The 55,258-nt window shown below is 70.8% G+C and carries 57 protein-coding genes and 1 pseudogene (1 of these 58 only partly in view); 28 read left to right on the top strand and 30 right to left on the bottom strand.

All coding sequences use genetic code 11. The features are described 5' to 3' along the window. Positions 1–110: 110 nt before the first annotated feature. Positions 111–3,284, top strand: coding sequence for a GH92 family glycosyl hydrolase (locus tag ABH920_RS18405; RefSeq protein WP_370350229.1), 3,174 nt, complete (start codon positions 111–113; stop codon positions 3,282–3,284). Positions 3,285–3,693: 409 nt separating this feature from the next. On the opposite strand, the gene ABH920_RS18400 is transcribed toward ABH920_RS18405, so the two are convergent. Beyond that, entirely contained in the window at positions 3,694–4,593 is a 900-nt protein-coding gene (locus ABH920_RS18400) for a LysR family transcriptional regulator (RefSeq protein WP_370350228.1), read from the bottom strand. Between the two features lie 117 nt (positions 4,594–4,710). Between ABH920_RS18400 and ABH920_RS18395 the strand changes: the two genes are divergently transcribed. The 4 genes from ABH920_RS18395 to ABH920_RS18380 are packed head-to-tail and all read left to right on the top strand — an operon-like array spanning position 4,711 to position 7,000. Beyond that, positions 4,711–5,421 (top strand): YbhB/YbcL family Raf kinase inhibitor-like protein, encoded by a 711-nt coding sequence (locus ABH920_RS18395; protein WP_370350227.1) that lies wholly within the window; start codon positions 4,711–4,713, stop codon positions 5,419–5,421. Positions 5,422–5,466: 45 nt separating this feature from the next. Continuing rightward, entirely contained in the window at positions 5,467–6,057 is a 591-nt protein-coding gene (locus ABH920_RS18390) for a hypothetical protein (protein ID WP_370350226.1), read from the top strand. Then, positions 6,054–6,515 (top strand): helix-turn-helix transcriptional regulator, encoded by a 462-nt coding sequence (locus ABH920_RS18385; protein WP_370350225.1) that lies wholly within the window; start codon positions 6,054–6,056, stop codon positions 6,513–6,515. Before ABH920_RS18390 ends, ABH920_RS18385 begins: the two co-directional genes overlap by 4 nt. Positions 6,516–6,562: 47 nt before the next feature. Further along, complete coding sequence (locus ABH920_RS18380; protein ID WP_370350224.1) at positions 6,563–7,000, top strand: VOC family protein; 438 nt, start codon at positions 6,563–6,565, stop codon at positions 6,998–7,000. Between the two features lie 61 nt (positions 7,001–7,061). On the opposite strand, the gene ABH920_RS18375 is transcribed toward ABH920_RS18380, so the two are convergent. Further along, on the bottom strand, positions 7,062–7,913 hold the full coding sequence (locus ABH920_RS18375; RefSeq protein WP_370350223.1) for a LysR family transcriptional regulator: 852 nt from the start codon (positions 7,911–7,913) through the stop codon (positions 7,062–7,064). A gap of 188 nt (positions 7,914–8,101) precedes the next feature. Between ABH920_RS18375 and ABH920_RS18370 the strand changes: the two genes are divergently transcribed. Both ABH920_RS18370 and ABH920_RS18365 read left to right on the top strand, forming a co-directional pair. Further along, positions 8,102–8,911, top strand: a complete 810-nt coding sequence (locus ABH920_RS18370; RefSeq protein ID WP_370350294.1) for a DMT family transporter — start codon at positions 8,102–8,104, stop codon at positions 8,909–8,911. 69 nt (positions 8,912–8,980) lie between these two features. Beyond that, positions 8,981–10,249 carry an alpha/beta fold hydrolase gene (locus ABH920_RS18365; protein WP_370350222.1) on the top strand — a complete coding sequence of 423 codons (1,269 nt, stop codon included), beginning with the start codon at positions 8,981–8,983 and terminating at the stop codon, positions 10,247–10,249. Positions 10,250–10,358: 109 nt separating this feature from the next. On the opposite strand, the gene ABH920_RS18360 is transcribed toward ABH920_RS18365, so the two are convergent. Beyond that, positions 10,359–10,769, bottom strand: a complete 411-nt coding sequence (locus ABH920_RS18360; RefSeq protein WP_370350221.1) for an ATP-binding protein — start codon at positions 10,767–10,769, stop codon at positions 10,359–10,361. 93 nt (positions 10,770–10,862) lie between these two features. Continuing rightward, positions 10,863–10,937 carry a GGIII-like transmembrane region-containing protein gene (locus ABH920_RS18355; protein WP_370350293.1) on the bottom strand — a complete coding sequence of 25 codons (75 nt, stop codon included), beginning with the start codon at positions 10,935–10,937 and terminating at the stop codon, positions 10,863–10,865. 165 nt (positions 10,938–11,102) lie between these two features. Here ABH920_RS18355 and ABH920_RS18350 point away from each other — a divergent pair, with 165 nt between their 5' ends. Then, positions 11,103–12,029, top strand: coding sequence for a hypothetical protein (locus ABH920_RS18350; RefSeq protein ID WP_370350220.1), 927 nt, complete (start codon positions 11,103–11,105; stop codon positions 12,027–12,029). Positions 12,030–12,049: 20 nt separating this feature from the next. Here ABH920_RS18350 and ABH920_RS18345 read toward each other — a convergent pair whose 3' ends face one another. Further along, positions 12,050–12,304 carry a hypothetical protein gene (locus ABH920_RS18345; RefSeq protein ID WP_370350219.1) on the bottom strand — a complete coding sequence of 85 codons (255 nt, stop codon included), beginning with the start codon at positions 12,302–12,304 and terminating at the stop codon, positions 12,050–12,052. 371 nt (positions 12,305–12,675) lie between these two features. Here ABH920_RS18345 and ABH920_RS18340 point away from each other — a divergent pair, with 371 nt between their 5' ends. Together ABH920_RS18340 and ABH920_RS18335 are read left to right on the top strand one after the other, a co-directional pair. Beyond that, the gene (locus ABH920_RS18340; RefSeq protein ID WP_370350218.1) at positions 12,676–13,026 is read left to right on the top strand and encodes a hypothetical protein; all 351 of its coding nucleotides are present in this window, start codon (positions 12,676–12,678) and stop codon (positions 13,024–13,026) included. 50 nt (positions 13,027–13,076) lie between these two features. Further along, positions 13,077–13,553 (top strand): SRPBCC family protein, encoded by a 477-nt coding sequence (locus tag ABH920_RS18335; RefSeq protein WP_370350217.1) that lies wholly within the window; start codon positions 13,077–13,079, stop codon positions 13,551–13,553. Between the two features lie 53 nt (positions 13,554–13,606). Here ABH920_RS18335 and ABH920_RS18330 read toward each other — a convergent pair whose 3' ends face one another. The 3 genes from ABH920_RS18330 to ABH920_RS18320 all read right to left on the bottom strand — a co-directional run bounded on the left by ABH920_RS18330 (position 13,607) and on the right by ABH920_RS18320 (position 16,494). Continuing rightward, positions 13,607–14,026, bottom strand: a complete 420-nt coding sequence (locus ABH920_RS18330; RefSeq protein WP_370350216.1) for a CBS domain-containing protein — start codon at positions 14,024–14,026, stop codon at positions 13,607–13,609. A 132-nt stretch (positions 14,027–14,158) separates the two neighbouring features. After that, complete coding sequence (locus ABH920_RS18325) at positions 14,159–14,908, bottom strand: tetratricopeptide repeat protein (RefSeq protein ID WP_370350215.1); 750 nt, start codon at positions 14,906–14,908, stop codon at positions 14,159–14,161. Between the two features lie 137 nt (positions 14,909–15,045). Further along, positions 15,046–16,494, bottom strand: a complete 1,449-nt coding sequence (locus tag ABH920_RS18320) for a PLP-dependent aminotransferase family protein (RefSeq protein ID WP_370350214.1) — start codon at positions 16,492–16,494, stop codon at positions 15,046–15,048. A 92-nt stretch (positions 16,495–16,586) separates the two neighbouring features. On the opposite strand from ABH920_RS18320, the gene ABH920_RS18315 reads away from it, so the two are divergent. After that, complete coding sequence (locus tag ABH920_RS18315) at positions 16,587–17,843, top strand: metallophosphoesterase (protein ID WP_370350213.1); 1,257 nt, start codon at positions 16,587–16,589, stop codon at positions 17,841–17,843. 201 nt (positions 17,844–18,044) lie between these two features. On the opposite strand, the gene ABH920_RS18310 is transcribed toward ABH920_RS18315, so the two are convergent. Then, positions 18,045–18,914, bottom strand: coding sequence for an NAD(P)H-binding protein (locus ABH920_RS18310; protein ID WP_370350212.1), 870 nt, complete (start codon positions 18,912–18,914; stop codon positions 18,045–18,047). Positions 18,915–19,031: 117 nt separating this feature from the next. Between ABH920_RS18310 and ABH920_RS18305 the strand changes: the two genes are divergently transcribed. Next, positions 19,032–19,745 carry a TetR/AcrR family transcriptional regulator gene (locus ABH920_RS18305; RefSeq protein WP_370350211.1) on the top strand — a complete coding sequence of 238 codons (714 nt, stop codon included), beginning with the start codon at positions 19,032–19,034 and terminating at the stop codon, positions 19,743–19,745. A 422-nt stretch (positions 19,746–20,167) separates the two neighbouring features. Here the strand turns inward: ABH920_RS18305 and ABH920_RS18300 are convergent, their stop codons facing one another. Beyond that, positions 20,168–21,682, bottom strand: coding sequence for a DEAD/DEAH box helicase (locus ABH920_RS18300; protein WP_370350210.1), 1,515 nt, complete (start codon positions 21,680–21,682; stop codon positions 20,168–20,170). Between the two features lie 442 nt (positions 21,683–22,124). On the opposite strand from ABH920_RS18300, the gene ABH920_RS18295 reads away from it, so the two are divergent. After that, positions 22,125–24,623 (top strand): penicillin acylase family protein, encoded by a 2,499-nt coding sequence (locus ABH920_RS18295; RefSeq protein WP_370350209.1) that lies wholly within the window; start codon positions 22,125–22,127, stop codon positions 24,621–24,623. A gap of 13 nt (positions 24,624–24,636) precedes the next feature. Here ABH920_RS18295 and ABH920_RS18290 read toward each other — a convergent pair whose 3' ends face one another. The 3 genes from ABH920_RS18290 to ABH920_RS18280 all read right to left on the bottom strand — a co-directional run bounded on the left by ABH920_RS18290 (position 24,637) and on the right by ABH920_RS18280 (position 27,166). After that, entirely contained in the window at positions 24,637–25,275 is a 639-nt protein-coding gene (locus ABH920_RS18290) for a DUF3105 domain-containing protein (RefSeq protein WP_370350208.1), read from the bottom strand. Between the two features lie 119 nt (positions 25,276–25,394). Then, positions 25,395–26,732, bottom strand: coding sequence for a hypothetical protein (locus ABH920_RS18285; RefSeq protein WP_370350207.1), 1,338 nt, complete (start codon positions 26,730–26,732; stop codon positions 25,395–25,397). Between the two features lie 44 nt (positions 26,733–26,776). Beyond that, positions 26,777–27,166 (bottom strand): hypothetical protein, encoded by a 390-nt coding sequence (locus ABH920_RS18280; RefSeq protein ID WP_370350206.1) that lies wholly within the window; start codon positions 27,164–27,166, stop codon positions 26,777–26,779. Positions 27,167–27,321: 155 nt separating this feature from the next. Here ABH920_RS18280 and ABH920_RS18275 point away from each other — a divergent pair, with 155 nt between their 5' ends. From ABH920_RS18275 to ABH920_RS18265, 3 genes are all read left to right on the top strand, one after another. Then, a complete protein-coding gene (locus ABH920_RS18275; protein ID WP_370350205.1) occupies positions 27,322–27,768 on the top strand; it encodes a BlaI/MecI/CopY family transcriptional regulator in 447 nt (148 codons plus the stop codon). Further along, positions 27,765–28,739, top strand: coding sequence for a M56 family metallopeptidase (locus ABH920_RS18270; RefSeq protein WP_370350204.1), 975 nt, complete (start codon positions 27,765–27,767; stop codon positions 28,737–28,739). Before ABH920_RS18275 ends, ABH920_RS18270 begins: the two co-directional genes overlap by 4 nt. Before the next feature lie 132 nt (positions 28,740–28,871). Then, positions 28,872–29,645 carry a zf-HC2 domain-containing protein gene (locus ABH920_RS18265; protein WP_370350203.1) on the top strand — a complete coding sequence of 258 codons (774 nt, stop codon included), beginning with the start codon at positions 28,872–28,874 and terminating at the stop codon, positions 29,643–29,645. A 24-nt stretch (positions 29,646–29,669) separates the two neighbouring features. On the opposite strand, the gene ABH920_RS18260 is transcribed toward ABH920_RS18265, so the two are convergent. From ABH920_RS18260 to ABH920_RS18250, 3 genes are all read right to left on the bottom strand, one after another. Then, a complete protein-coding gene (locus tag ABH920_RS18260; protein WP_370350292.1) occupies positions 29,670–30,740 on the bottom strand; it encodes a putative Ig domain-containing protein in 1,071 nt (356 codons plus the stop codon). A gap of 283 nt (positions 30,741–31,023) precedes the next feature. Further along, positions 31,024–31,518, bottom strand: a complete 495-nt coding sequence (locus ABH920_RS18255) for a hypothetical protein (RefSeq protein WP_370350202.1) — start codon at positions 31,516–31,518, stop codon at positions 31,024–31,026. 118 nt (positions 31,519–31,636) lie between these two features. Continuing rightward, complete coding sequence (locus ABH920_RS18250) at positions 31,637–33,253, bottom strand: serine hydrolase (RefSeq protein ID WP_370350201.1); 1,617 nt, start codon at positions 33,251–33,253, stop codon at positions 31,637–31,639. Between the two features lie 79 nt (positions 33,254–33,332). Between ABH920_RS18250 and ABH920_RS18245 the strand changes: the two genes are divergently transcribed. Then, positions 33,333–33,479, top strand: coding sequence for a hypothetical protein (locus ABH920_RS18245; protein WP_370350200.1), 147 nt, complete (start codon positions 33,333–33,335; stop codon positions 33,477–33,479). A gap of 10 nt (positions 33,480–33,489) precedes the next feature. Beyond that, on the top strand, positions 33,490–35,088 hold the full coding sequence (locus ABH920_RS18240) for a WD40 repeat domain-containing protein (RefSeq protein WP_370350199.1): 1,599 nt from the start codon (positions 33,490–33,492) through the stop codon (positions 35,086–35,088). 36 nt (positions 35,089–35,124) lie between these two features. Here the strand turns inward: ABH920_RS18240 and ABH920_RS18235 are convergent, their stop codons facing one another. The 3 genes and pseudogenes from ABH920_RS18235 to ABH920_RS18225 form a co-directional block, all read right to left on the bottom strand. Beyond that, positions 35,125–35,913: a DNA-formamidopyrimidine glycosylase family protein gene (locus ABH920_RS18235; protein WP_370350198.1), complete on the bottom strand. Its 789-nt coding sequence runs from the start codon at positions 35,911–35,913 to the stop codon at positions 35,125–35,127. A 65-nt stretch (positions 35,914–35,978) separates the two neighbouring features. Beyond that, positions 35,979–37,661 (bottom strand): annotated as a pseudogene (locus ABH920_RS18230) (FAD-binding dehydrogenase); the annotation flags it as partial. A gap of 93 nt (positions 37,662–37,754) precedes the next feature. Next, complete coding sequence (locus ABH920_RS18225) at positions 37,755–38,195, bottom strand: sugar:proton symporter (RefSeq protein WP_370350197.1); 441 nt, start codon at positions 38,193–38,195, stop codon at positions 37,755–37,757. A 152-nt stretch (positions 38,196–38,347) separates the two neighbouring features. Between ABH920_RS18225 and ABH920_RS18220 the strand changes: the two genes are divergently transcribed. Further along, positions 38,348–38,920, top strand: coding sequence for a hemerythrin domain-containing protein (locus tag ABH920_RS18220; RefSeq protein WP_370350196.1), 573 nt, complete (start codon positions 38,348–38,350; stop codon positions 38,918–38,920). 21 nt (positions 38,921–38,941) lie between these two features. On the opposite strand, the gene ABH920_RS18215 is transcribed toward ABH920_RS18220, so the two are convergent. Beyond that, positions 38,942–39,892 (bottom strand): diacylglycerol kinase family protein, encoded by a 951-nt coding sequence (locus ABH920_RS18215; RefSeq protein ID WP_370350195.1) that lies wholly within the window; start codon positions 39,890–39,892, stop codon positions 38,942–38,944. A 70-nt stretch (positions 39,893–39,962) separates the two neighbouring features. Here ABH920_RS18215 and ABH920_RS18210 point away from each other — a divergent pair, with 70 nt between their 5' ends. After that, on the top strand, positions 39,963–40,904 hold the full coding sequence (locus ABH920_RS18210) for a YihY/virulence factor BrkB family protein (RefSeq protein ID WP_370350194.1): 942 nt from the start codon (positions 39,963–39,965) through the stop codon (positions 40,902–40,904). Here the strand turns inward: ABH920_RS18210 and ABH920_RS18205 are convergent. After that, positions 40,882–41,580: a phosphatase PAP2 family protein gene (locus ABH920_RS18205; protein WP_370350193.1), complete on the bottom strand. Its 699-nt coding sequence runs from the start codon at positions 41,578–41,580 to the stop codon at positions 40,882–40,884. The two genes, ABH920_RS18210 and ABH920_RS18205, sit on opposite strands and share 23 nt — an antisense overlap. Beyond that, positions 41,577–42,431 carry a phosphatase PAP2 family protein gene (locus ABH920_RS18200; RefSeq protein ID WP_370350192.1) on the bottom strand — a complete coding sequence of 285 codons (855 nt, stop codon included), beginning with the start codon at positions 42,429–42,431 and terminating at the stop codon, positions 41,577–41,579. Before ABH920_RS18200 ends, ABH920_RS18205 begins: the two co-directional genes overlap by 4 nt. A 273-nt stretch (positions 42,432–42,704) precedes the next feature. Here ABH920_RS18200 and ABH920_RS18195 point away from each other — a divergent pair, with 273 nt between their 5' ends. Further along, on the top strand, positions 42,705–43,028 hold the full coding sequence (locus ABH920_RS18195) for an STAS domain-containing protein (RefSeq protein WP_370350191.1): 324 nt from the start codon (positions 42,705–42,707) through the stop codon (positions 43,026–43,028). A gap of 2 nt (positions 43,029–43,030) precedes the next feature. Next, complete coding sequence (locus ABH920_RS18190) at positions 43,031–43,366, top strand: helix-turn-helix transcriptional regulator (protein ID WP_370350190.1); 336 nt, start codon at positions 43,031–43,033, stop codon at positions 43,364–43,366. A gap of 26 nt (positions 43,367–43,392) precedes the next feature. Here ABH920_RS18190 and ABH920_RS18185 read toward each other — a convergent pair whose 3' ends face one another. From ABH920_RS18185 to ABH920_RS18165, 5 genes are all read right to left on the bottom strand, one after another. Next, positions 43,393–43,557, bottom strand: a complete 165-nt coding sequence (locus ABH920_RS18185) for a hypothetical protein (RefSeq protein ID WP_370350189.1) — start codon at positions 43,555–43,557, stop codon at positions 43,393–43,395. A 28-nt stretch (positions 43,558–43,585) separates the two neighbouring features. Then, positions 43,586–43,942 carry a PRC-barrel domain-containing protein gene (locus tag ABH920_RS18180; RefSeq protein WP_370350188.1) on the bottom strand — a complete coding sequence of 119 codons (357 nt, stop codon included), beginning with the start codon at positions 43,940–43,942 and terminating at the stop codon, positions 43,586–43,588. Between the two features lie 136 nt (positions 43,943–44,078). Next, entirely contained in the window at positions 44,079–44,720 is a 642-nt protein-coding gene (locus ABH920_RS18175) for a DUF1345 domain-containing protein (RefSeq protein WP_370350187.1), read from the bottom strand. Between the two features lie 40 nt (positions 44,721–44,760). After that, positions 44,761–45,156: a WhiB family transcriptional regulator gene (locus tag ABH920_RS18170; RefSeq protein ID WP_370350186.1), complete on the bottom strand. Its 396-nt coding sequence runs from the start codon at positions 45,154–45,156 to the stop codon at positions 44,761–44,763. Then, positions 45,156–45,710, bottom strand: a complete 555-nt coding sequence (locus tag ABH920_RS18165) for a hemerythrin domain-containing protein (RefSeq protein ID WP_370350185.1) — start codon at positions 45,708–45,710, stop codon at positions 45,156–45,158. The genes ABH920_RS18170 and ABH920_RS18165 overlap by 1 nt, the downstream gene beginning before the upstream one ends. Before the next feature lie 171 nt (positions 45,711–45,881). On the opposite strand from ABH920_RS18165, the gene ABH920_RS18160 reads away from it, so the two are divergent. From ABH920_RS18160 to ABH920_RS18145, 4 genes are all read left to right on the top strand, one after another. After that, entirely contained in the window at positions 45,882–46,460 is a 579-nt protein-coding gene (locus tag ABH920_RS18160) for a sugar O-acetyltransferase (protein WP_370350184.1), read from the top strand. 142 nt (positions 46,461–46,602) lie between these two features. Further along, positions 46,603–47,178, top strand: a complete 576-nt coding sequence (locus tag ABH920_RS18155) for a TetR/AcrR family transcriptional regulator (protein ID WP_370350183.1) — start codon at positions 46,603–46,605, stop codon at positions 47,176–47,178. A gap of 110 nt (positions 47,179–47,288) precedes the next feature. After that, complete coding sequence (locus ABH920_RS18150; protein ID WP_370350182.1) at positions 47,289–48,566, top strand: MFS transporter; 1,278 nt, start codon at positions 47,289–47,291, stop codon at positions 48,564–48,566. 51 nt (positions 48,567–48,617) lie between these two features. After that, positions 48,618–49,559 carry an amidohydrolase family protein gene (locus tag ABH920_RS18145; protein ID WP_370350181.1) on the top strand — a complete coding sequence of 314 codons (942 nt, stop codon included), beginning with the start codon at positions 48,618–48,620 and terminating at the stop codon, positions 49,557–49,559. Between the two features lie 43 nt (positions 49,560–49,602). On the opposite strand, the gene ABH920_RS18140 is transcribed toward ABH920_RS18145, so the two are convergent. From ABH920_RS18140 to ABH920_RS18130, 3 genes are all read right to left on the bottom strand, one after another. Beyond that, the gene (locus ABH920_RS18140; RefSeq protein WP_370350180.1) at positions 49,603–50,232 is read right to left on the bottom strand and encodes a TetR/AcrR family transcriptional regulator; all 630 of its coding nucleotides are present in this window, start codon (positions 50,230–50,232) and stop codon (positions 49,603–49,605) included. A 46-nt stretch (positions 50,233–50,278) separates the two neighbouring features. Beyond that, a complete protein-coding gene (locus tag ABH920_RS18135) occupies positions 50,279–50,653 on the bottom strand; it encodes a hypothetical protein (protein WP_370350179.1) in 375 nt (124 codons plus the stop codon). A 105-nt stretch (positions 50,654–50,758) separates the two neighbouring features. Continuing rightward, complete coding sequence (locus ABH920_RS18130) at positions 50,759–51,808, bottom strand: LacI family DNA-binding transcriptional regulator (protein WP_370350178.1); 1,050 nt, start codon at positions 51,806–51,808, stop codon at positions 50,759–50,761. Between the two features lie 237 nt (positions 51,809–52,045). On the opposite strand from ABH920_RS18130, the gene ABH920_RS18125 reads away from it, so the two are divergent. Both ABH920_RS18125 and ABH920_RS18120 read left to right on the top strand, forming a co-directional pair. Next, positions 52,046–54,928, top strand: coding sequence for a discoidin domain-containing protein (locus ABH920_RS18125; protein WP_370350177.1), 2,883 nt, complete (start codon positions 52,046–52,048; stop codon positions 54,926–54,928). Between the two features lie 226 nt (positions 54,929–55,154). Beyond that, positions 55,155–55,258: the start of a hypothetical protein gene (locus tag ABH920_RS18120; RefSeq protein ID WP_370350176.1), read on the top strand. It continues 289 nt past the right edge of the window; only the first 104 of its 393 coding nucleotides appear in the window; its start codon is at positions 55,155–55,157; the stop codon falls past the right edge of the window.

The raw sequence follows: 55,258 nt of genomic DNA, 5'->3' as shown, positions 1-55,258 counted from the left end.
TCCCTTAAGGCTCCGGATATTCGGATATTGCGACGGGTCCCGGGCCGTCACAGGATGCCAACCAGCCTGTGAACGCCCGCCGATCCGGCCCGTCCTCTGGAGGTCTGCCCATGTCACGTCGATTGGTCCGGTACAGACTCGGCAGGCGCGCACGCCACGCCCTGGGCACGTCTCTGAGCCTGGCGCTCGTCATCACGGCCGCGCTCGCGGGACCGCAGGCGGTGCGCCAGGCGTACGCGGCGGTCACGGATCCCGCCAGCGTCGTAAACACCCTGATAGGTTCGCAGAACCACGGCGAGACCGTGCCGGGAGCGGCGACGCCCTTCGGAATGGTGCAGTGGAGCCCGGAGAACACGGCCGGGGACCAGACCCAGGAAGTGGAGCCGGGCGGGTACAGCTACGACGACCCGAAGATCCGCGGCTTCAGCCTCACCCACCTGTCCGGCACCGGCTGCGCGGGTGCCTCGGGCGACGTGCCGTTTCTGCCGATCACCTCTTCGGTGTCCACGTCCCCCAGCTCGGACACCTCCGACGCCACCTACGCCAGCACCTTCTCGCACGCGAACGAGACCGCCACCGCGGGCTACTACAAGGTCGGGCTGGATTCGGGCGTCACGGTCGAGCTGAGCGCGACCACGCACACCGGGGCGGGCCGGATCACCTACCCGACCGGCAGCCCGGCCTCGCTGCTGGTGCGCACCTCCAACTCGGAAGTCGGCAGCTCCGCGGCGAGCACCACCATCGACGCCGCGGCGAGCACCATCAGCGGATCGGTGACCAGCGGAAACTTCTGCGGCTACATCAACCCGATCGACCAGCGCAGCTACTACACCCTGTACTTCGTCGCAGCCTTCGACCACCCGATGACCTCCACGGGGACGTGGAACAACGGCACGGTCACCGCCGGCGGGACCAGCGCCAGCGGCGGCACCGGTTGGGATTCCAACGGCTTCCCGGTCGCCGGAAACGGTTCCGGAGGCTACGTCACCTTCGACACCTCCGCCGGCAGCACCGTGGGCGTGCGGGTCGGCATCTCCTACGTCAGCCAAGCCAACGCCCAGGCCAATCTGAACGCCGAGAACCCCGCGGGGACCAGCTTCGACACGGTGCGGCAGCAGGCCCACGACGCCTGGAACACCGCGCTGGACCGGATCGGCGTCAGCGGCGGCACCGGCGCCCAACAAGCCACGTTCTACACCGCCCTGTACCACTCCCTGCTGCATCCCAACGTGTTCAGCGACGTCAACGGCCAGTACATGGGCATGGACGAACAGGTGCACGCGGTTTCCGGGGCGCAGAAGGCCCAGTACGCCAACTTCTCCGGCTGGGACGTCTACCGGGACCAGGTGCAGCTCGTCACGTTGCTGGAACCGGACGTCGGCGCCGACATGGCCCAGTCGTTGTACAACCAGGCCAGCCAGAACAACGGCGTGTGGGACCGCTGGACGCACAACCAGGGCGGCACCCACGTGATGACCGGCGACCCCGGGCACGCCGCGGTCTCGAGCATCTACGCCTTCGGGGGCACTTCCTTCGACGCCGCCGGCGCCCTCGCGTCGATGGTGCACGCCGCTACCACGGTCACGTCCGACGATCTCAGCTCGGCCGGCTGGAACGTGATGGTGGTGGGCGAACGGCCCTCGCTCGACAAGTACCTCTCGCTCGGCTACGTGCCCGCTGACAGCAACGCCTGGGGCGGGGCCGGCGAGACGCTGGAGGACGGAGCCGCCGACTTCGGGATATCCACCCTCGCCGGGCGACTCGGCGACACCTCGACGGCGGCCACGTTCCTCAACCGGGCGCAGGGCTGGAAGAAGGTCTTCAACGCGGCCAACGGCGGCTACATCCAGCAGCGCAACTCCGACGGCACCTGGCCCTCGTTCAGCCCGGGCACCGAGGACGGCTTCGCCGAGGGCAGCGCGGCCCAGTACACGTGGATGGTGCCGTACAACGTCAACGGGTTGTTCACCGCGATGGGCGGCAACGCCACGGCGGCGTCCCGGCTGGACCAGTACTTCCACAACGCGGACGGCACCTGGGCTCTGACCGGCGGCGACGGCACCACGTCCGACCTGAGCAACGAGCCGTCGATCGGCGACCCGTGGCTGTACGACTTCGCCGGGCAGCCGTATCAGACCCAGAACACCGTGCGGCAGGTCGTCGACACGCTGTGGAGCGACACCCCCGGCGGCATCCCGGGGCAGGACGACCTCGGCGCCATGTCGTCCTGGTACGTGTGGGCCGCGACGGGCCTGTACCCCCTGGCGCCGGGCCGCTCCGAACTGCTGCTCGGCTCGCCGCTGTTCACGCAGGTCGTCGTCCATCGCAGCAACGGCGTGACGATCACCGTCAACGCACCCGCGGCGGCGACCGGCGCTCCGTACGTCCAGAGCCTGAACGTCAACGGCGCGCCGTCGACCAAGCCCTGGTTGCCGGAGTCGTTCGTCGCCGGCGGCGGCACCCTCGACGAAACCCTCGGCACCAGCGCGAACACCTCGTGGGGCGCGGCCGCGTCCGACGCCCCGCCGTCCTTCGACACCGGATCGGCTCCAGGCAATGACTTCTCGTTGGCGGTCGGTCCTTCGTCGGGTTCGGTGGTGGCTGGTTCTTCGGCTACTGCGACGGTGAACACCGCCGTGGTGTCGGGGTCGGCGCAGTCGGTGGCGCTGAGTGCCGGCGGACTTCCCACTGGCGCGACGGCCTCGTTCAGCCCGTCATCGGTGACCGCCGGCGGATCGAGCACGGTGACGATCTCCACGTCGGCATCGACCCCGGCCGGCACCTACCCGGTCTCGATCACCGGGTCGGCCGGGTCGGCGACACATTCGGTGACCTACGCGTTGACGGTCACCGGTTCCAGCGGCGGCGGGATCTCGAACGGTCCACACACGCTGATCGCTTCCGGCAAGGCGCTGGACGATCCGAATCACTCCACGACAGCGGGAACGCAACTGATCACCTGGACCCCGACCGGCGGCAGCAACCAGAGCTGGGTGTTCACGCAGCAGTCCGACGGTTCCTATCAGATCGTGAACGGCCAATCGAACCTGTGCATCGACGTCTCGGGAGCGTCCACCTCCCCCGGCGCACAGGTGATCCAATGGACCTGCCATGGCGGCGCCAACCAGCACTGGATCATCACACCGCTCACCAGCGGCAGCGGCTACACCATCGCCTCGCAGAACAGCGGACTGTTGCTGACCACCGCCTCGAACGCGGACGGATCGCTGGTGACGCAACAGGCCAACAGCGGCTCGGCCCTCCAGCAGTGGACCATCAGCTGAGAGCACAGCCGACCGGGGCCCGGTAGCCTTCCGCGGCTCAAGGCTCTGGCCGATCCAGCCAGGAGAAGGGCGGCCGGTGCGCCGAGGCCGGCCGCCCGCTCGAGTCCCGAGTCCCGGATCTGCGCGGCGAGGACGTGCTGGCCGCTGGCCGCTGGCATCCGGGATCCAGGATCCGGCATCCGGCATCCGGCATCCGGCATCAGGCATCAGGCATCAGGCATCCGCGGCGGTCGGCGGTCGGCGGTCGGCGGTCGGCGGTCGACGGTCGACGGCGCCATGCTGATCGCGCTCGACAACGGCAGGCGGTTCTGCCCATTCCCACGCCCTGCCAGTCCATCGGCGATGACGCCCTGGATCACCCTGAGCAGGGTCCTGCTGCGCGAGTGTTCCTCGGCTGAGTGCGTGCCGATCAGCCGCGCAGATACGACGGCGTGGCCAGCATGCTCCCAGTGATGGCCGCGACGAAAGCGGCGGTGATCGGGTCCGGCCGGACCCGCGTGTAGACCGACAGTTCGCGGCTGACCGGCGGCTCCGGCCACAGCAGCCGGCCGGCGAAGCCCGGTGGTACGACGTTGCCCGGGACGAGCGTCAGCCCCAGTCCCTCCTCGGCGAGCGACAGGGCCGAGGGCGCCTGTTCGGTGCGGATCGCCGGGAGCGGTTCGAAGCCGGCCGCGCCGCAGGCGGCGTCGAGGATGTCGCACAGTCCGCTCGGCGGGGTGAAGTGCACCCAGTGCCGTCCGGCCAGGTCGGCGAGGCGGACGGTGTCCCCGGCCGGTCCCAGATCGGTGTCGGCCGGAGCGGCGACGACGAACTCCTCGACGCCGATCGCCGCGACCGGGCCGCTCCAGTTCGGCGGGGTGGGGCCGACCGCGACGTCGGCCTGCCCGGCTTCCATGGCGGCGATGAGGTCTTCGGTGCGGCGGAACTCGACGAGGCGGACCTGGACGTCCGGGTAGCTCGCGCGCCAGTGACGCAGGGCCTTGGGCAGGACCCCGACGCTGATCGAGTACAGCGTGCCGACGTGCAGCTCGCCGGCGTCCACCCCCGAGGCACGCTTGGCCGCGCTCGCCGTGCGCTCGGCGTGGGCGAGGCTGGCCCGGGCGTGCGGCAGAGCCGTCCGGCCCGCCGGGGTGAGGCGGATGTCGCGCGGCAGGCGTTCCAGGAGCGGGCCGCCCAGCTCTCGTTCCAGCGCCTGGATCTGGTGCGACAGACCGGGCTGCGAGACGTGCAGCTCAGCGGCGGCCGCGGTGAAGGATCCGGTGTCGACGACGGCGACGAAGTACTCGAGTTGACGCAGAGTGACTGCCATGCATCCAGGTTATCGCAATCAGAACTTCTACAAGTTGGACATATGGGAACCGTGCGCGGAGGATGAACGCATCGGTTCGGCAGCACGCTGAGCCACTTGATGATCACGGAGTCCACTATGTCTTCCGGTCGCTTCCCGCACCGCACGGTGCGCGCGTTGACCGTCTCAGGGTGCGCGGGTCTGCTCGCGCTCACCGCCGCCTGCGGTGCCGGCCACCCGGCGGCCAAGCAGGCCGCAGCTGCCGCGCCGGCCGGTGTGGCGCTGGCCGCGGACGCCAGGGGCACGCACGACACCCCCGGGCCCAACCCATACCAGTACTTGCCGCACGTACCGTCCTTCGACGTCGACAGCACCACCGTGAAGAACGGCAGACCGCTGCCGGCCGCCCAGCTGTCCGGCCTGTTCGGAGCCCCCGGCGGCAAGGACGTCTCGCCGGAGCTGTCGTGGTCGGGCTTCCCCAAGGCGACCAAGAGCTTCGTGGTCACCATGTACGACCCGCAGGCCCCGACCGGAAGCGGTTTCTGGCACTGGGTCGTGGCCGACATCCCGGCCGGCACCACCTCCCTGCCGCTGAACGCCGGCGCGCCGAACAGCACCGCGCTGCCGGCCGGTGCGCTGGAGCTCGGCGGCGACGCCGGGATGCACCGCTACGTCGGCGGCGCCCCGCCGAAGGGCAGCGGCAAGCACTACTACTACATCACCGTCACCGCACTGGACGTCCCGAAGTCCGGCGTCGGCGCGGACGCCAGCGGCGCCTTCCTCGGCTTCACCATCGCAGGCCACACCATCGCGCGCGCCACCATCATCTGCCCGACCGAACTGAAGTAGCCCTGATCCGTCATCGACGCTGCCGCCCCCTTGGAGGGCTTTCCCATGCGTGACCTTCGCATCCTGGCCCTGCACGGCTACCACGGCAGCGCCGACATCCTGCGCCGGCAGCTGCACCCGCTGGCCTCGTCCCTGCGCGGCGTGGAGTTCGTCCACGTCGACGCCCCGTCGCTGGCCGAGCGGGACTTCGGCTGGTGGCACTCCCCCGCGCGCGGCTGGGACCGCAGCCGCGCGTGGGCCCTGGACCTGTTCGCCGCACAGCCCCGATTCGACGGCGTCTTCGGCTTCAGCCAGGGCGCTGCGATGACCGGACTCCTGGCCGGGATGCGGGGCGCGCAGCTCGGCGACCCGCAGTCGCCGATCGCGTTCGACTTCGCGGTCATGGTCGGCGGCTTCAAGAACGACGCACCAGAACACGCCGAGATCTACCGCTCCCGGTTCACCGTCCCGTCGGTCCACATCATCGGCCACGCCGACCGGGTCATCCCCCCGCCCGAGTCCCGGGACCTCGCCGAGCAGTTCGTCGATCCCGTGATCCTCACCCACGGCGGGGGCCACGTCGTCCCGAACACCCCCGCGGTGGTCGACGGCCTCACCCGGTTCCTGGACCGCGCGCGTGACAGACTGGAGCCATGATCGGCACCCCGTCCGCCGATGAGAACCTCGCGCGCCTGCGGCTGCTGCGGCGCGCGAAGGACCTCATGGACCGGGACTGGGCTGAGCCGATCGACCTGGACGCCGTCGCCGCGCACGCGGGCTACTCGCGCTATCACTTCATCCGGCTGTTCAAGCAGGCCTACGCCGAAACCCCGGGGCAGTACCTGTCCCGGCGCCGGGTCGAGCGCTCACAGGAACTGCTGCGCAGCGCCAACCTCACCGTCACGGAGATCTGCGTGGCCGTCGGCTTCGAGAGCCTGGGCAGCTTCTGCACCCGGTTCAAGCAGGTCACTGGGCAGACACCGACCGAGTTCCGGCAGGCGGCACTGCGCGACCGGCCCGCACCGATCCCCGGCTGCTTCGTCCTGCTGTGGGCCGGCGGCTTCCGGAACCCCGGCGCAACTTTCGAGAAGGCGGATGATCCCCCGGCGTCCTAACTTGGCTCCACGGGCGCTCCGGCGCCTCCCCGACGAAAGGAACGCGCATGATCACCGGGCTGAAGATCTCCACCATCTGGGTCCTCGACCAGGACTCGGCTCTGGATTTCTACACGAAGAAGCTGGGGTTCGAGGTACGCAGCGACACCCGGATGGGCCCGGACGCGCGCTGGGTGACGGTCGGTGCCGAGGGCCAGCCCGACCTCGAGCTGGCGCTGATGAAGCCCGGACCGCCGGCGGTCGACCCGGAGTCGGCCGAGCAGCTCAGGACGCTGGTCGCCAAGGGCGTGCTCGGCGCCGGCGTGATCGGCACCGACGACTGCCAGGCCGCCTACGAGGAACTGTCCGCCCGCGGCGTCGAGTTCGTCCAGCCGCCGAAGAAGCGTCCGTACGGTGTCGAAGCCCTGTTCCGTGACGACTCAGGGAACTGGTTCAGTCTGACGGAGCGCAGCGAAACCCTCGACGAGAGCATCGGCTGGGACTGAACCGATCCCCGCGAGTCGCCCATGATGCGCTCTCGGGCTCGGGCTCGGCTCGCGCTCGTGGTCAGGTGCGATAGAGCTCGGCAAGAAGCTCGAGCACGGCGCGGGTGGCCGGGTGGGGGTCGTCGCGCCACCAGGTCAGTCGTACGGCGACCGGTTCGGCGTCGCGCACCGGCAGGTAGACGATGCCGGGCCGGGGATACTGGTCGACGACGGCCTGCGCGGTGACCCCCACGCAGCGGCCGGTGGCGATGACCGTGAGCCAGTCGTCGATGTCGCGGCTCTCCTGGGTCGCGGGGCGCGCGTCCGCGGGCCACAGATCCGCGCTGGTCGTTCCGGTGCGCTGGTCGACGAGCAGCACGCGGCTGCTGAGATCGGCCAGGCGCACCGAGCGGCGCCGCGCCAGGGGGTCGGAGGCGGCCAGGGCGCACCAGCGAGTTTCCAGACCCACGATGGCGCCCTCGAAACGGCGGTCCTCCAGCGGCCGACGGATGACCGCCAGGTCCGCGGTGCCCTCGGCCAGGCCGGCGGTCGGGGAGTTGATGCGGAGCAGGTGCATCTGCGTCTCCGGGTGCGCTTCCCGCCACCGGTGTTGGAAGGCGAGTGTGCGTCGGCCCAGTGCCGACCAGGCGTGGCCGATCCGTAGTTCGGCGTGGCCCGACCTCGCCTCCTGCACCAGGTTGTCGACCTCGGCCAGCACGCGCCGGGCGTGCGCCACGACGCGCAGTCCGACCGCGGTCGGCGAGGTTTCGCGGGACGTGCGGCGCAGCAGCCGTACGCCGAGGCGCTTCTCGAGCGCTGAGAGCGTGCGGGAGACCGCAGCCTGGGAGACGCCCAAAGAGATCGCGGCGTCGGTGAACGTGCCCTCGTCCACGATCGCGATGAGGCAGCGCAGCTGACGCAGCTCGACATCCATAACCAAAGCGTATAGCCGACGAGCTGTATGCATTTTGCGCACGGTCCGGCGCGGCACAGGATCGACGCATGCCAGCAGCCCCCACTCGCGCCGCGGACCGCGCCGTCCTCCCCACGAAGCGTGGTGTCGGGCCCGGCGCCACACCCGGCGCCACGCCCGGCAGCGTGCCCTTGGCCGGGGTCTGCACGATGCTCGCCAGCGGCCTCTCGACCCAGCTCGGCGCCGCGATCGGGTCGCTGGCCTTCGCGGCGCTCGGCCCGGTCGGCGTCGTCGCGATCCGGCAGTACGTCGCGGCGGCGGTGCTGCTCGCCGTCGGCCGGCCCCGCCTTCGGTCCTTCACGCGGCACCAGTGGGGGCCGGTGCTGCTGCTCGCGGCCGTCTTCGGCGTGGTGAACCTGTCGCTCTACACCGCGATCGACCGGATCGGTCTCGGCGAGGCGGTCACCCTGGAGTTCCTCGGCCCCCTCACGATCGCGCTGGCCGGCTCGCGCAGACGCGTGGACCTGGCCTGCGCCGTCCTCGCCGCGGCGGGGGTCGTCGCGCTGATGCGTCCGCGTCCCACCGCCGACTACCTCGGCATGGGGCTCGCCCTGCTCGCCGCCGCCTGCTGGGCCTTCTACATCCTTCTCAACCGTTCCATCGGGCAGCGCATCCCCGGTGCGCAGGGCACGGCGGCCGCGGCGGGGCTGTCCGCCCTGGTCTACGTGCCGCTCGGGGCCGGCGTCGCCGTGCACCACACGCCTTCCGCCGGTGCGGTCGGTGCGGCTGTCACGGCCGGGGTCCTGTCCTCCGCCGTGCCGTTCCTCGCGGACCTGTTCACGCTGCGCCGCGTTCCCGCTCAGGCGTTCGGACTGTTCATGAGCGTCAACCCGGTGCTCGCCGCGGTCGTCGGTACGCTCGTTCTGGGACAGAGACTCGACGTGATCGCCTGGCTGAGCATCGCGGCGATCATCGCGGCCAACGCCATCAGCATCCTCACTCAGCCGAGGCGCGGTTGACGCCATCACGGCGCTTGACGTATCCCGAAGCCCTTATCAAGATCATTCCACTGTCGCAAAGGAGCCCCCATGCCCGGTGTCACGCTGACCGATCATCTCTTCTCCGTCCCCCTCGACCACGATCAGCCCGAAGGCGAGCACACCGAGGTCTACGCGCGCGAGGTGGTGGCCGCCGGACGCGAACGCGAGCGGCTGCCCTGGCTGCTGTTCCTGCAAGGCGGCCCCGGCATGGTGCCGCCGCGTCCGGTCGGCCGGGACTCCTGGCTGGACCGCGCCCTCGACGACTACCGCGTCCTCCTGCTCGACCAGCGCGGCACCGGCCGCTCCAGCCCGATCACCCGCCAGACGCTCCCGGCCCGCGGCGAGCCCGCCGCGCAGGCCGACTACCTCGCGCACTTCCGCGCCGACTCCATCGTCCGCGACGCCGAACTGATCAGGCGCGAGCTGACCGACGAACCGTGGTCGGTGCTCGGCCAGAGCTTCGGCGGCATGTGCGCCGTCACCTACCTCTCGCTCGCGCCCGAGGGCCTGCGCGAGGCGATCATCACCGGCGGCCTTCCCGGACTGCGCATCGCCGCCGACGACGTCTACCGCGCCACCTATTCGCGCGTGCACCGCAAGAACACCGCTTTCTATCGCCGGTACCCGCAGGACGCCGCCGCGGTCCGCCGCGTCGCCGCGCACCTGATCGAGCGTCCGGCGGCGCTGCCGGACGGATCCTTGCTGACCGTCGAGGCCTTCCAGTCACTCGGGCTGATGCTCGGCGCGGGCGACGGCGCGGACGTGCTGCACTACCTGCTCGAGAACACCTGGGCCGGAGCGGAGTTGTCCGACGGCTTCCTCGCCCGCGCCGCGGCTCTCCTCAGCTACGCCCAACTGCCGCTGAACCCGCTCATGCACGAGCTCTCCTACGCCCAGAGCAGCACCGGAGCGACGAACTGGGCGGCCGAGCGAGTCCGCGCCGAGTTTCCCCAGTTCGACGCCCGCATGGCGTTGGCCGGCGACGACCCGGTGCTGTTCACCGGCGAGATGACCTACCCGTGGCAGTTCGACCAGCCCTGCCTCGCGCCGCTGCGCGCGGCCGCCGAGGCGTTGGCCGCCCGCGAGGACTGGCCCGACCTCTACGATCCTCAGCGCCTGGCCGCGAACGAGGTTCCGGTGGTTGCCGCCCTGTACCTCGACGACATGTACGTCGATGCCACGTACTCGCTACCGACCGCCGAGGCCATCAGGGGTCTGCGGCTGTGGGCGACGAACGAGTACGAGCACGACGGGCTTCGCACCAGCGGCGGGCGGGTGCTCGACCACCTGCTGCGGATGCTGCGCGGCCAGATCTGAGGTGAGGCGCGGGCTCCAGTGACGGTGACCAGCCGGTAGGCATGTCGGCGGCCCTGGCTGCGGCGCGTTCCCGAGCCGCTTCGCCAACGCGGCGGTAGCGTTCGCTGACTCACGTCTCAGCCGCACGGCGCTTCAGAATCTCCACCTGCACCGTCGAGCCCTCGGCGCGCCAGACGATGTCGTCCACCAGCGCGGACAGGATCGCCCATCCGAACTCGTCACTCTGCGGTGGCGCCGAGTCCCGGGCCCGGCGGCCGAGCACGACCCGCAGCGTCGAGGGGTCGAGGACGAAGCGGCACTCCAGGTCGCCGACACCCGCGCCGTCGGCGGCCTGTCCGTCCCGGACCGTGTGGCGCAGCAGCAGGCCGGAAGCCTCGTCGACCGCCAGCCGCAGGTCGGCGACCTCCGGCAGCGTGCACCCGAACCGCGTCGCGACGTGCGCGGCGGCCGACCGGATGACGGCCAGGTAGTCGGGGTCGGCGGGCACCTGGATCAACACGCTCTCCACCGCGTCCGCCACGGAGGATGCTCGCTCGGATTGTGCTTCAGGATCCATGTGTCTGCTCTCCGGCGGTACTTCGTTTACAGGCAGCCGTCGATCACCAGGCGCGACCTAGCGCCGCCGCATCATCATCACGACAAGGACGATGATGAGTATGAGGACAATGGCGCCTACGCTGATGTACATCTGAGCCTCCTGGGCAGCTGAATTATCGGTTTCTGCGTTCGAACCGGCTCCTTATGGCCATGGATGCGGCGAGTAAACAAGGCTCGAACGATGGCCGGCTTTCAGGCCCGTGCGCTCGCCCGGAAAAGGCGAGCCCGATCGCGGCGATCCCCGTACAGTCCGATCATGAACGTCTCCGCCTCGGCCCTCAACGACATGGCCGTGCACCTGACCGGTAGGAGCGCCCGCTCGAAGGCGACCTCGACCGAACGGTGCCGGAAGCACGGGTACGCAGTGGGCCACACGTGCCTGCCGGTTCCCGCCGGGATGCCCGCGTCGGCGCTGGTCAAGGAGCTGAACAAGCTGTTCGGTCAGCCGCAGCGGCTGATCGTCGACGGTGTCGCCGTACCGCTGCCGGCCTGGCATTCGGGGCCGGCGGCGATCGAGGTGTTCGCCGGTGGGCTGGACCAGCTGAATGCCTGGCCGCACAACGCCTGGTGGATCGGCTGCGGAGTGGCGGGATCGCGCGTGATCTTGTTCGTCGCGCGGCGCGCGTTGCTCGCGGCGGATGCGCTTCCGGACGACGCTTCACTGGTGGAGCGCCTTGTCGCCCTGACGGACCGGAACAGTGCTGGGCCGTACGCGGTCGACTGGGTGTCCGTCGAAGACCGGCTGGGTACCGCGCTGCCGGCCGACTACAAAGAATTCGTGGCGGCCTTCGGCCCAGGACTCTTCGGCTACGACGCGAATCTGAGCTGGCTCAATGTCCATGTCCCCGATGCCGATTTCGAGTCCTGGGACCTGTTTTACAATGTCTCGTGGATGTCGGCCTACGCGGCTGTGAATCCCGTCAACCGCTGGCAGCAGTTCGGTCTCTTCCCTGATCCAGGGGGACTTCTCCTCTGGGCGAGCACCGAGCGGGGCCACCGCTTCTTCTGGTTGACCGAAGGTCGGGACCCGAACCGTTGGCCGATCCTGGCGCACAACCGCGACGATCTCCGGTGGCACCGGTTCGACGGCACGGCGGTCGAGTGGGTCGTCGGGCTGCTGACCGACCCGGCTCAGGAATTCTCCGAAGCCGACCGCATCGACCGGCCCTGGTTCGGTGAGTAATCGAAAGCCGGCCGCCGCGCTCACCGCAGGTGAGAGCTGACAACGACGACCAGGACGACCAATCCGAGCAGCCGCCGGAAGTAGTTCACGCCTTGCGTCAGCTCCAGGTAGGCCCAGGTGAACAAGAAGGCCGAGCTGGCGAAGCCCGCTGCGCTCCGCCAGTGGCCGCCGCCGGAGATCCCGGCGAGGGCAGCGAACACCAGCCAGCCGATCAGCGGCAGATTGGGCGCCTGAGCGAGGACGACTTTGCCGTCGGCGTCGCGCCAGAACCGCATACGGCCGGCCGATTTCGGTTCTGGGGGAACGGAGATGATGGGAGCACCTTCTTTCTCGGCGGCCCGCTGTATGCGGGCAGCGGCCGGATCTGGACACTAGCGGGATCGCTCGGGTACCCGCATCAGGGACGTCGAGCTACACTGGCCACGGTTCTGCGACGCCCCAGCCCCCGGCGCCGTGCATCGGTCGACACGTCGGTTCAGTCGGCGACAGCGCTGGGGATTCCATGGGTCCTTTCCCGAACAGACCTCGTCAGCACCGCAGGACATCATGCTGGTCGGCCTTCGACGTCGTGGCGCACGCCGAAAACCTCATGCAAGACGCGTGGCTTCAGATGTTGCACGGCGAGTGCGACTACACCGGAGCCGAGATGCACGCCGCGTCAGTCCGCTGCGACACCTCGCGGCGCCGCCTCGCCGCCGCTCTGCTCGGGCGCGATCCCGACACGATCGCCGCGGCCTACGCCGATCTGGAAGGCAGGCTCGTCAGCGCCCGCATCGCGGCACGTGCTTACGAACAAGCTCGTGACGCGCTGGACCACGAGCTCAGGGGCATGTACCGCCGAGCCGACGACCGGTTCTTCGACCAGCACCCGAGCCGCGGATGGGTGCCGGTGAAACGTGACGGATCGGCGTCCCGGCACCGGTCCATACGGAGTTTGCGGGCCTTGCTCACTCTCGGCTGGCTCTCCCAGCTTGTCCTGGCCTGTTTGCGCTCGTGAAGGTTGGGCAGCAGGAGGCCTCGCCCCGGAAACCAGGTGAGGGACAACGTATGAGCCAGGTCATCGAGTCGGTCGATGTGAACGTGCCGATCAGCACCGCGTACCAGCAGTGGACGCGGTTCGAGTCGTTCCCGCAGTTCATGGACGGCGTGGAAGCGGTCAGCCGGATCGACGACCGCCGCACGCACTGGGTGATCACGATGGGCAGCGTGCAGCGCGAGTTCGATGCCGAGATCACCGAGCAGCGCACCGACGAACGCATCGCGTGGCGGAGCACCGGCGGGGACACCAGCCACGCGGGGATGGTGACGTTCCAAAGCCTCGGCGACCACCTGACCCGGGTGACCGTGCAGCTGACCTGGCAGCCGAGCGGCCTGGCGGAGCGCGCCGGACACCTTCTGGGCATGGACGGGCATCAGGTCCGGGACGACACGGCCAGGTTCAAGACGTTCGTCGAGCGGCTCAGTGACGAGGCCGAGGCCGAGGCGTCGCAGCTAGGTGAGGAGTCGGTGGTCGAACAAGCCTGACCGGCGGGGGACTCCGGACTGCCGGAGACAAGCGAAGGAAGCCGAACGGGAGATCAGCGGTTCGGGCCGGCGACCCCCACGTCCCCCGGCAACGAGGCCCAGATCCGCGCCGCGGCCAGATCGCCGAGCGAGACGATGCCGACCGCGACCCCCCGCTCGAGCACCGCAACCCGCGACACCGAGTTCGCCCGCATCAGCTCCGCGGCCGCGTCCGCCTCGTCGGACGGCCCCACGCACAGCGGCCGGGCCGCCGCGCCGCCCCCGACCTGCGTGTCCGGGCCGTGGTCGTTCGCGAGGACGCGCATCATCAGGTCGCGGTAGGTGACCAGCCCCACGACCCCGGTACCGTCGACGACCAGCACCGATCCGACGCCCCGCTCGCGCATCAGCCTCGCCACGTCGCCCACCCTGGTCGCGGGCGGGACTTGGATCGGCATCGATGTCATCACCTCGCGCACCTTCTTGCCGCTCACAGTCAGCTCAGCCTCCTGGCTTGGTTCGGCTACAAGGGCTGACGTTTACCCGCCTGTTCAAGGAACATGCACGCGCGATCGCGGGCGGGAGAACCGGTGCTGGAGCGCCGGGTGGTCCGCCTCATCCACCGATCAGTCGGCGTCGTAATCCGGCCAATCATCGGGTCGCTTCGGGGCCGTCCTCCGGGCCCGCGCCGACTCGTACCACTCCTTCGCCTCGGCGCGGCGCCTCGTTCTGTTCAGCACGTCGCCGAGCAGCTCCATCCAATCGGCTTCCCGGTCGTAGTTCGCGCCGCTGTACTTGCGGGGGGAGGCGAGAGCCGCGCGCACGAACGGCTCGGCGATGTCGGAACGCTGCGTACGGGTCAGTATTCGAGCGAGGTCGATGTAGTCCTGAGGGTCGACGTCTTCGTCGGCGCGCTCGCCGGCCAGCTTCAGGTAACGCAGCGCTTCGGATTGCCGGCCGGCTTGGCGAAGAAGCCATTCGCCGAGTTTGAAAGCCGCTTTCGGGTGATCCCCGTCGACGGCCTGGCGGAGGTAACGCTCGGCAGCTGACGTGTCAGGCAATTGCCCGCTGTACCGCAAGCCCACCGCACCGACGATGAACGCGGCGTGTACGTGCCCTGATTCCGCGGCCGCCGTAAGATAGCGCAGCTCCTCGTCCGACCAGAACTGGTCCTCATCGCGCGCGTAAGGCTCCGATCTCGCCCTGGCCAACACGAAGGCGAGCTGCACCGCTGCCCTGGCATGACCCGCATCCGCCGCGAGGCGTAGATACAGACGGGCGCGTTCTTCCAGCCACTCAACCGAATGGAGATGTATCGGATTGTGATTGTGCGACCACGCGTCGTAGCGCATGCCGAGCGTGAACGCAGCTTCCACGTCCCCGCTCTCGGCCGCATTCCGCAGCGACCTTCGCTCTCGATACCCCACGATCGTGCTCTACCCATGAACGGGCGGACTGAGATGAACCGGACGCGAACCTCCGTGGAACGGAGTCACGGCGCCGCCACGTGCCGCTACCGGCGGTGACCGCGGCCGGCGGGGAAGGCGGACCAAGCCTCGCGCAGGTTGCGCAGCGCCGCCAGGATCTCCTCGTCGCCGGAGGTCAGGGTCGTGCGAAGGTGCGCGGAAGGGCGGCCGTCGCTGCGGTAGATGCCTCCGTAGCCGACCGTCGTGCCGTGCGCGTGGGCGAAGCCGACGAACTCGGCGGTGTCGCGGAGCGGAAGCCGGATCCACTGGGATGGGCCGATGCCGGCGGCCTCGTTGCGCCAGTCGGGCAGTTCGTCGTGGAGGAACGCCGTGGCAAGGTGCGTGCGGCGCTTCATCTCGGACCGGCGGTGCGCGGCGATGGGGCCGTGGTGCGGCAGCAGCTTGGCGAGGAGGATCTGGCTCGGCACCGATGATCCGGCGTCTGTTCGTGACTTGATACGCACCGCGGTCTCCACCAGGCTCGGGTGCAGGCGGATCCAGCCCATCTTCAGCCCGCCCCAGTAGATCTTGTTGAACGACCCGACCGTGACGATGTTCCGGTGCTCGGCGAGCGCCGCGACGGGGGTCGGGGCCGGCGGCGGGTGGTAGTCCGCGAGCGTGCGGTCGTCGAGCACGACGACGCCGTCCCGCGCCAGGCGCACCAGCGTCGAGCGGTCGGCGTCGGTGAGGCTGCGGCCGGTCGCGACGTTGCAGGTGGCCATCACCACGGCCAGCGTCGCGCGCGTCCGACGGGCCAGGCGCACGAGCGCGTCGGCGCCGACGGTGCCGTCGCCGGTGCGGACCGGCACGATGCGCGCGCCAACGCGGCGCAGCAGGTCCAGCGTGGTGGGGTACGTCGGCGATTCGACGATGACGACGTCGCCGGCCGAAAGCAGCATCTCGAACGCCAGCGAGAGCGACTGCGTGGCGCCCGTGGTCACCACGAGCGCTTCCGGCTTGGTCGGCAGGCCGTTCCCGCTCAGCGACGCGGCGATGGCCACGCGCGTGACATCGAGGCCTGCGATGGCGTAGCCGCTGCCCGGGCCATCGCCGTTCGGCTGTGCGGCGAGCAGATCGTCGACGCTGAGGGTCAACGCCTCGCGCGGCAGGCCTGCGACGTCGGGGAAGGTGGCGGCGGCGACGCCCGGGCCGGTGCCGCTCCCGAGCCGGTACTTCCCACGGAGCCCGCGCGGCAACGGCGTTCGGGCAGCTACTCCGGACCGGCCCACGACGAAGGTGCCGGCACCCTGCACAGAGCGGACGATGCCGCGTTTGGCAAGAAGCTCCATACCGCGCGCCGTCGTACTCCGGCTGACATCCAACACCGCCGCCAGATTCCGCTCCGAGGGCAAGGCCCAACCCGCGAGCAGTTCCCCACGCTCCACAGCGCCTTCGATGGCGTCGGCCAGGCGCTGCGCGAGCGAGCCCGCACCGTTGCGCCACTCCCCCAAAAGCGCCGGCATCTCGTGGCCGGAAACAGCGCGCGAAGAATCCAATTCCGGCTCCAGTGGACACTGGCCAGCTGCTTAGCCTGCGTTTGCCCGACGGTCCCGACCCTATCTCCATCTCCATCTCCAGGAGCCGAGTCATGAACCTGCCCAGCCAGACGACGGTGTTGCAGGTGTCTGATACCCACCTGTCCCCCGACTTCGCCGCGAGCACCGAGATGTGGACAGCAGCAGTGCGCTACGTCGAACGGACCCGCCCCGACCTCGTCATCCACACCGGCGACGCCGTGCACGACGACCCGGACGACGACCGCGACCACGAGTACGCCGCCTTCCAGCTGCGCCGCCTCACCACCCCGTGGCGGATCGTCCCGGGCAACCACGACATCGGCGACAGCCCGCCCGACCCCTTCCGCGGCCTGGTCAGCACCGAACGGCTGGCGCGGTTCCGCCGCCACTTCGGCCCCGATCGGTGGTCGGTCACCATCGGCGGATGGCAGCTGATCGGCCTGAACTCACTGCTTTTCGACAACCACCTCGCCGCCGAGGAGGCCGACCAGTGGGACTGGCTGGAGCAACGCCTCCGGGAAGCAGACGGCCGTCCGGTCGGCCTGTTCATGCACAAGCCCCCGGCGATCGCCTCCCTCGACGAAGATCTGCACGTCAACAAATCGATCGGCCGGAAATCGCGCCGCCGCCTACTCGCTCTGACCGAGTCGGGCACCGTGAAGCTGATCGGCTCCGGACACCTGCACGAGCACGTCGTCCTCCACAGCCACGGCGCCCTGCTCGTCGGCGCGCCGGCGCTCGGGCCCACACCGGCCGGTACCGAGGCCTGGAATCTCGGGCTGCGCTGCAACGGCCTCGTCGAGTACCGCCTTTCGGGGGACACCGTGCGGCTCCGACTGCTTCGCGAGGCAGACCTCGCCCCGGACACACCCCGTCGGCGCCGGATCATCCCATCGGCCTACGCCCGCGCGTGCCCCGCCCCGCGCCTACCTAGCATCCAACAGGGGGCGGCAGACCTAGCAGACTCGTGCGGAAGGAACCGGCTCATGGCTGAGAACGGCACTCGCGTCAAGGCGGCGGACAACCCCATGGTGTACGTCGTCCTCGACGGCAAGCGGCGCGCGCTGGACGAACCGTCCTACGTCAACATCTTCAGCGACTGGGAGGGCATCGACGAGATCAACGTCGACGACCTCCCGGACGGCGGCGCCATCCAGGCCGGCTACATCGGCAGCGCGAACGGCGAGACCTACCTGATCGCCGACACCGTCAAGTACCGCATCAACGGCAACGCCACCGCCGACCGGCTGCACCTCAAGGTCGGCGAGCCCCGCATGCTGTCCACCGAGGAGTTCGGCGCGCTCAGCGACGGGGCGCAGCTCGGCTGACCGGGGCCGGAAGCGAGACCGGTCAGGCAGTTCGCGACGGCCCGGGACGCCCGGGCCGTCCGCATGCCTGGCGGTAGCCTGATGAAGGCAACCGACTCACGGCCGTCGAGGAACAGGATCCCACCGCAGCGTGCCCAAGCCAGAAGTCGCGCTCGAAACCGGATGCGCACCTTCGTCCACGTCGCCGCGCGCAGGCGCCGCCTATTCGGCAGGGGTCTCGGCGGGAGTCTCGGCGAGGACGTCGCGCGCTGTCCGCGGTTCCCGGCCGAGGAGCTTGCCGAGCAGCGGGTCGACTCCGGCGAAGCTCCCCTGCTGCGCCGCCTGGTAGAACCCGGCCAGGAGGCGCGCCATGTATTCCGGCGTACCGCGGCCGATCTGGGCCGCGACCCACTCGCTCTCGTCCACGGCCACGCACTCGACGGTGCGGCCGGTCAGCTCGGAGGCGATGGCGGCGATCTCCTGGAACGTCGGCGCGGCGCTCGCGGTCAGCGTCGTCGGGCCCTCGTGCGCACCGTCCGAGGCGAGGATGAGGGCGGCTGCTTCGGCGGCGTCCTCGCGCGCCGTCCAGGAAACCGGCCCGTCGCCGGGCACGGCGATCACGCCCGTCTCGCGCCACGGACCGGCGAGCCAGGTCAGGCTGTGGGCGTAGAAGCCGTTGCGCAGCGAGGTCCAGGGCAGGCCCGAGTCTACGAGCAGCTGCTCGGTCACGGCGTGGTCGTGGGCGGGACCGAACGCGCTGCCGAGGCCGGCGGCCTGGTGGCTGGTGTAGAGGACGCGGCCGACGCCCGCGGCGACGGCGGCGTCGATCGCGGTGCGGTGCAGGCTCACCGCGTCGGCGGTCGGGTCGTTGGTCGAGACCAGCAGGAGTTGGTCGGCGCCGTCGAAGGCGGCGGGCAGCGAGGCCGGGTCGGCGTAGTCGCCGCGCCGGACCGCGACGCCGCGGCGCGCGAAGCGTTCGGCCTTGGCGACGTCGCGGGCGACGACGACGATCTCCTCCGCCGGAAGGCGCTCCAACAGGTGTTCGACGGTGGCGCCGTTCAGTGCGCCGGTGGCTCCGGTGATGACGAGCATGGTCGGCTCCAGGTGGTGTTAATGATTCGGGGCACCGATGACCGTGTTATCGGTGATTCGCCTTCGACGTTATCATCGATAAATCAGCGATAACAACCATGCGTTATCATGGGAAACATGAGTGATCCCGGTGTGCCGCCGTCGCGCGACGCCGTCCGCGCCCGCCTGGTCGACGTCGCCGCGGGCCTGCTCGCCGCCCAGGGCCCCGAGGCGGTGACCACACGCTCGGTCGCCCTGGCCGCCGGCGTCCAGGCGCCGACGATCTACCGCCTGTTCGGCGACAAGAACGGGCTGCTGGAGGCCGTGGCCGAAAGCGGCTTCGCGGACTACGTCGCCCAGAAGCACCCGGTGGACGCGGACGACGATCCGGTCGAAGGCCTCCGCGCCGGCTGGAACCTGCACATCGGCTTCGGCCTGGCGAACCCGGCCTTGTTCCGCCTCATCCACACCGGGATGCTGACGCCCGACGGACGATCAGCCATCGAGGCCGGCGCCGACGTCCTGCGCCAGCGGGTGACCCGCGTCGCCCGCGCCGGACGCCTGCGCGTCCCCGAGCGGCGCGCGGTGGACCTGATCCACGCGGCCGGCACCGGCGTCGTGTTCGCCCTCATCGAGCAGCCCCCGGACACCCGCGACGAATCCCTGTCCGACCTGGCCTGGGAGGGGGTGTGCGCGACCATCCTGACCGGCGGCCACACCACCGCGCCCGCCGTCCCGGCCACCGCGGCCCTCACCCTGCGCGCCGCACTACCGGACCTCGCGATGTTCACACCGCACGAGCGCGCACTGTTCGGGGACTGGCTCGGCCGCGTCGCCGACGCGGAGGCGTAGGGGGTTGGTTCAGTGTGCTGCGCGAGTGCGGTTGGCCTGTTGCTGAAACCGCCTGCGAAGCGCAGGCCAACGCACCCAGCGCGCATAAAGCAGGCGCGCCGGGCAAACAGCGCCCCGAGCCCGCCGAGGCACCGGATCTCAACCAGACCAGCACCCGGCCACAACCCGGCTGGCACTACCAGCACCAGTGCCTAAAGCATGCGCGCCGTTTCAGCAGCGCCCCGAGCCCACCGAGGCACCGGATCTCAACGAGACCGGCACCCGGCTACAGCCCGGCTGGCGCTACCAGCACCAGTACCTAGAGCAGGCGCGCCGGTTAAACAGCGCCCAAGCCCGCCAAGGCACCGGATCTCAGCGAGACCAGCACCTGGACACAACCCGGCCGGCGCTACCAACACCAGTGCCTGAAGCAGGCGCGCCGTTCAGGCAGCGCCCCGAGCCCGCCGAGGCTGCTGACCGCGGGAACCGGGATTCCCCTGCGCGTTGCGGCTGCCGTGCGCGGGGCGCCCTCGCCGGCCGCGGCCTGAGCCGTTCGCGGCGCCTGAGCTGGGGCGGCGCGGGCGTTCGACCACCGGGTCCGGGATCGTGACCGGGATGCCGGTGGGTACCCGGGCTCCGGTGATGCGGGCCAGTTCCTCGTCGCCGGGCTGGGTGTGGGCGGTGTGCGGGGTGATGCCGGCGGCGGCCATCATGCGGGTCATGTCGCGGCGCTGGGTGGGCAGGACCAGGGTGACCACGGTGCCCGACTCGCCGGCGCGGGCGGTGCGGCCGCCGCGGTGCAGGTAGTCCTTGTGGTCGGTCGGGGGGTCGATGTTGACCACCAGGTCCAGGCCCTCGATGTGGATGCCGCGGGCCGCGACGTTCGTTGCGATCAGGGCGGTGACCTGGCCGTTGCGGAACTGCGTGAGGGTGCGGTTGCGCTGCGGCTGGGACTTGCCGCCGTGCAGTGCCGCCGCCTTCACGCCGTTGGCCAGCAGGTCGCGGACCAGGCGGTCGGCGCCGTGCCGGGTGTCGGTGAACATGATCAGGCCGCCGTCGCGGGAGGCGATGTGCGCGACCGTGGCGTTCTTGTCGCCGGGCTGGACGTGCACCAGGTGGTGCTCCATGGTGCTGATGCTGGCGGCCGACGGGTCCACCGAGTGCGTGACCGGGTCGGTGAGGAAGCGGCGCACCAGGCGGTCGATGTTGCGGTCCAGGGTGGCCGAGAAGAGCATCGTCTGCCCGCCCGGCGCGACCTGGTCGAGCAGTTCGGTGACGTCGGGCAGGAAGCCCATGTCGGCCATCTGGTCCGCCTCGTCCAGGACGGTGACGGCGACCTCGTCCAGGCGGCAGTCGCCGCGCTGGATCAGGTCCTTCAGGCGCCCGGGGGTGGCCACGACGACCTCCACGCCGTTGCGCAGCGCCTGCGCCTGGCGCCCGATCGACATCCCGCCGACGACGGTCGCCATCCGCACCTTGACCGCGTCGGCGTAGGGCGTCAGCGCCTCGGTGACCTGCTGGGCCAGCTCCCGCGTGGGGACCAGGACGAGCGCGAGCGGCTGGCGGGGCTCGGCCCGGCGCCCGGCGGTGCGCGCCAGCACGGCCAGGCCGAAGGCGATGGTCTTGCCCGAGCCGGTCCGGCCGCGGCCCAGCACGTCCCGCCCGGCCAGCGCGTTCGGCAGGGTCGCGGCCTGGATCGGGAACGGGGTCACGACGCCCTGCCGGGTCAGGGTGGCGAGCAGCGCCTGCGGCATGTCCAGCTCGCTGAAGTCCTCGACGGCGGGCAGCGCCGGGGTGTTGCTGACCGGGAGCGCGAACTCGCCGCCCGAGGGCGAGCCCTGGCGGCCGGCGGACGGGTTCCCGCCCCGGCGCGCGGGACGGCTGGGACGGTCAGAACGGTCGGAACGGTTCGGGCGGTCAGAACGGCTGGAACGGTCAGAACGGTTGGAGCGGGTCATAAAACCTTCTTCAAGAGGCACGTGGCACTAGGACGCCGGGCCGCACCGGACCGCAGAGGGGTCACGCGAACGAGCCGGAAAGACGTGGGGCGTGGACGGTGGAACCGTTCGGCACGTCACCTACGGTCGGTGCACACCCACGGCAGCGGGGCCAAATGGCGTCGGCACAAATGAAGTGCACCTATCGTCTCCAACCGGTAGGTGCACACAGGTTTCTGGAACCACAACCGCAACGAGTTCAAGTATAGCAGTCCAGGTCCTGATGAGAGCGCACCCTCAGACAAGACGTCGACAACGCGTGCGGGGGCGGGCGCGAGCACGGACAAGCGGAGTACATCAGCGCACTCATCCCTGCGTACTCAGCCTGGGGGCGGATGATCCACTCCGAGAACCCTCCCGCGGGCGGATGTCATGCCTCTGATACCTGCCTAACGTAGTGATCATGACCGGTAACCCTTTGCGCACCAAACGAATGGCCGCCGCGCTCGCCGCGGTGGCCATCGTCGCGGGCACCCTGGCGTCAGCCTCGGTATCCGCGTCGGCCGCCAGTCCCCCGGCCACGACCGCAGCCACAGCTACAACCGCCACGACCACCCTCGCCGCCTTGTCCGCCAACGGCGCCCACTTCGCAGTCGACATCCGCAGAACCGAATACGGCATCCCGCACATCCTCGCCGGCGACTACCCCAGCCTCGGCTACGGGTACGGCTACGCGTTCGCCCAGGACAACATCTGCGTCATGGCCGACCGGATGCTGACCGTGAGCGGCGACCGATCCGAGTTCTTCGGGCCGACCGCGACCGTCTCCGATCCGCTCAGCGGCCGGAACACCAATCTGGACAGCGACCTCTACTACCAGGGCGTGCGGCAGTCGGGCCTCGTGCAGCGCCTGCTCGCGCAGCCGGCGCCGCTCGGCCCGACGGCGCAGGTGCGCCAGCTGGTCGACGGCTACGTCGCCGGCTACAACCGCTACCTCCGGGACACCGGCGTGGCCAATCTGCCCGACGCCACCTGCCGCGGGCAGGCGTGGGTGCGCCCGATCACCGCGCTGGACCTGTGGGACAACATCCTCGACGTCGACCGGATCGCCGGAAGCTCACACTTCAAGGCCCCGATCGCCGACGCGGCTCCGCCGACCGCGGGGACGACCGCCGGGAAGACGGCGACCGCGACCGCGACCAATGCAGCTGCCAATGCCGCTCCACCACTGTCGGCCCTCCTTGACGGCATCACGCAAGCCCAGAACAAGAGCCTGGGCAGCAACGGCTGGGCCCTCGGCAAGGACGCCACCGCCGACCACGACGGCATGCTGCTCGCCAACCCGCACTATCCCTGGGCCGGCTACGCCCGCTTCTACCAGATCCAGTTGACGATCCCCGGCAAGATCGACGTGACCGGCGCCAGCCTCTACGGCTCCCCGGTGGTCGAGATCGGCCACACCAACGGCTTGGCCTGGACCCACACGGTGTCGACGGCGAACCGCTTCACCCTCTACCAACTGACCCTGGCCCCGGGTGACCCGACCAGCTACCTGGTCGACGGCAAGGCCGTGCCGATGACGCGACAGAAGGTGTCCGTCACGGTGCGCGGCGCCGACGGAAAGCTCTCCACCGTCGTCCGCACCCTCTACGGAACGAAGTACGGCCCCGTACTCGCCGACGGCTGGACCGCCACGAGCGCCGTCGCCCTCGACGACGCCAACGCCGACAACCTCCGCTCGATGAACGAGTGGCTGGCGATGGACACCTCGCAGAACCTCGACCAGCTCCACAAGGCACAGGACACGTATCAGGCCATTCCGTTCATCAACACCATCGCGACCGACGCCAGCGGCACCGCCTTCTACGGCGACGCCGGCGTGGTCCCGAACGTCACCGACGCCGAAGCCGCGCGCTGCATCGACACCCCGGCAGGCCGGCAGGCATTCCCGGAGACGTACATCATGGACGGCTCCACCTCCGCCTGCGCCTGGGGCACCGACCCCGACGCCATCACGCCGGGCATCTTCGGACCGTCCCACTACCCGCAGCTGACCCGCAGCGACTACGTCGCCAACTCCAACGACAGCGCCTGGCTCACCAACCCGGCGGCGCCGATCACCGGCTACCCCGCCATCTACGGCGACACCGCCACCCCGCGCTCGTTCCGAACCCGGCTCGGACTGACCATGATCGGCCAGCGGCTGGCCGGCACCGACGGCCTGGGCGCTCCCGGGTTCACCCTGAGCGATCTGCAAACCGTCGAGCTCAACGACCGCAACCTCACTGGCGAGACGGCCCGCGACGCGGTCGTCGCGATGTGCAAGGCGAACCCGGTCCTGACCGCCGACGACGGCACCCGCGTGGACGTCACCGCCGCCTGCTCCGCGCTCGCGTCCTGGGACGGCCGCGGCGACGCCGGGAGCCACGGCGAGCCGCTGTGGCAGGCGTTCTTCACGCATCTCGTCGACAACTTCAATCAGCAGACCTGGTGGCGGGTGCCCTTCGACCCGGCGCACCCGGTCACCACTCCCGGCGGGTTCGTCGCCGACGACCCGAACGTGCGGCACGCACTGGCCGACGCGGTGCAGATGTTCTCGGCCAGGAAGATCCCGGTGGACGCCGCACCCGGCGACGTCCAGAAATGGGACCGCGTCCCGCTGAACGGCTGCTCCGACGAGGAGGGCTGCTTCGACGTGGTCGGGGCGTCCCCCGACTCCGGCCAGAATTCCTCGGTCGCCGACGGCGCCTTCGGATCCAGCTTCATCATGACCGTCGAGCTGACGCCGTCCGGCCCGCACGCCCGGACCATCCTCACCTACTCCGAGTCGTCGAACCCTTCGTCACCGCACTACACCGACCAGACAGTTCTCTTCTCCCATAAGCAGTGGGTCACGGAAAGGTTCTCCGAGGCTGAGATCTACGCCGATCCGCAGCTGCAGAGCACGATCCTGATCGGATAGCGCCGCTCAAGCATCACGAACCGCTCGGGGTCCCGGTGCCGCCAGTGCAGGCGGCGCCGGGCTCCGGCGTCTGCGGGCCCTGCATGTACTTGCTGATGAACTTGGCGATCCGCGCGTCGGTGGCCGAGTCGACGTTGAGCTGCTTGCCCCAGGCGGTGACGGTGATCGGCGAGGGCTGGGTCGGGTACGGGCTCAGGACGGTGTAGGCCTTGCCGTGGACGTCGGAGGCGAGCGTGGCGATCTGGCCGGCGCCGATGCCTGGCTGGTAGGTGATCCAGACGGCGCCGTGCTCCATTGAATGGACGGCGTTCTCGTTGGCGACCGGCGCGGTGTAGACGCCGCAGTTGAGCCAGACCGGGGCGTGGTCGCCGCCGACCGGCGGGGTCTGCGGGTAGGTCACCGGGGTGGTGACGTGGTTGCGGCTCAGGCCGCTGAAGGAGGCCACCCCGGCTATGTTCGCCGAGGCCTGCGAGGCCAGGACGACGGCGGTGACGGTGCCGACGACGCCGACGGTCAGCACGGCCAGGATCCCGCGGAAGATCATCTTGCCGCGCCGGGCCCTGCGCTTCGCCTCGGCCTGCGCGGCGGCCACGCGTTCACGGGCCGCGGCGGCGCTCTTGGCCCTGCTGCTGGCGTTCTTCCCGGAGGCCATACCTGCTCCTAACGGCCGGGCCGCACCGTGGTCGCGGCCGATTACCTAATCTCCTAAGAAGATTAGTCGATTGGTGGTGGCGGCGGCTACGCCGGCCTCCGGCTCGGGCCGAGGACGGCTCACGCGGAGAACAGCAGCGCCAGGCCGCCGAGGGTGTAGCCGACCATGAGAGCCAGCAACGGCAGCTGGCTGCGGATCAGGGACTTGGGGAACAGCTCGGCGGCGCGGTCGTGCGCGGACACGGTGCCGATGATGTGGCCGATCACGACGCCGGCGACCTGGACCAGGGAGATCGTGCTCAGGCTGATCAGGCGGTAGTCGACGACGCGGCCGGCGGTGCCGAACAGGTTCGCGCCGTCCACGAGCGGATCGGAGGCGAGGATCAGCGCCTGCTGGCCGTTGAAGACCAGGAGCGAGAAGTAGTGCGCGATCACGTAGCCAGCCGCGATGGGGATCAGCGAGTGCGCGAACCGTCCGGCGGCCGCGCGTCCGGGCACGTCGCCGGTCCCGGCCAGCCGGGTCGACAGATACATGACCGCGCTGAAGCTGGCCGCGACGAACGCCACGACGGCGACCAGCCCGAGCGTGTTCGCCCACGTCACACCGAGCGGGCCGGACTGGACGTGCGCGGCCCAGGCCGGGGCGGCCGAGGCGCCGTCGAAGGCGGTCGAGCCGAGCATCACCGAGACGATCGCCACCAACCCCGGCGCGGTTTGCAGCGAGGCCAGTCCGTCCAGCGGATTGCGCAGGACGATCCGGCCGTCGTCGCGCCTACCAATCGGGGCCAGGCGTCCGATCAACGTCGAATAGGCCTCGAAGGCATCGCAACGGTCGAACCAGCCCGAGCCGAACACGGTCGCCGCGCCGACGTGGACGACGCCGTACACGCCGAACCACACCGCGAGCACGCGCGGATCGTCGCGGTTCGGACCGGCCAACTCCAGCCAGGTGAACGCCAGCAGCCCCACCGCGGCCGGGTAGTAGCCGACGCCCGCCGGAAGCCCGGCGAATCCTTGATCGGGGTCGCGGCGCAGCGCGGCGGAGATCGCCAGGTGCACCGTGCGCAGCGGGTTGAGCTGCCGCCAGATCGGGCCGAGCAGCAGCGAGGCGGGCACCAGCCCGACCCAGAACACGACGAAGACGAAGGTGGCGGTCGGGTTGAGGTCGTCGACGCGGCCGAACAGCGCCGCGACCGCGGTGAACCCGCCGAGCAGCAGTCCCAGTCCGCGCAGCAGCCACCGGGTCTCCGGGGCGTCGACGGCCATCGTGACCCAGCCCGGCAACGCCCGCCCGGCGCGCGCCCCGCGCAGTTTCGGCGTCGGCCACAGCACCAGCAGCGCCGCGAAGGACACCGCCACGGCCAGCCCGCCCCCGACCAGGACCGAGTTGAACGGGATCGGCAGGTCGCGGCGTCCGCCGACGCCGTGGGCCAGGATGACGACGTTCGACGGGGACATGGAGGATGCGGTCGGCGCGGATATGCCCGCCGGCAACGCCGGGCTCACTTCACTTCGATCTGCAGCAGCTGCAGGTTCGACTTGTGCGTCTCGACCTCGAAGATCCCGGGCAGGTTCGCGGTGAAGTCGATGGTCCCGGGCCGGCCGGCGGCGATCTCGATCTCCTTGTCGTAGCCGTGCAGGTGGACCTCGTCGTCGGCGTCGCTGGTCACGGTGAGCACGACCTGGTCGCCGAGGTGGACGGCGTGGACCGCGTCGGCCGGGCTGACCTTGTGGTGCGCGATCTGCACGGCGATCCGCACCGGACCCGCCCCTGCCCCGGTGGCGCCGGCCGCCGCCGCGGGCGTCGACGTGGCCGACGAGCACGCGGCGACGCCGAAGAGGCCGACGGCGAGCGCCACCAGCGGTATCGCCCGGGATCGACGACGGGCCATGGAGACTCCTCGGGGTCGCGGCGGACCGAACTCCAATCCACCTAAGTAGTTTGGGAGAATACGGTACACGGGTCCGCACGCCACCGTCCGCCCGGCGTCCGGCGCGCTATCGTGGCCGTGGTTCTAAGTCGGTTAGGACATGCGGAGGTGGTGGGATGGCGCTCGGTGAGACAGTGCGCGGCTTCGGCGAGCTGGAGTCCGAGATCATGGACTTCGTCTGGTCCGCCGACGGCCCGGCGCTGGTCCGGGAGGTCCGCGACGCCATCAACGAGCAGCGGCCGATCGCCTACAACTCGGTGCAGACGGTGATGGAGATCCTGCACCGCAAGGGCTGGCTGACCCGGGCCCGCGACGGCCGGGCGTTCCGCTACAACGCCGTGCACTCCCGCGAGGACTACGCCGCCTCCCTGATCGACCAGGTCTTCGAGTCCGGCGCGAACCGCACCGCGACCCTGGTCAAGCTGGTCGAGCAGATGGACCCGGCCGAGGCCGAGGAGCTGCGCGCCGCGCTGGCCGCCGCCAAGACTTCCGGGGCCCAGACTTTCGGGGCCCAGCGTGGCGGGGCCAAGGGCGGCGGGACCCAGAGCGGCGGGGCCTCGTGAAGATCGCGCTGATACTCGCCGCCTACGCGGCGCTGCTCGCGGTGGCCGGGCCGCGCCTGATGGCCCGCGCGGCGTGGACCACCCGCGCGCCCCGCCTGGCGATCGCCGCCTGGCAGGCGCTGTGCGCGGCGGTGGTGGCCTCGGTGCTGCTGGCCGGGCTGGCGCTCGCGGTGCCGACGATGCGGATCAGCGGCGGCCTGGCGATGCTGCTGCGGGCCTGCGGGATGGCGCTGCGTGCGCAGTACGCCACGCCGGGCGGGGCGGTGGTCAGCACCATCGGCGCCGGGCTCGCCGTGGCCGTGGCCGCGCGGCTGCTGTGGTGCCTGGGCGGCAGCCTGGCCTCGGCGCGCCGCGAGCGCACGCGGCACCGGCAGACCCTGGCCCTGGTCGGGGCGGTGCACGGCGACACCGGCGTGTCGGTGGTCCCCGACGGCCGCGCGGCCGCCTACTGCCTGCCCGGGCGCGGGCATCGCATCGTGCTGACCTCGGCGGCGCTGGCGAAACTGGGGCCGGGCGAGCTGGCGGCGGTGATCGCCCACGAGCGTGCGCACGTCCGCGGACGCCATCACCTGGCGCTGGCCTACGCCGACGCGATGGCCGCGGCGTTCCCGCGCGTCGGCCTGTTCGCCGCCGCGGCGACCGAGACCCGTCGCCTGGTGGAGTTGGCCGCCGACGACGCCGCGTGTGCGAGCACTGACGAGCTCACGCTGGCCGAGGCGCTGCTGTCGATGGCCGGGGCCGGCGCGCCGGTCGGCCCGGTCGCCGCGTTGGCCGCCGGCGGCGACGTCGGCGACCGGATCCGCCGCCTGATCGACGGACCACGTCCGCTGCCGCGCTGGGGCTCGCGGCTCGGGCTGGTCGCGGCGCTGGCGCTGATCGTGGTGCCGTTCGTGCTGGCGGCCGAGCCCGCGGTCGCCGTCGCGAGCATGAACTACTGCCCGCTGAACGTCCACACCTGCCCGATGCGCTGACCTTTCGGCGGAGATCGAACCGGAAGCCTCCCCCAACCGTGTCCACAGTGCGGACGTTGCGATCGCGACGCCAGGTTGGGAGGTGGCAGAGGCGATGGCCACATTTACCCCTGACCACCGCGGGTTCGAGCCGTGAACACGGTCAACGGCAGACCCGGCGCACCGCGGCAGGCCCACTGCGAGCAGGAGGACCTGCGGATCTCGCTCGGCGCGTATGTGCTCGACGCGCTGGACGAGGCCGAGTCGCAGCAGGTGCGCAAACACCTGCGGGAGTGCCTGCCGTGTCAGCACGAGTACGACGAGCTGGTCGAAGTGCGGATGGTCCTGGACCACGCCCGCGCGACGTCGGCGCTCGGCGCGTGGTCCTTCCTCGACGCCACACCGAGCGCGGCACCGCAGCCGACCGTTCCGGCCCCGAACCGCCGCCGAACCCGGCAGTCCCGCCCACCGCACCGACACCGGCGACGCCGCCGTCTCGGACTGGCGGCGGCCGGCGCGGTGCTGGCGGGCACCGCCGGGATCGGCGGCTTCCTTCTGGGCGACCTGGGCAACCTGGGCAACGTGGGCAGCGTCGGCGGCGTGACCGGCGGCCAGTCCGGCACGCCGCCGGGCACGCGCGCCGTCGCGGCCACCGGCGTGAACGGCATCACCGCCTCGATCCGCTTCCACCCCGAGTCCTGGGGCACCTCGATGCAGGTGACGATGAGCAACGTCCCGGCCGACTACACCTGCACGCTGACCGCGGTGGCCAAGGACGGACGCATCGAGACCGCCTCCACCTGGACCTCCGGCGCGCAGGGCGGGACCGTCACGGTGCCCGGCGCCGTCGCGTTACCGGCCTCCGCGATCGACCACTTCGACGTCGCCGTCGCGCCTGGGATCGATGTGATCGTCCCGGCCGGCTGACGCTCTGAGCAATCCGCCGTCAGCTCAAGGAGTGATGGTCAGGCTGAACTGCTGGGTGGCCTGCTGCCCGATGAAGTCGGTGAGCCGCACGGTGAAGGTGTAAGTGCCCGCCGTCGTCGGCGTTCCGGCGAGTTCGTCGTCGGCGTCACGCGGGTCGCTGAACGTCTGCACCGCGAGGCCCGGCGGCAGCTGCCCGCCGACGACGGCCCAGGTGTACGGCGCGGCCCCGCCGGACAGGAAGAAGTTCTGCGCGTACGCCTCGCCGACCGTCCCCGAGCTGAGCGTCGAGCCGATGCCGGGCAGCACGATGCTCAGCGGCTGGTCGGGATCGACAGTGATCTGATACGCCTGGTACAGAGGCTGACCCAGGTCGCCGGTGCCCTGCACGGTGAAGTTGTAGGTGTTGTTGACGTTCGACGCCGTGGCGGGCGTCCCGCTGACGAGCGCGCCGGACGGTCCGAAGGCGGAGGACAGGGACAGCCCGGCTGGTAACGCGCCGCTAACGATGCCGATCGTGCCGCCTGCGTTGTGGCTGGTGGGCAGGTGGCCCTGGTAGGCCCGGCCCGCGATGGAGTCGGGCAGTACGCAGGCCCCGTTGATCAGGAAGCTGCCGTCGGCGGTGCCGCACTGCAACTGGTCCGGCAGGCCCCGCACGGTGACCGTGATCTGGTAGGCAAGCGTGGAAGTCAGGTTTCCGTCGGTCGCCTTGAGGGTGAAGTCGAACGTTCCGGCCTGCGTGGGGTTCCCGCTGATGACGGTGCCGAGGCTCGAAGACTGGGCCGGCAGGGTCAGGCCGGGCGGGAGGCTGCCGGCGGTCAGGGCGTACGTGACGGTGGCTCCGGCGGCACCGGCCTTGGCCACCGCGACGGTCGCGGAGTAGCCGTCGGGCGCCGTCGTGACTCCGGGCGGCAGCGCGCAGACGCTGCCGTGCAGCGCCTCGCCGTCGGCCGCCGGACACTGCAGTCGAATACTCGGGGGCGGGTAGGCGGTGTCGGCCTTGGCCGCCGCCGATCCGGCAGCCACCCCCACCAACACCGCCGCCGTACTCACCGTACTCACCGTGCTCGCCAGAAGCGCGAGCGTGGCGTTCACCATGCGTCTCACCGTGGTCCTCCTTCGGTCAACCTTGCCGGTTCGGACACGAAGCGAGGCCGGCGCGCGCTGCGGCGGACACTCCCGCCGAGCGGCCGGGCCGGACCTCGCCGCCCCGAAACGGGGCCCGGACGGCTGCGGTTCAGCACCTGGATCGGCTGATGAGACGCGCTGGTCAGAGGACTGGTCGAGCTTCTTGAAGGGAACCCGGCGGCGACTCAGGGAATCAGGCATCGATGACAGCCCGACCCTGAGGCCGCCGGGCCCCCGCGCACCCCCGGCGCGATCACACCTTGCCGCCGGCGGCATCCACCGCGAACCAGCCGGCCCCGAAGGAGGTGTTGCCCTCGCCGGTGGTCTGCCCGGCCGCGCTGTCCCCGGCGTAGGTGTAGAGCGGATGCCCGTTGTACTCCAGCTGCTTGGTCCCGTCGGCGCGGGTCAGCGTGGTCAGCAGCGACGCGGTGAGCCCGGGGCCCGCCACCGGCGTGCCGGTGGCGGCGGCCGGCGGCCACACTGCGGCGCAGGCTCCCGAACACGCCGACTTGGCGGCCGTGTCGGCCTGGAACAGGTACAGGGTGAAGCCCTGCGGATTCACCAGTACCTGGCCCAGCGGCGTGGAGCTCAGGGATACGGAAGCGCCGGTCGCAGCACCGGTCGCCGGGGAAGACGACGACGGCGGCGACGCGGGCTGGGAAGGTGACGAACTCGACGATCCGCCGCAGGCGGCCAGCAGGAGAGCCACGGCAGCCAGGCCGCCGCCGACGAGAACCGAACGAGACATGACGCACCTCCGGAGCACTGGCTTCGGGCGGCCGGTAGTGGCCGAATCGCCCTTTCCGCCCAAAACGGCTTCCGCGGCCCGCGAGTTCAATCAGGCCGGAGGATCGCTCTCCCCCGGCTCATGCCAGCGGCCGGATCAGCGCGACGTTGACCGCCTCGACCGTCGTCAACCGGTTGGTCAGCACGACGCTGGTCCGCCCGTCCGGCACGCTCACGATCAGCGAGGCCGACGACCCGGGGCCGCTCCCGGCGTGGCCGACGACCTGCTTCGGATACTGCAACAGCCAGCCGAGCCCGATCTCCGCACCTGTCTCACCGCGCGAGGCCTGCGGACGCAGCGCCTCGTCCGCGAGCTCCCGGGGCAGCAGCGTGGACCAGGCCGAGCCGAAGCGGACCAGATCCGGGCCGGTGGACCAGAGTCCTCCCGCGGCTTGGAGCGTGAACATCGGCAGCGGCTCGGGGACGAACGTGCCGTCCTGCGCCAACCGATACCCGGAGGCCACGTCCGTCGAGTCGGCCACGTCCGTCGAGTCCGCCGTCGGAGGCTCCTGCGGGAACCACGAGTCGGCCATCCCCAGCGGTTCGAGCACCAGCCGGGTGACCGCCTCGGCGAAGGAGGACTCGGTCAGGTCGGCGATCAATTGCCCGAGCACCGCGTAGCCGCCGTTGCTGTAGGCGAACTCCCCACGCGGCCCGGAGCAGCCGACCACCGCCCCGAGCACGGCGACGGGATCGGAGACGGAATCAGCCCACATCGACGCCGGGCTGTCGACGCCTCCGGTGTGCGAAAGCAGTTCCCTGACACTGACCGTGTCATCGGCCAGCCTGAGCGAGCGCAGCCGAGCGTTCACCGGATCGTCCAGTCCGATGACGCCGCGCTCCACCAGCCGCAGCACCGCAGTGGAGGTGATGAGCTTGGTGATGGCGCGCGCCGGAAAACCGTGCTCGGGCCGCAGCGGCACGTCCTGGTCGAGGTCGGCCCAGCCGTGCGCGTGCGCCCACGAGGTGGATGTCGGCGCGGTGCCCCAGTCGCCGGCCGCGATCACGCCGACGAGGCCGAGCTCGGCGGCGGACTCGCCGATCTGGCCGGGCACCGGCTCGGGGACCGGGCCGAGGCTCGCGGCCGGCGGCCGGGCGTCCCGGCTCACCCGGGCGTCGGTGACGGCTCCGCCGTCGGGGTAGACGCGCAGGCCGGTGAGCCGGTACGGAGGCTCCTGCTCGGTCGTGGCCTCGACCCGCAGGTCCGCCACGCGAGCGCGCGCACGGTCCGGTGCGACGCCGACCGGGACCAGCTCCTGCCGCAGCTTGGCCGCCACCCCGCCGAGGGTCTTGGCCAGCGTCTCGGGCGGGACCAGGTCCAGGAAGTGCTCGGTGAAGTGCTCGGCCAGCTCGCCGGGAGCAGGCGGGGTCCAGCCCGGTACGTCGTCGGAGGTGGCGTAGCGCTGGAGGACCCAGCGCACCTGGTCGAGCGCGTGGCTGGCTTCGGCCTCGGCGGGCTGACCGGCCTGACCAGTCTGACCGGCCTGTGCAGCTTGTGCAGCTTCGATGTGCTGCTTGAGCGCCGCCCAGCTGCGCATCCCGTGTTCGCGGGCGACGGCCAGCTGGGCATCGTGCAGGGTGGTGAACTCTCCGGCGGCCAGCCGACGCTTCGCCTCAAGCTTGAGGTGGCGAACGCTCGGGTTCTGCGGGAGGTCACGGAATTCGTCGCGGGCAGCAGCCCCTGACTCGTGGGACAAGGCAGTCCTTCCTCGTCGCCCGCGGATCCGCGTTCATCGGGCTGGAAAGACATGCCGACGCATGTACACACTCGAACCGGTGAGCTTGGAGCTCTACCCGCGGACCCAGGTGCGGCCGGTGACCACCGCCAGCGACGATACACCGCCCCGCGTCGCGAGCGCGACCGGTCTCGTCGCCGCCTGCGCCGCAGCCTTCGCCACCGCCTTCACGGCCGCGCAGGCGTAGCGTGCTGGGCATGTCAGAGAACGCACAAGACGACGGCCGATGGACGGTCGCGTGGTCCACGGCGTCGTCGCCGGACCCCCGCCTCCGCTTCGCGTGGGACATCGCCGACGCCCCGGACACGCTGGGGACGAAGGTCGTCGACGGCCGCACGCTGGTCGTGGCCGAGCCTCGCGGCGAGACGGTGCGGGTGTGGGATCTGGCCACCGGCGACGGCCGGGACGAGCCCGCGTCCGACTTCGCCGACGTGGTCCGGCCCGGGCCCTCGACGTTCGAATTCGACGGTCAGGTGTACACCGACAAGCCGGTCGCACCCGTCACCGTGGACGGCCGAGACCTCAAGGTGAGCTGCGACGGCCTGCTGGTGCGGGTGTGCGACGCCGGCACCGACCAGCAGTTCGTGGAGCCGTTCCGGGTCGCTCCCGAGGTGGTGACCGCGGTGGCGACGGCCGTGGTGGACGGCGAGCACTTGGTCGTCGCCACCAGCGGCGACGACACGCACGCCACCTTGTGGGCATGGGAACTGGCTCCGCGCGAGAAGCCCGGCGGCCGGATCACCGCGCACGCCGGCGAGGTGGCGGATCTGGCCACCGCGGTCGTGGACGGCCGGCGGGTCATCGTCAGCTGCGGGGACAGCACCCTGCGGCTGTGGGACCCGGCCGCCGGAGAGCTGGTCGGCGCGCCTCTGACCGGTCACCTCGACGCGGTGAACGGCGTCGCCACGATCGTGCTGGACGGCCGACCGCACGCCGTCACCACCAGCATGGACGCCACCGCGCGGCTGTGGGACCTGACCACCGGGCGCCAGGTGGGGCCCTGCCTGAGCAGGTATCCCGCCGCGGACCTGACGGCGATCCCGCTCGCGGAGCGGCTGGCGGTCGCCTTCTCCGGCAGCACGCATCACCTGTTCGCGGTGGCGACCGCGAAGGTCGGCGACCGCGGTGTCGCGGTGGTCGGCGGCACGGACGGAGCCCAGGTGTGGGATCTGGCCACCGGCGAGGCGAGGGGCGAACCGCTGACCGAGGACTTCGTGATGCAGGTGGTGACGGCGGACGTCGACGGCCGAACCATCGCCGTCACGGCCGGCGGCCCCAGCAGAGTCGGGCTGTGGGACCTCGCCACCGGCGCGTCGATCGGGGAACTGCCGGGCGAGATCGCGACCGAGGGGGCGGTGATCGCGCTGGCGGCCGAGGAGGTCGACGGCCGGACCGTCATCCTCACCGCGCGGGTCCGCCTGTCCGGCGGCACCAGGATCCAGATATGGGACCCGGTCACCCGCACGCTGATCGCCGAGATCATGGAAGATCCGGAATCGCGCATGCTGGTCGGCTCGCTCACGGTCGCGGTCCTCGACGGACGCCTCTGCCTCATAGCCGGCGGCATCATCCCGAAGGGCCGCGGAACGCTGCTGGTCTGGGACCTGGCCACCCGCGAGCTGGTGGGGGAAACACGGGTCTTTCCGTCGCCGGTGTCGGCGGTGATCCCGTATCCCGGCGGACGGGAGGGACCCGATGGGGCCGGTGGAACCAATGGAACCGATGGAACTGGTCAACGCGACGGATCACTGGCGATCGGTCTCGGCCTGGATGTGGCGGTACTGACGCCTCGCTGACCGCGACCGGCTACTGCTCCGACTCACTGCTCCGACTCACCGCTCCGGCTGGCAGCGCGGACACCAGTACACGACCCGGTCCTGCGGCGGCTCCCCCAGGCTCGACGTCAGAATCCGCGTCCCGCACCGCCGGCACGGCTGGCGGGCCCGGCCGTAGACCCAGTTCCGGCGGTCGGCGCGGGTGTCGCCGGTGGTGACGTGTCCGACGCGCAGCCGGTTGAGCGTCAGCAGCCGGTGCGCCGTGTCCACCACCTTCTCCAAGCCGGGCACCTCCCCCACCGGCCGCCAGGGCGGGACGCGGGCCAGGAAGCTGAGTTCGTTGGCGTAGACGTTGCCCACGCCTGCCAGATTCCGCTGGTCCAGCAGGGCCAGACCCAGCGGCCGCAGCGGATCGGCGGACAGCCGGCGCAGCGCCTCCTGCGCGTCCCAGTCCGGGCCCAGCAGGTCCGGGCCGAGGTGTCCGACGACGGTCGACTCCTCGGTCGTCGGCAGCAGTTCGACCACGGGCAGCCGATACCCGACCGCGGTGTTGCGCGCGGTGCCCAGGACGGCGCGGATCTGCCACCCCGGGCCGCCGCTCCAGCGTTCGCCGGCCGGGTAGACGGCCCAGCGTCCGTCCATTCGCAAATGCGTGTGGAGCGTCAGGTCGCCGTCGAGCCTGGTCAGCAGATGCTTCCCGCGAGCCACCGTCTCCAGCACGCGGCGCCCGGTCAGATCCGACGTGGCCAGCGCCGGGACACGCAGATCCGCGACGACGAGCTCGTCGCCCGCCAGCGCTTCGTGGAGCTGCGCGGCGGCGCGGAACACCGAATCACCCTCGGGCACGGGACCTCCTGCGTTCGTGGCAGAAACTGCCGTCTGGATTCCGTCAGCCCGCCGTCAGCGCGCCGTCAGCCCGCCGTCGACTCCGCCGCGGCCCGGCCGGCGGTTCGCCCGGAGAACAGGCAGCCGCCCAGGAACGTCCCCTCCAGCGCGTTGTACCCGTGCATCCCGCCACCGCCGAACCCGGCGACCTCGCCGGCCGCGTACAGGCCCGCGATCGGCGAGCCGTCGGCAGCCAGCACGCGCGAGTCCAGGTCGGTCTGGATCCCGCCGAGGGTCTTGCGGGTCAGGATGTTGAGTTTCACGCCGATGAGCGGACCGGCCGCCGGGTCGAGGATGCGGTGCGGCGTGGCAGTGCGCCCCAGCCGGTCGCCGATGTAGCGGCGGGAGTTGCGGATGCCCTGGACTTGCGCGTCCTTGCTGTAGGGGTTCGCGATCTGCCGGTCGCGCGCCTCGATCTGCTGACGCATCGCGGCCACGTCCAGCAGCGGCTCGTCGGTCATCGCGTTCATCTTCGCGACCAGCTCGTCCAGGCGGTGCGCGACGGCGAAGTCCGCGCCCTTCTCCACGAACGCCGCGACCGGCGCCGGAGCGCCCTTGCCGACCAGCCGCTCGCGCAGGAAGGCCGTGCGGTCGTTCGCGGTGATGTCAGGGTTCTGCTCCGACCCGGACAGCGCGAACTCCTTCTCCACGATCTGCCGCGTGAGCACGAACCACGAGTGGTCGTACCGCGCGATCTCCGGATCGGTCCGCAGGTGGCGCAGCGTCCCGAGAGTGTCGTAGCCCGGCAGGTACGGCGCGGGCAGCCGGCGGCCGATCGCGTCGAACCACATCGACGACGGCCCCGGCAGGATCCTGATCCCGTGCCCGGACCACACCGGGTCCCAGTTCCGCAGGCCCTCGGTGTAGTGCCACATCCGGTCGCGGTTGACCAGCCGCGCGCCGGCCTGCTCGCTGATCTGGAGCATGCGGCCGTCCACGTAGGCCGGGACGCCGGTGACCATGAAACCGGGGGCCTGGCCCAGCCGCTCGGGCCACAGCCGCCGCACCATCTCGTGGTTCGCGCCGATCCCGCCGCTGGTGACGATCACCGCCTGCGCCGCCAGCTCGAACTCGCCGATCGCCGCGCGGTTCGAGGCGACGCCGCGCGCCGCGTCGTCGTGCGCCAGCACGGTGCCGCGGACCCCGGTGACGGCGCCGTCGGTGACCACGAGCCCGTCGACCCGGTGCCGGTGGTGGAATGTCAGCAGCCCGGCGGCCGCGGCGCGCTTCGCCGAGGCGACGAAGGGGGCGACGACGCCGGTCCCGGTGCCCCAGGTGACGTGGAACCGCGGCACGGAGTTGCCGTGCCCGTCGGCGCGCAGGTCGCCGCGCTCGGCCCAGCCGACCGTCGGCAGGAACTTCAGGCCGTGGCCGACCAGCCAGGAGCGCTTCTCCCCGGCCGCGAACTCGACGTAGGCGCGGGCCCAGCGGTAGCCCCAGGAGTCCTCGTCGTCCCGGCGGTCGAACTGCGCGCTGCCGAGCCAGTCGTTCCAGGCCAGCTCGAAGGAGTCCCGCACGCGCAGCCGCCGCTGTTCGGCGGAGTCCACGAGGAACAACCCGCCGAACGACCACCAGGCCTGGCCGCCGAGGTTCGCGGCGTTCTCCTGCTCGACCAGCGCCACCTTGCGGCCGCGCGAGGTCAGCTCGTGCGCGGCGGTGAGGCCGGCCAGGCCGGCTCCGACGATGATGACGTCAGCGTCCACAGGGCGGCTCCAGTTCTGTCGTGAAGGCGTTGAGAACGAACTTAGCGGCCGGGGGCGCGGCCGCTCGCCAACGCCGGGACGCCGGGCGCCGGCGCGGCGTCACTCCTCGATGATCACGGGCCGCCGTTCGGAGCCGGAGAGGCCGCCCAGCACGCACAGGACCGAGCCGGCCAGCGCGAACCACAGCCCGATCTGCATGCTGTGCTCGGACGACCGCTGGACCTGGATGATGAACAGGACCGAACCGACGATGCCCACGGCACCGGCCAGCCGGACCAGCCAGCCGCTCGCGTCGGCCAGGCCGAGCACCGCGATCAGACCGAGCAGGATCGACGCTCCGCCGATCGACTGCACGATGTCGTTGGTGCCGGCGAAGGAGTCCTGGTACACCGAGCGCCAGGACACGTGCGTGCCCTGCGTGTTCCGCGTCCAGTTCAGAAACGCGCCCACGATCAGGCCCGCGGCGCCCAGCGCCGTGACCAGGACCCGGGATGTGACACCGGTGGATCCGACCCTTGACGTCGTGTGATGCATCACCATGTGCTGCTCCTCTGCTCTCGTGGAAGCGTCCTGGTGCCCCGGGCATCCGGCGCCAAACACTCGTTTGCCGCCGGTCCGACTGGACACTCGGAGTGCCCCGCGGGCTCCGACGAGCCCGGCGCACACGCAGCGAAGCGGAAGGAGTGGCTTCAATGGACCGGAACGCACACGACGACGTCATCGCCGTCCTCACGCACGACCACCGGGAAGTCCAGGCCCTGTTCACCGAGCTGGACCGGACCCGCGGCAGCGGCGATCCGCAGCGTCGCAAGGACCTGGTGGACCGGGCCACGATCGAGCTCGTCCGGCACGCGACCGCCGAGGAGCAGCTGGTCTACCCGGCGGTGCGCCTGAACGTGGACGGCGGCGCGGAACTGGCCGACCACGAGCTCAGCGACCACGCGCAGATCGAGCGCAGCCTGAAGGAGCTCAACGGGATGCAACCCGGCGACGAGCCGTTCGAGGCGACGCTCGAGCACCTGATAGAGCTGGTCAACGCGCACATCGCCGAGGAGGAAGGGACCCTGTTCCCGCAGCTGGAGGCCGTCTGCACCGCCGACGACCTCGTGGAGATCGGCAAGATGGTGACGGCGGCCAAGAAGCTCGCCCCCACCCGGCCGCATCCCGGCGCCCCCAACACCCCGCCCGCCAATCTCACAGCTCCCGCCCTCGGCCTCATCGACCGCGTCCGCGACGCGTTCAGCGGCCGCGGACGCCGGGCCTGAGCTTCACGCCCGGCCTGAGGGTCATGCCGGGTCGGGCACGCCGACCGGATCGACTCCCCGATCGACTCCCGGATCGACTCTGAGCAGCAGCGCCTTCGGCTCGACCACGACGTCGAGCACGGGACCGTCGGCAAGCGGCTCCCCGTCCACTTCACGCCGCAGCGGATGCTGTCCGGACACCACGATGTGGCGGCCTCGGCGCCGGTCGAGCGCCGACGACGACCCCCGCCCCCGACCTCGCAGCAGGCGGCCGGCGACCGGTACCCATCCCAACGCCGTGCGCGGCGCCAGCACCGCGACCTCCAGAACACCGTCATCCGGCTGGGCATCAGGGAACAGCGACAACCCGCCGTGCAGGCCGCCGACGTTGCCGACCACGACGGTGCGCACGTGCCGGTACCGGGTCCGCTCGCCGTCCACCTCGACCGTCGCGGTGAATCCCCGGTCCGCCAGATGCCGAACCAGCGACACCACGTACGCCGGCCAGCCGACCCGGCGCTTCAACCAGCGCGGGGCGTCGTGCACCATCGCCGCGTCCAGCCCGACGCCGGCCATGCCGACCATCACCGCGCCGTCGAGGCGCCCGACGTCCAAGCGCCCGACGTCCACGGCCCGATCGACGCCGTTGACCGCGATCTGCACGGCTCCCGCCGGATCCTGCGGGATCCCGAAGTTCCGGGCCACCAGGTTCCCCGTCCCGATCGGCACCACCGCCATCGGCACGCCGCTCCCGGCCAGCGCGGCGGCGCACGCGCTCACCGTGCCGTCACCGCCGCACACCACCACGAGCCGCGCGCCGTCAGCGAGCGCCGCATGCGCCGCCTCTCCCCCGGCGTCCCCGCTGCTGGTGGGATACAGCTTCGGCGCCGGCTCCCCGCGCGCCCGCAGCGCCCAGCGCAGCAGATCGCACGGGTCGTCGCCGTGCAGCGCCGCGAGCTTGCCTTCGTGGACCACGACCGCAACCTGGTTCATGGCCCCCTGGTGCCCTCGGCCCGTCGTCCAAACCGCGCATGTTTCCGCGCCGCCTGGACATCCGGGCGCCATGTCGACCACGACGAAAGTACCGCAGACCCGGACGATGTCGGGCGAGGAGCTGTCCGCGGATGACGCCTGGCGGACCCTGCGCCGTACCGGGACCGGGACCCTGCTGCGCGACGCGTTCCTGCGCCTGCGCTACGGCGACGGTTTCAGCCACGCGCGCGCCCTGGCGCTGCAGATGGCGCTCACCGCGATCCCGGGCCTGATCGCCTTGGTGGGCCTGGCGCAGACGGCGCACGACGCGCGGTGGGGCCAGGCGTTGCAGGACACCATCGAACGGGTCACGCCCCCGGCCAGCCGCGCCGCCGTGCACCAGGCCCTGGAGAACGCCGGGGACGGCGGCCGCACGGCGGTGGCGCTGGGCCTGGCGGCGGCGCTGCTGTCGCTGACCTTGGCCATGGGTCAGATCGAGCGCGGCGCCAACCGCATCTACGGTCTGCAGCGCGATCGTCCCGCCCTGGCCAAGTACGGTGGCGCGTTCCTGCGCGCGGTGCTCGCCGGAATACCCATCGCGTGCGGTCTGGCGCTGCTGGTCTTCGGCGGGACCTTCGGCAGTGCCCTGGCCGATACGTACCGCTGGCCGCCGAGCGGTCTGCACGCCTGGGACCTGGCGCGCTGGCCGATCGGCATCCTGTTGGCCCTGGTCTCCGCCGGCATCCTGTTCCGCAAGGCGCCGCGCCGCCGCCAGCCCTCGGCGACCTGGCTGGTGTTCGGCGCCGCGGTCTCGTTGGTGGTGTGGACCGCGGCCACCGCGCTGCTGGCGTGGTACGTCGAGGGCAGCCACACCTTCGGCGCCACGTACGGACCACTGACCGCGGTGCTGGCGTTCCTGTTGTGGGCGAACCTGAGCTCCATCGCGCTGTTCTACGGGATCGCGTTCGCCGCGCAGTTGGAGAGCCGCCGCGCCGGGGTCCGCTCGCCGATCACCGCCGACCCCGGCGACTGATCGGCTCGCGCCGTGCGGAGCCATCGCCGAGCACGACCCGATCGGCGAGCAGTACGCACAGCGCTCCGAGCATCGCCCCGGCGACGACGTCGCTGGGGTGGTGCATTCCCCGGTAGAGCCGTGAGAAGCCGACCGCGCAGGGCACGGCCATCAGCAGCCACACCGGCCAGGAGGCGCCGCACCGCCAGGCCACGACGGCGACGGCCGCGTACAGGGCCGTCGCGGCGGCGGTGTGGCCGGACGGGAAGCTGGAGGTCGGCGGGGCGACGTCCAGGTGCGGCACCGCCGGCCGCGGGCGATCGACCACCAAGGTGGTCACCAGGAAGACACTGACCTCGCACGCCAGGGCAGTGGCGACGAACAGCGCCGCGGGCCAGCGGTGGGTCAGGACCCTGATGGCGATGACCGCCACGGCGCTGAGCGCGATGGCCGACGGGGTGTTCGCAACTGTTGAGAAGAACCCTGAGACGCCGTTCAGAGCGGGATTCCGGTGCCGCGCCAGGGCGCGGTTGACGCCGTCCTCGGCGCTCAGCGGCCACACGTGCGCCAACGGACCGGTGACCAGCCAACCGACGGCGACCAGCAGGGCGAGGATGGCGCCGGCGCCGAGGATCAGGCCTATCGCGGCGCTGCGGACGTCGCGCCGCGAGGCCGCGTGGGCCGTTGTCGCGGTCACCGCTTGCTCCCATCGGTTTCGGCGGGCAACGGCTGCTGCTCGGCAGAGGCTCGGCCCTCGTACTCGGTCGGCTCCTCGGGCTCGTCCAGCTCCTCGGGCTGGTTCAGTTCCCCGGGCTCGTTCGGCTCCTCGGGTTCCACGCCCTCGGTCACCGGATGTGCCCGCCGCAGGCCGTGCTCGACCCGCCAGGTCTGGAACGCCGAGACCGAGGCCGCCAGCAGGGCCAGCGCCAGCAACCAGGCGCCCACCACGTCGGTGACCCAGTGCACGCCCAACGCCACCCGGCTGTATCCGACCGCGAACACGACCAGCGCCGCGATCGTCCACGCGACGACCTTGCCCACCCTGCCGACCAGCGGCAGTGCGATCAGAACCAGGATCCCGCAGGCCAGCGCGGAGGCCATGGCGTGGCCGGAGGGGAACGACGCGCCGGGGGCGTGCGCGAACGGGTTCGGCAGGTGCGGCCGGGCCCGGTCGACCAGCGCCTTCAGCCCGGTGTCCAGGGCCGCGCCGGCCGCCATCGTCGCGACCGCCCACAGCGCCAGACGGCGCGCACCGCGCAGCCACAGCACGATGGCGACGACCGCGACGAGGACGCGCGCGGGGGTGGGCCCGCCGTAGTCCGACACCCGCAGCAGGATCTTGATGGCGAGCGGATGGCCGGACGTGTGGTTGTGGAGGTAGGACGCGGTGTGTTGGTCGAGCTGCCGGAACGGATCCCAGGCGCTCTCCACCGCGACGGCGAGCAGCCCGGCCAGTGCGGCGGCCGGGACGGCGACGAACAGCGTCAGCCCGAGGCGCGCGCCGAAGCGTTCGTGCACGGTGCGGCGCAAAGACGCCGGCGCGCTCATCCGCTTTCCCCATCCACCGCCGCGCCGTCGGTGAGCTCGATCGCCGCGCCGTCGGTGGGCTCGATGTCCTCTCGCATGAACGAATCCTCCTTCGTGTCGGACGGCGAGGCATACCCCGGCCCCGCACCTCAAACCGGCGGATACATCAGCGGAAACAAATAACACGAGAAACTTTTCACGTATCAGTTGACAGAGCCCCCGCCGCTGCCGAAAGCTGGTGCCACATCACCGGCGACTCGACGCCGGAGAAGCGCGGAGCACCGGGAGCCTGCCATGGACTTCTCCACCAGCACCAGACACGACGACGGCCGCGTGGTGCTCACCGTCGCCGGCGACGTGGACCTCGCCGCGCACGCCCGCTTCCAGGCCGACCTCGACCAGGCCTGGGACGGCTCGACGGACCTGGTCATCGACTGCTCGCAGGTCGACTTCCTGGACTCCATGGGACTGCGCGTCCTGGTGCACGCCCGGCAGCGCGCCGTCGACAACGGCCGCGACCTCGTCGTCGCGGCCCCGTCGGAGCCGGTGCTGCGGGTCCTGGAACTCGCCGGCGTCGCGGAGCTCTTCTCGGTCAAGGGGCCGGTCGCGGAGGACTAGCCATGACGCACGGCTCCGACGGCGTGTGGACGTTGCTGACCGGGCACGGCCACGTGTTGGTGGCGATCGCCAAGAACCCCCGTTCCAGGGTCAGCGACCTGAGCCGCGAAGCCGGCCTGACCGAGCGCACGACCCTGGGCATCATCAACGACCTGGAATCGGCCGGCTACATCAGCCGCCACCGCACCGGGCGCCGGACGACGTACACCGTGCACCGGGACCGCGGTTTCCGTCACAGCTCGCAGGAGGGGCTTGTCGTCGGGCCCCTGCTGGAGGTTCTGGCGCAGACGTCCGAGGAGGACCCGGCGCCTCGGTCAGAGGAGTCCGGGCCCGCCTGACACCGGTGATGCCTGTCGGAACGCGTTCACCGCTGCGGCTGCCGCGGCCGGCGAAGCCGCACCACGCCATAGACGATGTCCGCGGCGACGAGCACGCAGCCGATGAGCAAAAGGTAGAACAACCCGTGGGCGACGGCGCCGATGATGCCGAGCACCATCGCCGCGAGGATCACGAGCAAGAACACGACCATGATGCTCCTTCCTGTCGAGCACGAACGGTCAGCGCCGGGCGAGCTGCCGCTCCCCGGCGGCGCCCGGCTCGTACTGCAACCCGTAGTGCTGGAACACGGCTTCCTCGTCCTCGAACGGCAGGACGTCGTCAGTACCGATCGCCGGACTGCCCTTCACGAGCGACTTGGCGTAGTTGACCTTGACGTAGCCGGGCCCCACGATCACCCCGTCCAGGGGGACGAACACCAGCCGGTGCCGGGTGGGCAGGCCCACCTGGACGGTGGCCATCGCGGGTTCGTCGGTGCTGGTGTCCACGTAGACCGCCTCCAAGGAGCCGATCTTGTGCCCGCCTGAGTCGACCACATCGCTGGTCCGCCACTCCCGCAGGTCCGCTGCCTGGATCATCGGGGCTCCTCTCGCACCGGGCCGATGGCGCGAGCCGCCTCGGCCCCTGCGTTCGATTCTTCCCTTGTGCGCAGATCGGCGCGAATGAAACACCGCAGGTCCAGGGGTTGTCAGCGGCGGGTTCGGACCCCTGGTGTCACTTCGCCAACCCGGACACCAGGTTGATCGACGTCGCGATGATCACGGCGCCCAGCGGGAACGAGAGCCAGGCGTGCCGCAGCGCCGTCCGCCGGATCTCCTTGGTCTCGATGTTCGTGTCGGAGACCTGGAAGGTCATGCCGATCGTGAAGGCCAGGTAGGCGAAGTCGCTGTACTGCGGGTCGTCCGGCTCGTTGAAGTCGATGCCGCCGACCCGGCCGGAGTAGTACAGCCGCGCGTACTTCAGCGTGAACACGGTGTGGACCAGCGTCCAGGACACGAAGACCGAGAACAGCGCCAGCGCGGCCTGCAGGTACTTGGTGTTCCCGCTCGCGTGGCCGGCTCCGAACAGCACGACCCCGACGGCGACCAGGCTGGCGACCGCGGCACCGAGCAGAGCCAGGTCGGCCATGTCCCGGCTGGGGTTCTCGCGCTTGGCGTGACCCGCGGTGCCCTCCGCGTCCAGGCCCCAAATGGTGGACCACACCCACGCGCAGAAGACGACCGCCAGCACGTCCCACGCGATCAGGGGCGCGGCGCGGCCGGCTCCCACCAGCGCCGCGGCCACGCCCGCGGTCGTCGCCGCGACCGCCGAGACCAGCAGTTTCGTCCGCGCCGAGCTGAAGCGTCGGCCGGTCACGCTCCGGTCTCCGGCGCTTGGGCGTGTGCGTGCTCGCGCATCAAGGACGGGACCTCGCCCGATCACCGCGACGACGGGCCGAACGGCGCTCCTCCTCGGACATCGCTCCCCACACCCCGTACTGGGCCAGCTGCGGATGAGCCATCGCCCAGCCGCGGCAGGACTCGATCACCGGACACCGGTGGCACACCGCCTTCGCCTCGGCGAGCTGGCGCTGCTGCCGCGAGAACCCGGGCGGCGTGACGGGGAAGAACAGCTCCGGCTCGCTGGTCCGGCAGGCGCCCTGCTGGACCCAGCCCTCCATGTCGTCCCCCGGCGTCCGCAGCCGCAGGACCCGCGAACGGGCACCGTTCCGGCGCTTCGGCGTGCCGGTGCCGGCTCCACGCGTCCGGGTGCCGGCGTTGCCCGTACGGCCGGGCGTCCCGGTGCCGGCCATCAGCGGCCTCCTGCCAACGCGTCGCGGACGCGGTCGATCAGCCCCGGCACGCGTCCGGCGAGCGGGTCGTCCGGAGCCGCCACGGACACCGGCCGGCGCGGCCGGGTCGGCCTGATCGACTGGACGGCCCGCACCTTCGCGCCGAGATCACGCAACTCCGCCGGAGGGCAGGCCTCAGCCAGGTGCGGGAACAGCCGCGCCTCGTCGTCGGCGGCATGGCTGCGGGTCGCGGCCATCAGCTTGATGAACACCCGGTCGAAGGTCTCGTCGGTGGGCGCGAGGGGTTCGAGCTGCTTCATCAGCGCCTCGGCCGCGGCGTTCGCGGCCACCACGCGGTCGACGACCGCCGGTCCGTCGGCGCCGTCGCGGACGATCGGGTGGACGTACTCCTCCTCGGCCGCCATGTGCCGGACCAGTTCGATGGTGACCTGGTCCACGAGTTCCTTGCGGCGGTCGCGGAACCGGGCATGGTCCTGGACTTTCTGGAACAGTTCCTCGACGTGCTGGTGGTCATGTCTGAGCACCGCGATGACGTCGGGAGCGTCGTCGGTCATTGACATTGCACCTCCGATACGGCTCTGCGCGGATCGCGGGGTTGAACCGCGAAGCCTCCTGCTGCCCGGCCCGCCTGAGAGTAAACAGCCGTGGATCGCGCCCGGCATGATTCCTTGATCGCCCCGAGCCGATGTGTACGATCGTACGCATCGGCGGGTAGCATCAGCCGCATGACCGACTACTTCGCCGGGGACGACCGCACCAACCGGGAGCGCATGCTCGCCGGGGACTGGTACATCGCCGACGACCCCGACAGCTTCGAGCAGTTCAAGCGGGCCGTACGCCTGCAGGCGCAGTACGCCGCCGCCTACGTCGAGGACCCGGACGCGGCCCGCCCGATCCTGGAGCAGCTGCTCGGCCGCCTCGGCGAGCAAGCGCACATCAGGCCTCCGCTCTATGTCGACTACGGCACCTACCTCACGGTCGGAGCGCGTACCTTCATCAACTACAACCTCACCGCCCTGGACGTCGCCCCCATCGTGATCGGCGAGGACTGCCAGATCGGCCCGAACGTGCAGCTCCTCACCCCCGTGCACCCGGTGGAGCCGCAGCCGCGCAAGGACCGGCTGGAGTCCGCGCGGCCGATCACCATCGGCGACAACGTCTGGCTCGGCGGCGGCGTCATCGTCTGCCCCGGGGTCACCATCGGCGCAGACAGCGTGATCGGCGCCGGGGCGGTCGTGACGCGCGACATCCCGGCCGGCTGCCTGGCGCTCGGCTCGCCGGCCCGCGTGGTCCGCAAGCTCTAGCCCGGGCCGGCGCGGTAATACGATGGGCGCAATGGACGCAGACGCGACACCCTCAGGCGCGCGGCGCTCCGGCGTGAAACCCTCCAGCGCGCGACGCACGCAACCCTCCAGCGCGCAGCCCTCTGACGTGAAACCCTCCGGCGTGAAACCCTCAGGCGCGCGACGACCGGCCGCCGCCCGCAGCCGCCGCTTCGATCCCGATCGGCGCGGCCGCATCATCGACGCCACGCTCGACGTGATCGCCGAGGTCGGGGTCGCCGGCGTCTCGCACCGGAAGGTCGCCGCGCACGCCGACGTGCCGCTGGGGTCGATGACCTACCACTTCGACGACATGGACCAGCTACTGCGGGTCTCCTTCGAGAAGTTCGCCGACACCATCGCCACCCGCTACGAGCAGTGGTTCCGGCAGGCCGCGACCGCCGACGAGGCGCGCGCCGCGGTGGTCGGGCTCATCCACGCCGACCTGCTCGACTCGCAGCGTGAACTCGTGCTGACCACCGAGCTCTACACCCTGGCCGCGCGCAAACCGGAGTTCCGCACCCTGACCTGCGACTGGATGGCGCGCAGCCGCCGCGCGCTGCGGACGTTCTTCGACGAGCCGACCACGCACATGCTCGACGCGCTGATCGAAGGGCTCTTCCTCCACGCCGCGCTGGACACCATCCCGCCCGAGCGCGCCCGGACCGCCGAGGCCGTGCGCCGCATCACCGCGGGCTGAGTTCCGGAACCGGAAACCCCTTTCCGGCGGCGAAGCCGTCAGTGTACGTTCGTACGTATCGCGATACGTACGAACGTACACAATGCGCCGTTCTCCAGGGGGATCCCACCGTGGCATCAGCACTCGCCGACGATGAGGTCGCGGCCGCCCCGTCCGCGCTGCGCACGGTGCTCGCCTCACCGCTGTACCGGGGCGCGACCGTCTCGCTGTTCCTGTCCGGGCTCGGGGTCTCCGCCGCCGCCCCGCAGATCACCCTGTTCCTGGTCGACGATCTGCACACGTCGCTGACCACGGCCGGTCTGTACTACCTGACGAACATCACCGCACCGTTGGCCGGCTACCTGATCGGGACGCGCTCGGATCGTACCGGCAAGCGTCTGGGACTGTTCCGGGCGTGTGCCGTCGCCAGCGCCGTCGGCTGGTTCGGCATGGCCGCCTCGAACCAGGTGTGGATGCCGTTCGTGATCAGCGCGCTCGTGCTGGCCTTCGCAGGCGCTGCGGGGTCGCAACTGTTCGCCGAGCTCCATGACAGCCTCCAGGAGACGGTCGGGACCGTCGGCACCGCAGGGGACGGAGTCGTCTCGATCGTGCGGATGGCTCTGACGGCCGGGTGGATCGTCGGGCCGGTGCTGGGTTCGTTGTTGGCCGCGACCGCCGGGCCGCGCGTGATGTTGGGCGCGACGGGGCTGTGCACGCTTGCCCAGATCTTCCCGATGGGCTTCGCGCGCACGGCAAGTACCGCGCGAGGTCCGGCGGTCGCCGTCAAGTCTCATTCGCTTCATCCGCCTCGTCCGCACGCCGATCACGTGCCGCGGCGTCCCGGGCTGCGCGCGATGCTGCCGCTGCTGGCGTTCACCGGGCTGTACTGCTTCGTCTACGCCGGAGAACCGATCAAGTACGGCTACCTCACCATCTACATGCGCACCGACATGCACCTGCCGACCGCGGTCAGCGGAGCGGTGATCGCGATCCAGCCTCTCATCGAGCTGATCCTCATGCCGGTGGCGGTGATCACCGCGCGCCGCATCGGCATGATGCGGCTGATGATCTTCGGCGCCGGCTGCGGCGTGGGCGCGAATCTGTGCTTCGCCCTGACTGGAAACACTGCCGGCATGTTCGCGGGCCAGATCCTGATGGGTTGCGTGTGGGGCGTGTTCGCGGCGCTGGGCATCATCGTGGCCCAGCGGCTGCTGCCGGAGGCCGTCGCCACCGCGTCGGCCATCTTCATGACGTCGCCGGCGATCGCCAGCGCCGTCGGCGGCGTCACCGGCGGCCTCGGAGTCAACGGGCTCGGGCTGCCGCACGTGTTCCTCCTCCCGGCCGTCTTCGGAATCGTCGCGACGATCGGCTTCGCCGTCATGAGCAGGTCCCGGCACGCCGTGGCTTAACTATACTAGCTGGTATAGTTGGACGCAGTCAGGCCGGAGAGGAGATCCACCATGAGGATCGACGTACACGCGCACTACTGGACCGAGGACTACCTCGACCTGCTGGTCGCCCTGGGCAAGACCGACACCGGCACGCAGCGCGGCATGGGCGCCGGGGGCGGCGAGGAGCTGGAAGCCCGGCTGCGGCTGATGGACCGCGCGGGCGTCGAGACGCAGGTGCTCTCGGCGTCGCCGCAGCTGCCGTACGGCGAGGACCGGGACAAGGCCGTCGCCGCGGCGCGGTTCGTCAACGACCAGTACGCCGAGCTGGTGGCGCAGCGTCCGGACCGCTTCCGCGCCTTCGCCGCGCTCCCGCTGCCGCACGTCGACGCAGCTCTCGAAGAAGCCGGCCGCGCGCTCGGCGACCTGCGGATGGCCGGCGTGACGATGACCACCACGGTCCTCGGCCGGGCCCTGGTCGAGCCCGAGTTCGAGCCGGTCTTCGCCGAGCTGGACCGCCGGGGCGCCGTGCTGTTCCTGCACCCGGCCGGCAACAACGCCTGCTCGCCGCTGATCGCCGACCACCACCTGACGTGGATGGTCGGCGCGCCGATCGAGGACACCATCTCGATCATGCAGCTGATCACGCACGGCATCCCGGTGCGCTACCCCGACATCAGGATCATCAACTCGCACCTCGGCGGGGCACTGCCGATGCTGCTGCAGCGGGCCGACAACCAGTACCAGTGGGAGGCGCCCGAAACCCCGGGCCTCCCCAGCGAGATCGCGCGCCGGATGTGGTACGACACGGTCGGGCACGGCCACGTCCCGGCCCTACGCGCCGCGATCGACTCCTTCGGCGCGGACCGGCTGCTGCTCGGGACCGACTTCCCGTACGAGAGCGGCGACGTGTTCGTGCGCGCGATCGACTACATCAACGACCCGAAGATCGACCCCGCCGAGGCCAAGGCGGTCCTCGACCAGAACGCGGCCGGGGTGCTCGGCATCGGGTGAGCGACCCCTCGGACAGCGTCAGGGGCCGTCTTCAGGGCCGTCGTCAGGCGTTGGCGCGGTACCGGTATTCGTTGACGAACATGTCCACACCGGCGACGATCAGGCGCTCGCGGGTGTCCGGATCCACCGGATCCCCGTAGGCGCCGTAGATCAGGTTCGGCGAGACGACCAGCCCCGACAGCTGAAGCACCGCCAGATCCACGTCGGCGATGCTGAGCCGCCGCGCGTCGACCTGCCGCCGCAGCGCATCGGCGATCACCGCGTGAAAGCGCGCCGGCCCCCGCTCCCGCCACACCTCGCCGAGCTGCGGGAAGCGCCGCTGCTCCCCCACGACCAGGTTGCGCAGGCTGAGCATGTCCGGCGACGCGATCCCGGCCACCCAGGCCCGGCACGCCTCCGTCAGGTCCCCGCGCACATCCGCCGAATCAGCCAACCGCTCCACGACCAGCCGCATCGGCTCCGCCAACGCCCGGCCCAACTGGTCGTGGACGACCGCCGCGAGCAACGCCTCCTTGGTCCCGAAGTGCCCGTAGACACTGACCTTGGTGGTCCCCGCCGCCGCCGCGACCTCGTCCATACTCGCGTCGAACCCCTCGCGCAGGAACGTCACCCGCGCCGCCTCGAGAATCCGCTCCTTGAGCGCCGCGCCGCGCAGCTGTCGTCCTTCGGCCATGAACTCAACTTATCAGTATAGTTTGGGCTGCCGGAACTTCACGGGGTCACGTTGGTGGCGCGGTGGTCATGACTACAGACTCCGGGACCAGTCCGACATATTGCTGGGACCAGCAGTCTGAATATTGGGTCGCCACTTCCGCACCGCAGCTGTCGCAGACCAGGTTGGGGCCGCTGAGACCGTCGAGGCCACAGCAGCCGCGACTGCGTCGGGGCTCGGGGTGAGCCGCCATCGAGGTGACATCGTCCGGGTGCAGTACGAACTCGCCGGTGTGGTGATTCATGGCGTAGGTCCCGCGCGGCATCCACGGCGGGAGGAACGTATCGACGCCGGGTGCCTCCTCGATGACGGGCGGGGGCAAAGGAACTTCACGCAGGTCAGCGCTGAGAGGCTGCTTGCAGGAGCAGGCGAAGACCGTCACGGTAGTGGTCCTCCGTTCGGGTCCATGCGTCCGGGATCGACTCGATCAGCAAGATAGATCATCGCGCCTTCCGAGGTCATCCCACGGTGAGCCAAGGACACGCCGTCACGCCGACTCCCGAACCACCAACGTGGGCTCGAAAATCCGCGACGTGACCCGCGGCTCCCGATCGTCGATCTGCGCCAGCAGCAGCTCCGCCATGGCCGCTGCCATATCCTCGATCGGCTGCCGCACCGTGGTCAGCGGCGGTCGGCACGCCGTGGCCGCGCTGCTGTCGTCGAACCCGATGACCGCCACCCGCCCGGGGACGTCGATCCCCCGGTCGTGCAGCGCCAGCAGCGCGCCCTGCGCCATCAGGTCGTTGGCCGCGAACAGGCCGTCGATGTCCGGGTAGCGATCCAGCAGTTCCCGCATCGCCTGCTCGCCGCTGTCGCGCGTGAAGTTGCCCTCCACCGACGGCACGAACGCGTGCCCGTGGCGGGCCATCGCCTCGCGGAAGCCGTGCAGGCGGTCCTGGCCGGCCGGCATGTCCAGCGGGCCGGAGATGGTCGCCACCTGGCGGCAGCCGCGCTCGGCCAGCCGGTCGGCGGCCAGGCCCGCGCCGGCGTGCTGGGCGGCGTCGACGTAGCTGATCGGGATCGGGGTGGTCGGGCGGCGGGAGAGCACCGCGGGCAGGCCGGACTCGATCAGCATCGGCGGCAGCGGGTCGTCGGCGTGCGTGGAGATCAGCAGCACGCCGTCGACGTGCCCCTGGCGCAGGTAGTCGATCAGCTGGCGGCGCGAGTCGTCGGTCTCGGCGAGCATCAGCACCAGGCTCACCGCGCGCGGACGCAGGACGCTGATGATCCCGCTGACCACCCGGCCGAAGAACGGGTCGGTGAACACCCGGCCCACGAAGGGGTCGTCGAAGCTCCGGTGCTCGGCCTCTGACACGACCAGCGCCACCGAACCGGTCCGCCGGGTCACCAGCGACCGGGCCGCCTGGTTCGGCACATAGCCGGTCTGCGCCACCGCGGCCTGCACGACCTCCCGGATGCGGCGGTCGACGTTGCGGGTGTCGTTCACGACGCGGGACACCGTCGCCCGCGAGACGCCGGCCACCCGCGCGACGTCCTCGAGCGTCGGTGCGCGCGGTATCCCCTCGTCGGCGGCCATGTTTCGTTTATAGCACGGGCGGAGAGCGCTCTCCCTCCGACCCGGGGACTGAACCGATTCAGCACCCTTCCACCGAGTTTCGGTCGCAGAATCCGTTGACATTCCGGAAACTTCAGCGCGACGATCGCCCTTGCGAGAGAGCGCTCTCCGTGTTCCACGCACGACGACGGGGACCATCCGCGCCGCCGAACCCCGCGACGCGCCGCCTGAACAACCCCTGACCAAGCAGGAGATGTCATGAAGGCCTTCTCCTCCGGTGGGACACTCCATCGGAGACCCCTGATCCGCCCCCTGCACGCCGCGTTCCTGCTCCTCCTCGTCCTGAGCATGGCGGCCTACGCAGTCGTCGCGCCGTCGGCCGCGCACGCCGCCGACAGCCTGCTCTCGCAGGGCAAGCCCACGACCGCCTCGTCCCAGGAGAACGCCGGCACCCCGGCGGCCGACGCCACCGACGGCAACACCGGCACCCGCTGGTCCAGCGCCTTCAGCGACCCGCAGTGGCTCCAGGTCGACCTCGGCGCGACCGCCACCGTCGACAAGGTCGTGCTGAACTGGGAGACCGCCTACGCCACGGCCTTCCAGATCCAGACCTCGAACGACGGCACCACCTGGACGTCGATCTACTCCACCACCACCGGAACCGGCGGCATCCAGACCCTGACGGTCGCCGGCAGCGGCCGCTACGTCCGCATGTACGGCACGGCCCGGGCGACGCAGTACGGCTACTCCCTGTGGGAGTTCCAGGTCTACGGCACGCTCGGCTCCGGCGGCGGTTGCAGCACCGCCAACGCCGCGCTGAACCAGCCGGCCACCGCGTCCTCGCTGGAGAACGCCACCTTCCCGGCGTCAGCAGCGGTCGACGGCAACCTCGGCACGCGCTGGTCCTCGCAGTTCTCCGACCCGCAGTGGCTCCAGGTCGACCTGGGCAGCACGCAGTCGATCTGCCAGGTCGTCCTGAACTGGGAGGCCGCCTCGGGCAAGGCCTACCAGATCCAGACCTCGAACGACGCCGCCACCTGGACCACGATCTACTCCACCACCACCGGCCCCGGCGGCACCGAGACGCTCAACGTGAGCGGATCCGGGCGCTACATCCGGATGTACGGCACGGCCCGCAACACCGCCTACGGCTACTCGCTGTGGGAGTTCCAGGTCCACACCGGCAGCTCCACAGGCGGGACCGGCGTCACCGTCACCAGCCCCGGAAACCAGACCACGACCCTCAACACCGCCGCGAACCTGCAGATCCAGGCCTCTGACTCGGCCTCCGGGCAGACCCTGACCTACAGTGCCACCGGCCTGCCGACCGGCCTGTCGATCAACGCCGCCTCCGGTCTGATCACCGGCACGGCCAGTGCCGCCGGCACCTTCACCACCACGGTGACCGCCACCGACGGCGCCGGTGCCAGCGGGACCGCGTCCTTCACCTGGACCGTCACCGGCGTCGCGACCGGCTGCACCAACCAGTCGAACACGCCGAACTTCGGGCCGAACGTCTACGTCTTCGACCCGAGCATGTCCAGCGCGAGCATCCAGTCCACGCTCGACTCGGTGTTCAACACCCAGAAGCTGAACCAGTTCGGCACCCAGCGCTACTCGCTGCTGTTCAAGCCGGGCACCTACAGCAACACCGCCAACATCGGCTACTACACCTCGATCCAGGGCCTGGGTCAGAACCCTGACGACGTCACCATCAACGGGGACGTCACGGTCGACGCGTTCGACGGGACCGGCAACGCCACCCAGAACTTCTGGCGCTCGGCGGAGAACATGGCGGTCAACCCGTCGGCCGGCAACACCCGCTGGGCGGTCGCGCAGGCCGGGCCGTTCCGCCGCATGGACATCCACGGCGGGCTCCAGATGTACCCGGCCAGCTACGGCTACGCCAGCGGCGGCTACGTCGCGGACTCCAAGATCTCCGGACAGGCCTCCAGCGTCTCCCAGCAGCAGTGGTACACCCAGGACAGCAACCTGGGCAGCTGGAGCGGATCGGTCTGGAACATGGTGTTCTCCGGAGTGACCGGGGCGCCGGCGCAGAGCTTCCCGACCCCGCCGATGACGACGCTGGCCACCACGCCGACGTCGCGCGACGTGCCGTACCTGTACGTCGACTCCTCGGGCAACTACCACGTGTTCCTGCCCTCGCTGCGGACCAACGCCTCCGGCCCGAGCTGGGCGAACGGCCCGACTCCCGGCACCTCGCTGCCGATGAGCCAGTTCTTCGTGGTCACCCCGAACAACACCGCCGAGCAGATGAACGCCGCCCTCTCCCAGGGCTGCAGCCTGTTCTTCACCCCCGGCGTCTACAACATCGACCAGACGCTGAACGTCAACAACCCGAACACGGTCCTGCTGGGCACCGGCTTCCCGACGCTCATCCCGACCAACGGCAACACCACCATCCAGACCGCCGACGTCGACGGCGTGCGCATCAGCGGCCTGCTGCTGGACGCCGGCACCACCAACTCCCCGTCCCTGCTGACCGTCGGGACGCAGGGGTCGTCCGCCAACCACAGCGCCAACCCGACCTCCGTCCAGGACGTGTTCTTCCGCATCGGCGGCGACATCGCCGGCAAGGCGACGGACAGCCTGGTGGTCAACGCCAACAACACGCTGATCAACGACATCTGGGCCTGGCGCGCCGACCACGGCAACGCGGGCACGGTGGGCTGGACGACGAACACCGCCGACAACGGCCTGACCGTCAACGGCAACAACGTGCTGGCGACCGGCCTGTTCGTGGAGCACTACCAGAAGAGCGAAGTCGTCTGGAACGGCCAGGGCGGCGAAACGATCTTCTTCCAGAACGAGAACCCCTACGACCCGCCGAACCAGGCGGCCTGGATGAACGGCTCGACCAACGGGTACCCGGCGTACCAGGTGGCGCCAGGCGTGACGTCGCACCAGGCGTACGGCATGGGCAGCTACTGCTACTTCAACGTCAACCCGGCGGTGGTCAACGACCACGCGTTCGAGGCGCCGAACACCCCGGGCGTGCAGTTCCACGACCTGCTCACCGTGTCGCTCGGCGGAGTCGGCGTGATCCAGCACGTCATCAACGGGACGGGAGCGGCGACGCCGTCAAACACGACGCCTTCGGACGTCACGTCCTATCCGTGACCGACGAGGTCGATAGCTGAGAAGGGATAGCCAGGCGACGGAGGCCGCAGAGATCTGTATCTGATCTGCGGCCTCTACAACCCTGCGAGCAGCTTGGTGGCGCTCATGCACGGAAGGTCGCGGCGTGTGAGCCACCTTCGACTCAACGCCGCATCGCGCCTCCCCCTGACCGGCTTCCACTCCAGTCATTGTCGTAGCTGTCAGACCCTTGTGCGACTCTCCAATGATGCTGAACGTTGAGACGCTGCGGCCGCTGGTCGAGGCCGCCTGGGGACGGGACACGTGCGATCCGGTGGGACGCGACGAGTGGCGGCCGGACAATCCGTCCGG

Source organism: Catenulispora sp. EB89 (assembly GCF_041261445.1).
GTDB lineage: Bacteria > Actinomycetota > Actinomycetes > Streptomycetales > Catenulisporaceae > Catenulispora.
This window is presented reverse-complemented; position numbering and strand designations above follow the sequence as displayed.

Excerpts from the sequence above, each read along its gene's own strand:
- ABH920_RS18405 (WP_370350229.1), top strand. The coding sequence starts at position 111 with ATGTCACGTCGATTGGTCCGGTACAGACTCGGCAGGCGCGCACGCCAC.
- ABH920_RS18400 (WP_370350228.1), bottom strand. The coding sequence starts at position 4,593 with ATGGCAGTCACTCTGCGTCAACTCGAGTACTTCGTCGCCGTCGTCGAC.
- ABH920_RS18395 (WP_370350227.1), top strand. The coding sequence starts at position 4,711 with ATGTCTTCCGGTCGCTTCCCGCACCGCACGGTGCGCGCGTTGACCGTC.
- ABH920_RS18390 (WP_370350226.1), top strand. The coding sequence starts at position 5,467 with ATGCGTGACCTTCGCATCCTGGCCCTGCACGGCTACCACGGCAGCGCC.
- ABH920_RS18385 (WP_370350225.1), top strand. The coding sequence starts at position 6,054 with ATGATCGGCACCCCGTCCGCCGATGAGAACCTCGCGCGCCTGCGGCTG.
- ABH920_RS18380 (WP_370350224.1), top strand. The coding sequence starts at position 6,563 with ATGATCACCGGGCTGAAGATCTCCACCATCTGGGTCCTCGACCAGGAC.
- ABH920_RS18375 (WP_370350223.1), bottom strand. The coding sequence starts at position 7,913 with ATGGATGTCGAGCTGCGTCAGCTGCGCTGCCTCATCGCGATCGTGGAC.
- ABH920_RS18370 (WP_370350294.1), top strand. The coding sequence starts at position 8,102 with ATGCTCGCCAGCGGCCTCTCGACCCAGCTCGGCGCCGCGATCGGGTCG.
- ABH920_RS18365 (WP_370350222.1), top strand. The coding sequence starts at position 8,981 with ATGCCCGGTGTCACGCTGACCGATCATCTCTTCTCCGTCCCCCTCGAC.
- ABH920_RS18350 (WP_370350220.1), top strand. The coding sequence starts at position 11,103 with ATGAACGTCTCCGCCTCGGCCCTCAACGACATGGCCGTGCACCTGACC.
- ABH920_RS18345 (WP_370350219.1), bottom strand. The coding sequence starts at position 12,304 with ATGCGGTTCTGGCGCGACGCCGACGGCAAAGTCGTCCTCGCTCAGGCG.
- ABH920_RS18340 (WP_370350218.1), top strand. The coding sequence starts at position 12,676 with ATGCACGCCGCGTCAGTCCGCTGCGACACCTCGCGGCGCCGCCTCGCC.
- ABH920_RS18335 (WP_370350217.1), top strand. The coding sequence starts at position 13,077 with ATGAGCCAGGTCATCGAGTCGGTCGATGTGAACGTGCCGATCAGCACC.
- ABH920_RS18315 (WP_370350213.1), top strand. The coding sequence starts at position 16,587 with ATGAACCTGCCCAGCCAGACGACGGTGTTGCAGGTGTCTGATACCCAC.
- ABH920_RS18310 (WP_370350212.1), bottom strand. The coding sequence starts at position 18,914 with ATGCTCGTCATCACCGGAGCCACCGGCGCACTGAACGGCGCCACCGTC.
- ABH920_RS18305 (WP_370350211.1), top strand. The coding sequence starts at position 19,032 with ATGAGTGATCCCGGTGTGCCGCCGTCGCGCGACGCCGTCCGCGCCCGC.
- ABH920_RS18300 (WP_370350210.1), bottom strand. The coding sequence starts at position 21,682 with ATGACCCGCTCCAACCGTTCTGACCGTTCCAGCCGTTCTGACCGCCCG.
- ABH920_RS18295 (WP_370350209.1), top strand. The coding sequence starts at position 22,125 with ATGACCGGTAACCCTTTGCGCACCAAACGAATGGCCGCCGCGCTCGCC.
- ABH920_RS18290 (WP_370350208.1), bottom strand. The coding sequence starts at position 25,275 with ATGGCCTCCGGGAAGAACGCCAGCAGCAGGGCCAAGAGCGCCGCCGCG.
- ABH920_RS18285 (WP_370350207.1), bottom strand. The coding sequence starts at position 26,732 with ATGTCCCCGTCGAACGTCGTCATCCTGGCCCACGGCGTCGGCGGACGC.
- ABH920_RS18280 (WP_370350206.1), bottom strand. The coding sequence starts at position 27,166 with ATGGCCCGTCGTCGATCCCGGGCGATACCGCTGGTGGCGCTCGCCGTC.
- ABH920_RS18275 (WP_370350205.1), top strand. The coding sequence starts at position 27,322 with ATGGCGCTCGGTGAGACAGTGCGCGGCTTCGGCGAGCTGGAGTCCGAG.
- ABH920_RS18260 (WP_370350292.1), bottom strand. The coding sequence starts at position 30,740 with ATGGTGAACGCCACGCTCGCGCTTCTGGCGAGCACGGTGAGTACGGTG.
- ABH920_RS18255 (WP_370350202.1), bottom strand. The coding sequence starts at position 31,518 with ATGTCTCGTTCGGTTCTCGTCGGCGGCGGCCTGGCTGCCGTGGCTCTC.
- ABH920_RS18240 (WP_370350199.1), top strand. The coding sequence starts at position 33,490 with ATGTCAGAGAACGCACAAGACGACGGCCGATGGACGGTCGCGTGGTCC.
- ABH920_RS18225 (WP_370350197.1), bottom strand. The coding sequence starts at position 38,195 with ATGGTGATGCATCACACGACGTCAAGGGTCGGATCCACCGGTGTCACA.
- ABH920_RS18220 (WP_370350196.1), top strand. The coding sequence starts at position 38,348 with ATGGACCGGAACGCACACGACGACGTCATCGCCGTCCTCACGCACGAC.
- ABH920_RS18215 (WP_370350195.1), bottom strand. The coding sequence starts at position 39,892 with ATGAACCAGGTTGCGGTCGTGGTCCACGAAGGCAAGCTCGCGGCGCTG.
- ABH920_RS18210 (WP_370350194.1), top strand. The coding sequence starts at position 39,963 with ATGTCGACCACGACGAAAGTACCGCAGACCCGGACGATGTCGGGCGAG.
- ABH920_RS18200 (WP_370350192.1), bottom strand. The coding sequence starts at position 42,431 with ATGAGCGCGCCGGCGTCTTTGCGCCGCACCGTGCACGAACGCTTCGGC.
- ABH920_RS18195 (WP_370350191.1), top strand. The coding sequence starts at position 42,705 with ATGGACTTCTCCACCAGCACCAGACACGACGACGGCCGCGTGGTGCTC.
- ABH920_RS18190 (WP_370350190.1), top strand. The coding sequence starts at position 43,031 with ATGACGCACGGCTCCGACGGCGTGTGGACGTTGCTGACCGGGCACGGC.
- ABH920_RS18185 (WP_370350189.1), bottom strand. The coding sequence starts at position 43,557 with ATGGTCGTGTTCTTGCTCGTGATCCTCGCGGCGATGGTGCTCGGCATC.
- ABH920_RS18180 (WP_370350188.1), bottom strand. The coding sequence starts at position 43,942 with ATGATCCAGGCAGCGGACCTGCGGGAGTGGCGGACCAGCGATGTGGTC.
- ABH920_RS18170 (WP_370350186.1), bottom strand. The coding sequence starts at position 45,156 with ATGGCCGGCACCGGGACGCCCGGCCGTACGGGCAACGCCGGCACCCGG.
- ABH920_RS18165 (WP_370350185.1), bottom strand. The coding sequence starts at position 45,710 with ATGACCGACGACGCTCCCGACGTCATCGCGGTGCTCAGACATGACCAC.
- ABH920_RS18160 (WP_370350184.1), top strand. The coding sequence starts at position 45,882 with ATGACCGACTACTTCGCCGGGGACGACCGCACCAACCGGGAGCGCATG.
- ABH920_RS18145 (WP_370350181.1), top strand. The coding sequence starts at position 48,618 with ATGAGGATCGACGTACACGCGCACTACTGGACCGAGGACTACCTCGAC.
- ABH920_RS18140 (WP_370350180.1), bottom strand. The coding sequence starts at position 50,232 with ATGGCCGAAGGACGACAGCTGCGCGGCGCGGCGCTCAAGGAGCGGATT.
- ABH920_RS18130 (WP_370350178.1), bottom strand. The coding sequence starts at position 51,808 with ATGGCCGCCGACGAGGGGATACCGCGCGCACCGACGCTCGAGGACGTC.
- ABH920_RS18125 (WP_370350177.1), top strand. The coding sequence starts at position 52,046 with ATGAAGGCCTTCTCCTCCGGTGGGACACTCCATCGGAGACCCCTGATC.